Raw genomic sequence first — 57,671 nt, forward strand, 5'->3', positions numbered from 1 at the left:
GGCGATGATGATAAAAAACGAACGCACGGCAAAGCCGAGGTCTTGTACCGAATTGCGCAACCATGCACCGATCGCCGCCAGGAAACGCGCGATCATCGGCCGCCCCCCGTCTGCAGACCCAGGTCGTCGGCCAGCGACTTGCCCGGATAATGGAACGGCACGGGGCCATCGGCCTCGGCATTGACGAACTGCTTGACGTACGGATGCGTCGACACGGCCATCTCGGCCGGCGTGCCGTGCGCCACGATCTTGCCCGATGACAGAAAATAGACATAATCAGCGATGGCGAAACACTCCTTCACATCGTGCGATACCAGGATAGACGTGGAGCCCAGCGCATCGTTCAGATTGCGGATCAAATTCGCCGTCACGCCCATGGAAATCGGGTCCAGGCCGGCGAACGGCTCGTCATACATGATCAGTTCGGGGTCGAGCGCGATGGCGCGCGCCAGCGCGACGCGGCGGCCCATGCCGCCCGAGATCTCGGCCGGCTTCAATTGCGCCGCATTGCGCAGTCCCACGGCGTGCAGCTTCATCAGCACCAGGGTGCGGATCAGCTCTTCATTCAAGTCCGTATGTTCGCGCAGGGGAAACGCCACGTTCTCGAACGCCGTCAAGTCCGTAAACAGGGCGCCGTGCTGGAACAGCATGCCCATCTTGCGGCGCAGCTGGTATAACTCGTCGGTCCCCAGCGTATGCACGATCTGCCCGTCGACATTCACGGAACCGGAACTGGGGCGTAGCTGCCCGCCGATTAGGCGCAATACGGTCGTCTTGCCACTGCCGGAGCCACCCATGACGGCCACAACTTTTCCACGTGGGAAATCCATTTGAAGGCCCGATAAAATCGAACGTTCTCCATAGGCAAAGTGTAAATCACGGATCTCAACAAGATTTGGCACGACGAAGCTCACTATTTTAATGGCGTATTGTAGTGCAGAAACGCCAACCTCTGCTGAGACACCCCTTGGGACAGCCCCGTAAAGGGGAAGAATACAACACTAATGAATCGAAAGTCAGATATTGTAGTGGAAATTCGGCCGCCACATCGCGTCCCTGCCCGATGGCATGCATGGCTGTTGACTTGACAAGTAAAAAGAACAAAGGCCACGTCGCGATCCGCGCCGTGGCCTTGGCAAAAAAACGAACAATTGCTCGTTTTTTAGCGCGGCAGCAGGGATGCGCCCATCAGGAACTCATCGACGGCGCGCGCGCACTGGCGCCCTTCGCGGATGGCCCAGACCACCAGCGACTGGCCACGGCGCATGTCGCCTGCCGCAAACACCTTGGCCACCGACGTCTGGTAGCAGCCGGCGCCATCCGTTGTCGCCTTGACATTGCCGCGCGCATCCGTATCGACGCCGAACGCTTCCAGCACTTGTTGCACGGGGGAAACAAATCCCATGGCCAGGAAGACCAGATCCGCCTTCATCTCGAATTCCGAGTTCGGCACTTCGCTCATCTTGCCGTCCTTCCACTCGACGCGGCAGGCGATCAGCTTTTCCACCTTGCCGCCCTTGCCTTCGAAACGCTTGGTGGCCACGGCCCAGTCGCGCTCGCAGCCTTCCTCGTGCGAGGACGAGGTGCGCAGCTTGGTCGGCCAGTAAGGCCAGACCAGCGGCTTGTTTTCCTGTTCCGGCGGCTGCGGCATCAGTTCGAACTGGGCCACCGAGGCGGCGCCATGGCGGTTCGAGGTGCCGACGCAGTCGGAACCCGTGTCGCCGCCGCCGATCACCACCACGTGCTTGCCCGTCGCCTTGATCTGGTCCTTGAGCTTGTCGCCCGCGTTGACCTTGTTTTGCAGCGGCAGGAAATCCATGGCGAAATGCACGCCTTTCAGCTCGCGGCCCGGCACGGGCAAGTCGCGCGGCTGCTCGGCGCCGCCGGCCATGATGACGGCGTCGAATTCTTTTTCCAGGTCTTCCGGGAAAATGGTTTCCTTGGCCCAGTTGTTGACGTGGGCAGGGAAATCCTTGCCGACCAGCACGCTGGTGCGGAAGACCACGCCTTCGGCTTCCATCTGTTTCACGCGCAGGTCGATGTGCGATTTTTCCATCTTGAAGTCAGGGATGCCGTAACGCAGCAAGCCACCGACCCGGTCGCTCTTTTCAAAAACGGTGACGGCATGGCCGGCGCGCGCCAGCTGCTGCGCCGCCGCCAGGCCCGCAGGGCCGGAACCGACGATGGCCACTTTCTTGCCGGTGCTGAATCCCGCCGGCTGCGGCGTGACCCAGCCGTGTTCCCAGCCCATGTCGATGATTTTATGTTCGATCGACTTGATGCCGACCGGATCTTCGTGGATGCCCAGGGTGCACGCCGATTCGCACGGCGCCGGGCAGATGCGGCCCGTAAATTCCGGGAAGTTATTCGTCGAATGCAAGATGTCCAGCGCTTCGCGGTAGGCGCCGCGGTACACCAGGTCATTCCAATCGGGAATGATGTTATTCACGGGGCAACCCGTAGTACAGAAGGGAATGCCGCAATCCATGCAGCGCGCGCCTTGCACGGTCGCTTGCGCGTCCGACAGGTGCAGCACGAATTCCTTGTAGTTCTTCAGACGCGCGGCAGGCTCCAGATAGTGTTCGTCCTGGCGCTTGAATTCCATGAAGCCGGTAATTTTACCCACGATGTTTCCTTTGTATTTGCTGGCTGGGAGCGGCTTGGCCGCTCCCTGTCATTGCTCTATGCGATTGATCTTGGCTGGCTCAGGCGGCGACGGCTTGGACTTCCATGGCGGCATCGGCAGCCATTTCAATCAGCGCGCGCTTGTATTCGTTCGGGAAGACTTTCACGAACTTGCCGCGCGCCGCGGCCCAGTCGTCCAGCAGGACACGGGCGCGGGTGCTGCCCGTGTGCTTGAAGTGACGCTCGATCAGGCGCTTGAGGATGACCTCGTCGGCTTCCGGCACGCCGTCGCGGTGCTGCGTATGCCAGGCATCGCGGTCGAGATGCTGTTCCGCTGCGGACACGACCTTGTCCAGGCTGACCATGGCCGTGTTGCACTTGCTGGCAAAGTCGCCGGCCGGGTCATACACATAGGCGATGCCGCCCGACATGCCGGCCGCGAAGTTGCGTCCCGTGTTGCCCAGGACCACCACCGTGCCGCCCGTCATATATTCGCAGCCATGGTCGCCCAGGCCCTCGACCACCGTGGTGGCGCCCGAGTTGCGCACGGCAAAGCGTTCGCCGGCCACGCCATTGAAAAAGGCTTCGCCGGCGATGGCGCCGTACAGCACCGTATTGCCGATGATGATGTTATCCACGGCCCAGCCACGGAATTCCGTATTCGGCCGCACGATGATGCGCCCGCCCGACAGGCCCTTGCCCACGTAATCGTTGCCCTCGCCCACCAGGTCGATCGTGATGCCGTGCGCCAGGAAGGCGCAGGCCGACTGGCCCGCCGTGCCTTGCAGCTGGATGTGGATGGTGTCGTCCGGCAAGCCGGCATGGCCGTATTTCTTCGCCACTTCACCGGACAGCATGGTACCCACCGTGCGGTTCAGGTTGCGCACGGGCGAGATGAAGGAGACGCGCTCGCCCTTCTCCAGCGCCGCGCGCGCTTGCGCGATCAGCTTGTGGTCGAGCGCTTTTTCCAGCGCATGGTCCTGGAATTCCACGTGGCGACAGGCTTGGCCATCCGGCGTTTCCGGTTTGTGGAAGATGGCCGAGAAGTCCAGGCCCTGCGCCTTCCAGTGCGAAATCGCCTTCGACTTGTCCAGCAAGTCCACGCGGCCGATCAGTTCGTCATATGTGCGGATGCCCAGCTGCGCCATCAATTGACGGGCTTCTTCGGCAACGAAGAAGAAGTAATTGACGACATACTCGGGTTTGCCCGAGAACTTGGCGCGCAGCACAGGATCTTGCGTGGCAACGCCTACCGGGCAGGTATTCAAGTGGCATTTGCGCATCATGATGCAGCCCTCGACCACCAGCGGCGCCGTGGCGAAGCCGATCTCGTCGGCGCCCAGCAGGGCGGCGATGACCACGTCGCGGCCCGTCTTCATCTGGCCGTCGGCCTGCACGCGGATGCGGCTGCGCAAGCCGTTCAGTACCAGCGTTTGTTGCGTTTCTGCCAGACCCAGCTCCCACGGCGTGCCCGCATGTTTCACGGACGACAATGGCGAAGCGCCCGTGCCGCCGTCATGGCCGGCGACGACCACGTGGTCGGCTTTCGCCTTGGTGACGCCGGCAGCCACCGTGCCGATGCCCACTTCCGACACCAGCTTCACGGAGATCGAAGCGCGCGGATTGGCATTCTTCAAGTCATGGATCAGCTGCGCCAGATCTTCAATCGAATAGATGTCGTGGTGCGGCGGCGGCGAAATCAAGCCCACGCCCGGCACGGAAAAGCGCAGGCTGGCGATGTATTCCGACACTTTATGGCCCGGCAACTGGCCGCCTTCGCCCGGCTTGGCGCCCTGCGCCATCTTGATCTGGATCTGGTCGGCCGAATTCAGGTAGGCGGCCGTGACGCCGAAACGTCCCGACGCCACCTGCTTGATGCGCGAACGCATGGAATCGCCTTCCTGCAGCGGAATGTCGACGACGATCTGCTCGGCGCCCACGACGGAAGCCATGGTGTCGCCCTGGCGGATCGGGATACCCTTCAATTCCTGCGTGTAGCGGTTCGGATCTTCGCCGCCCTCGCCCGTGTTCGACTTGCCGCCGATGCGGTTCATGGCCACGGCCAGCGTGGCGTGCGCTTCCGTGCTGATCGAGCCGAGCGACATCGCGCCCGTGGCAAAGCGCTTGACGATTTCCTTGGCCGGTTCCACTTCATCGAGCGGGATGGCCTTGGTCGGGTCGAGCTTGAACTCGAACAGGCCGCGCAGGGTCAGGTGGCGACGGCTCTGGTCGTTGATGATTTGCGCATACTCTTTATAGCTGGAGAAATTGTTGCTGCGCGTGGAATGCTGCAGCTTGGCAATCGCGTCCGGCGTCCACATGTGGTCTTCGCCGCGCACGCGGAATGCATACTCGCCACCCGCGTCGAGCTTGTCGGCCAGCACGGGATCGTTGCCGAAGGCCAGCGCGTGCAGGCGCAGCGCTTCTTCCGCCACTTCAAACACGCCGATGCCTTCCACGTTCGAGGCCGTGCCCTTGAAGTATTTGTCGACCAGCGATTTATTCAAGCCGATGGCTTCGAAGATTTGCGCGCCGCAGTACGACATGTACGTCGAAATGCCCATCTTCGACATGACCTTCATCAAGCCTTTGCCCACCGCCTTGGTGTAGTTGTAGATGGCTTTGTCGCCCGACAAGTCGCCTGGCAAGCCGTGCGCCATCTCGACCAGGGTTTCCATGGCCAGATATGGGTGGACGGCTTCCGCGCCGTAGCCGGCCAGCAAGGCGAAGTGGTGCGTTTCGCGGGCCGAGCCCGTTTCCACGACGAGGCCGGTGGAGGCGCGCAAGCCCTTGCTCACCAGGTGCTGATGCACGGTGGAGGTGGCCAGCAGCGCGGGGATCGCCACCTGGTCGGCGCAAATGGCGCGGTCCGAGACGATCAAAATATTGTGGCCCGACTTGACGGCGTCGACGGCTTCCGCGCACAGCGAGGCCAGGCACGCTTCCACGCCTTCCTTGCCCCAGGCCAGCGGGTAGCAGATGTCCAGTTCGTACGACTTGAACTTGCCGCCCGTGTGGGCGCTGATGTTGCGCAAGCGGGCCATGTCGTCAAAGCCCAGCACGGGCTGCGCCACTTCCAGGCGCATCGGCGGGTTGACGTTATTCGTATCGAGCAAGTTCGGTTTCGGGCCGATGAAGGACACGAGCGACATCACCATCGCTTCGCGGATCGGGTCGATCGGCGGATTCGTCACTTGCGCGAACAGTTGCTTGAAGTAGTTATACAGCGGTTTGAGCTTGTTCGACATGACGGCCAGCGGCGAGTCATTGCCCATCGAGCCCGTCGCCTCTTCGCCGGCCACGGCCATGGGCGCCATGAGGAATTTCAAGTCTTCCTGCGTATAGCCGAACGCCTGCTGGCGGTCGAGCAACGATGGCTGCTCTTTTTCGCCTTGCGCGCGGTCCAGCTTGGCTTGTCCTTCGGCCAGCTTGATCTCGTCGAGCTTGATGCGCACCGAGTTGATCCACGCTTTATATGGCTTGGCGTTGGCGTAGGTGTTTTTCAGTTCCTGGTCGTCGATGATGCGGCCCGCTTCCAAGTCGATCAGGAACATCTTGCCAGGCTGCAAGCGCCATTTCTGGATGATCTTCGACTCGGGAATCGGCAGCACGCCCGATTCCGACGCCATCACCACCAGGTCGTCGTCCGTGACGATGTAGCGCGCGGGACGCAAGCCGTTGCGGTCCAGGGTACCGCCGATGTGGCGGCCGTCCGTGAACGCCATGGCGGCGGGGCCGTCCCACGGTTCCATCATGGCCGCGTGGTATTCATAGAAGGCGCGGCGGTTGTCGTCCATCGTCGTGTGGTTTTCCCACGCTTCCGGAATCATCATCATCATCGCCTGGGCGATCGGGTAGCCGGCCATCAACAGCAGTTCCAGCGCATTATCGAAGCACGCCGTGTCGGACTGGCCTTCATAGATCAGGGGGAACAATTTTTGCAGGTCGTCGCCCAGCACGGCCGACTTCATCACGCCTTCGCGCGCGCGCATCCAGTTGAAGTTGCCCTTGACGGTGTTGATCTCGCCGTTATGCGCGATCAGACGGTACGGGTGGGCCAGCGGCCATTCCGGGAAAGTATTCGTCGAGAAACGCTGGTGCACGAGGGCCAGGGCCGAGATGCAGCGCGCATCCTGCAAGTCCTTGTAATACACGCCCACCTGGTCGGCCAGCAGCAAGCCCTTATAGACAATGGTGCGCGCCGACATCGACGGCACGAAGAATTCCTTGCCGTGCAACAGTTTCAAGGCCTGGATGGCGTGGCCCGACGATTTGCGGATCACATACAGTTTGCGCTCGAGCGCGTCGGTGACCATGATGTCCGGGCCGCGGCCGATGAAAATCTGGCGGATGACCGGTTCCTTGGCGCGCACGGTGGGCGACATCGGCATGTCCGTATCGATGGGCACGTTGCGCCAGCCCAGCACGACTTGTCCCTCGATGCGCACGGCGCGTTCGATTTCCTGTTCGCACGCGATGCGCGACGCATGTTCCTTCGGCAAGAAGACCATGCCCACACCGTATTCGCCAGGCGGCGGCAATTCCACGCCCTGCTTGGCCATTTCTTCGCGGTAGTACTGGTCGGGAATCTGGATCAGGATGCCGGCACCATCGCCCATCAGCGCATCGGCGCCCACGGCGCCCCGGTGATCGAGGTTTTTCAGAATCAGCAAACCCTGTTCGACGATCGAATGGGTCTTGTTGCCCTTGATATGGGCGACGAAACCGACGCCGCAGGCATCGTGTTCATTGGCTGGGTCGTACAGGCCTTGCGCTTTCATGGGCTTCTCCGCTGCATATGACTATCGAAAAACTAGAGTAGTGCAACGCAACAAAAAACTCAACCAGAAAAATTAGGGTCGGAGTCGAATTAAATTCGATTCCGTCGCTCTAAAAATTTAATAGGGACATAGTCAAAGCAATTTCAATAAAACGTGAGAAAGAAACCATTTTTTGTTTTAAATGCGAATGCTTTTCAATTGGCGTCCGCGTCGGCCACGATTTTGCGGGGACGGCCCCGCTTGGCCGGCAGCACTTGCCGCTGCATTTTGTGCTCCAGCGCCTGCTTGAAAGCGTCGGAACCCAGCGGCCAGCCCTTCAATACAGCCTCTTCCACCACCTTGACCTGGCTGCGGCCCAGGCCTTGCTCGAACAGGCGCAGATAGGCCGCTTCGCGGTCGAACGGCGTATTGCCGAGCGCCCAGTACAGCGCATGGTCGGTGATGACGGGATCGGGACGCACGCCCGCATGGTGGGCATAGCTGGACCAGCTATAGTCCAGCGTCTGGCCCGCCAAACCCGTTTGCACGGGTACGCATTCCAGGTAGCGGCAGCAAGTGAGGAAGAAATTGTCGGGATCGATGACGGAAGTTTTGTAGCGTCCCTGCCACAGTGCCCCCTCGCGGCCGTATTTCTGGTTGAAATACGGCACGTAATAGCGTCCCAGCCACTGCATCAGCTGCCCCAGACCCGTCGCATCGCTGGGCGTGGCCAGCAAATGTAGCTGATCAGGCAATAAAACGTAGGCATGGATGGCCACCTTGAACATTTTTGCCCCGGTTTTCAGCCAGGAAAGGAATTGCGCGTAGTCGGCCGCATCCTGGAACACGCTCTGGCGGTTGCTGCCGCGCTGGATCACATAATGGGGTAGTGCTGGAATAATGAGGCGGGGTAAACGGGCCATGGCGGAATCGGTAAAAAGAAGGCTAAGACCTTGATTTTACACACTTGTGCGCGCAAGGCGCGACTCTGACCCTGTTTTATTTGAGATGCAGAAAAAAGCGGTTGACTCCGTCCCTTAATTTCAGAGCAGAATACTCATGCGCCGTCGCAAACGGCAAGTGAATAGTTCCAGCGGCCACCATTGTCGAGACAGCTGTCGATTTTCCATTCCTGACGCAGCAACAGGACCGCACAGGACAAGCCAACGATCAGCAATAGCCCAAGCAGAACACGCCATTTCATCCCGACCGCCTCTGCTGGTCAGGACAAATTGAAACTGGCCGACAAACTGTAGCCTTCGCCATACGCGCTGCGCAGCGGCAAGTCCTGGCCCAGGCCCGTCTTGGCTTTCTTGCGCAGGCGATACACGAGCATGTCGACCCGGCGGCCCGCATCGGGATCTTCGCCGCCCATGCCGGCCACGATGACGTCGCGCGGCACCGGGCGGGTATTGATGGTGAGCAAGTGCAGGAAGTTGAATTCTTTTTCCGTCAGGGCGATGACTGAACCCATCAGCTCAAGTTGGCGCGCGCTGACCTTCAAGGTCCACTTGCCCGGCTCGGGCACGGGATCTTGCGGGCCGACGCGGCGGTCGAGCGCTTCGATGTGGGCGGCCAATTCGGGGAATTTGATCGGCTTGGTCAGATAGTGGTCGGCACCCAGGCGCAAGCCCAGGATGCGGCTGTCGAAAGCGACACGCCCCGTCAGCACCAGCACGCCAATTTGCGGATACAGCTGGCGCATGCGGGGAATGACGTTGAAGCCATCCTCATCGGGCAAGCCCAGGTCCAGTACCACCACGCCAACATTACCATGGCTCAACGCCGTCCACATCCCGCCAGCGGAGCTGGTGATATGAACTTCGTGTTCGAGCTCAACGAGAAACTCCGCCATGTCTTCGGCGTAGTCCAGATTGTCTTCGACGATCAGTATTTTCGTCATTGCAACGCCATTCTTCCGTTAGTGAGCTACCGTGGGCAAACCATGCCATTCACTTCTACACCATGATGGACGGCACAATAGGTTTACGTCAAGGAATTATCACGGTTGCCTTCAGCGGAAGCAAGGCTTTTCCTTGTCTAGACAGGAAGCGGCAGCCAAATGCGGAAAAGTGCCCCGCCTTCGGGCAGATTATGCCCCTGCAAACTCCCGCCATGCACGTCCACCACGGCGCGCGCCATGTACAGGCCCAGTCCCGCGCCCGGATGCGTGGCATAGGTTCCACGGCTTCCTTTTTCGAACAACTGCGCCAGTTCGTCTTCCCGCAAGCCAGGCCCCGCATCGCGCACGCACAGGGCCACGCCGCCCTCGGGCACCAGCTTGGCCGACACGGTGATGGCACTGCCAGGCGGGCTGAACTTGACGGCGTTGTCGAGCAGGATTTTCAGGCACAGCGCCATGCCGGGCACGTCGCAGCGCAACCTGGCCGGCAAGTCCTCGTCCAGTTCCAGCTGCACGCGGTGGCTGGCCGGCACGGTGGCGGCCGCCTGTTGCAGCAGGGCCAGCGGCGCGATGCCGTCGGCGGCCCGCTCGCGGCCGATGGCCGCCATGCGTTCGGGTGACAAATAATCGTCAATCATGGACAACAAACGGTCGACGGCCGTCTGGATTTTCACGTAGCGCTTGCGCGTGGCCTCGTCCGCCTCGGTGGACGTCGAGACGAGGCGCTGGATGGCGCCATCAATCGTGGCCAGCGGCGTGCGGAATTCGTGCGACAGCATCGAGGCAAAGCGCTTCTGCTCCTTTTCCCGCTCGGCTTCCTGCGCCTGGACGGCGCTGACGTCGCGCACCGTGCCCGCCAAGGTCAAGCCCCGCCCTGCCGCCGCAGGCACGATGGTGGAGTGGATTTCCAGGGCCAGCTGGTGGCCGTCGGCGTGCGGCAATTCCACTTCGCGCAACAGGGTCAAACGGCTGGCGTCGCCATCGCGCCAGCGCTGCAGCCGGGCCGGCACGTCCGCCGCCAGCTGCGCCGCGTGCGCGCGCAAGGCAGGCAAGTCGTGGCCCGTCAGGCGCTGCGCGGCGGGGCTGATGTAGAGCAATTCCAGGGTCGTGGCGTCGAGCAGGAAGGCCGCGTCGCGCCCGTGCTCGGCCAGCAGGCGGAACTGCGTTTCGCCCGCCCGCGCGCGCAGCAGGGCGCGACGCAACTGGACGAAGCGCAGCGCCATGAGGATGGCGCCGGCAAGCAGCAGAAGGAGAAAGGGCAGCATGCGTTATACCTGGCAAGAAAGAATCGCCAAGTATAAGCGTGCGGCAGCGTTAATCTTCCAGCGGGGCAAAAATCTGCTGCAAGTCTTCCTGCGTGAGGGCCATCTTCTGCGATTCGCCTTCGGCCAGGATCGATTGCGCCAGCTCCGATTTCTTTTGCTGCAGCAGCTGGATTTTTTCTTCCAGCGTGCCCTTCGCGATCAGCTTGTAGACGAACACTGGCTTGTCCTGGCCGATGCGCCAGGCGCGGTCCGTGGCCTGGTTTTCCGCCGCCGGATTCCACCACGGATCGTAGTGGATGACCGTGTCGGCGGCCGTCAGGTTCAAGCCGACGCCGCCCGCTTTCAGGCTGATCAGGAAGATCGGCACGGCGCCCTGCTGGAAAGCCGCCACTTGCGCGCCCCGGTCTTTCGTTTCGCCTGTCAGCAAGGCGTAGGGAATGTCGCGCGATTCCAGTTCTTCCTCGATCAATTCCAGCATGCTGGTAAATTGCGAGAACACGAGGATCTTGCGCCCTTCGTCGAGCAAGTCTTCCACCATCTGCATCAGGTCGAGCAGCTTGGCCGAGCCGGCCGACTGCTTCTTCGCCGGCAAGGATTTCACCAGGCGCGGATCGCAGCACACTTGCCGCAGTTTCAGCAGCGCTTCGAGGATGACGATCTGGCTGCGCGCCACGCCCTTCTTGTCGATTTCTTCGCGCACCTTTTGATCCATCGCCAGACGCACGGTTTCATACAGGTCGCGTTGCGGCCCCGTCAATTCCACCTTGCGCACCATTTCCGTTTTCGGCGGGAGCTCTTTGGCCACATTGTCCTTCGTGCGGCGCAGCAGGAAAGGCTTGATGCGGCGGTTCAGGAGCATGCGGCGCAGCGGGTCGTCCTGGCGCTCGATCGGATGGCGGAATTGCGTATTGAAGGTCTTCTCGTCGCCCAGCAAGCCCGGCAGCAGGAAGTGGAATTGCGACCACAGCTCGCCCAGGTGATTTTCCAGCGGCGTGCCGGACAGGCACAGGCGGTGGCGCGCGCGCAACAGGCCCGCGCTTTGCGCCGCCTTGCTGCGCGTATTCTTGATGTAGTGTGATTCGTCGAGGATGACCAGGTGGAAATCGTGCTCGCGCAGGGTTTCCTCGTCGCGCGGCAACAGGGCGTAGGTGGTCAGCACCAGGTCGCATTGGTCGATCTGGTCGAATTGCTGGGCGCGGTCCTTGCCTTGCAACAGCAGCACTTTCAGGCTGGGCGCAAATTTTGCCGCTTCGTCCTGCCAGTTGCCCATCAAACTCGTCGGTGCAATCACCAGGGCCGGATGCGTCAAACGGCCCGCTTCCTTTTCCACCAGGATATGCGCCAGGGTCTGCACGGTCTTGCCGAGTCCCATGTCATCGGCCAGAATCCCCGCCAGGTCATGGTCGCGCAGGAATTGCATCCACGCCAGGCCATCGGCCTGGTAGTCGCGCAGGGTCGCCTGCAAGCCGGCTGGGGCCGCCACTTTTTGCACGGAACCGAACTGGCTCAGCTTGCGGCCCATGGCGCGCAGCTGTTCGCCGCCCGTCCATTCCATGTCCAGGCCGCGCGCCAGCTCTTCCAGGCGCGCCGCATCCAGGGTCGACATGCGCACGGCATGCTTGATCTTGTCGCTGAAATACAGTTCGCCCAGCGTGTTCAGGATGGGGCGCACTCTGCCCCACGGCAGGGCCACGCGCGTGCCGTCCTGCAAGGTCGCCAGCATCTGGTCATCGTCCGCATGCGCTTCGATGACTTTCGGGTTGAAATCGTTGGGCGCGTTGCGGATCAGCTGCACCAGCACGGGCAGCAGCGGCACGCGCTCGTGGTTGACGACGATGCCCAGTTCCAGCTCGAACCAGGCGTTGCCGCTGTCCGGATCCTGGTCGTCGATCTCCGCATACCATTCGCCCACGTCGCTCACGTCATAGCGGTACTTGGCCGTCTTTTCCACGATCCAGCCCTGTTTGCGCAAGGCGTCGATGCCGGACTCGGCAAAACGCAGCCATTCCGCCTGGGAAGGCAGTTGCAAGGCACCCTTCAAGCCGCTCAAGGGGGCGGAACCCGGCTTCTTGAATTGCAGCTCGGCCAGCGTCGCCAGCGCGCGCGCTTCATCGACCGTATTTCTCTGGATAATTTCCGTCACGTCGCCCACTTGGCGCACCACGCGCTGCGACGGGTCGAACGCGACGCGCTCGCCATCGTAGTCGTAGGACAGCACGGCGAAGTCGCTCCAGCGCTGCGCGCTGCCATCGGCCAGCATGGCGCTGTCGAGCAGCAAGACCGGCTGCGCCGGCACATCCTTGCGCAAGCGCTGCGGCAACGGCTGCGGCAGCGGCATCAAATGCTGCAAGCCCTGCGCCAGCAGCAATTGCGACACGCGCACCTTGTCGTTCGCGTTCAACGGCGGCGCCTGCGCCACCAGCGCCTGCAAGTCGGCCAGGGAAATGTCGGAGCCGCCCTGGTTCAATTCCAGCACGCCGCACGACAGGTTGTCGATGTACCACGGCGGATCGGTGGGCAACATGTAGTCGATCTGGTCGGCGCCATGGTGCTTCGCGCCTTCCGGCGGGTCCACTTGCCAGCCCAGGCGCATGGTCTTGCCTTCGTCGCGCCAGAACAGGCGCGCGGGACGCACGGGACCTTCCTTCAGCGGATACACAAGGCCATTGCCCACGTCGGCCCAGGAATTGGCCCACAACAATTTATCCTGCTCGGCCAGCATTTTCAGCAGGGCCGCGCCCACCTTGCCCTTCGGCTCCGTGGCGCTGCCCGTCTGCGAATTCTGCCCGCTGCGCATGGCCACGAAGAAACGCACGAGGTCTTCGTCGGCTGGCGTCAGGAACGTGGGCGGCGCCGACAGCAGGGAAAAGATTTCGCTGATGGGAGAAGCCGCCGCCACGTCGCCATTCGGCCGCAGCCGCGCCTTGTACAGGCACAGGGCCACGTGGCGGCCACCGCTGGTGGGCGCCAGCACGTAGATCAGCCGGTGCTGGTTGAGTTTGGGATCAGGCTCGGCAATGGTCAGCACGGCCTTCGGATGGGCGGCAGCCTCCACCCGCTGCAGCCAGGTGGCGACGGCATACGGCAAAGGCGCTCCCGGCGCACTGGCCGGGGCAACTGGGGTTTCACTGGTTTCGTCGCGGGTAAAATCCATGGGGCGCATTTTTGTGTAAAGGTCGTATCCAAATCGGCAACAGGCAATATTATCCGCCATACAGCCGTTGCTGGCTTGATTCACACACGCTCTTTGAGCAGTTTTAATGCGCGATGCCTAAAAAATAAGTATTTAATACGACACTTGGGACCCGCCGGCAGCAAAAAAGGCCCGTCACGGGCCTTTTTTGCTGCCTTTGGCCCGCTTATCAGGCTGGCACAGTTTCTTCTTCTGCCACGTTGACGGCTTCGACGAGCGGTGCGGTGCTCGTATCGGCCGGCGTAAAGTTGCGCAAAAACAAGAAGAACTGGCCCATCATCTGCGTCCACAGTTGCAGATTGATATTCAGGTACTCGCGGCTGACGCCGCCGGCGACCAGCACATCCATTTCCAGCACGACGAAATCGCCATGCTGGGCCACGCGGGCAAAACGCTTGCTGCGGTGCCATTCGGCCAGCAAGCCGGCCGGCAAGTCGCCGCCCTGCACGCGCAGCGGGCAGCTCAGGGTCAGGTCCGCGTACTGACCAGGCGATGCTTCATTGCCCCACAGCACCTGAAAGCCGATGCCATGGCTGGCGCTGTGCAGGCGCACGACACCGTCGTGTTCGATGCTGGTCACGGCGCAGCCGGCCGCCTTGATGGCCTCGGCCGTTTGTTCCGCATTCAGGGTGGTCAGCAAGCTATTCGTGTTTTCCATCGTCATTCCATTCATTTCAAAAAGTAAAATTACTGGGGAGCCGGCGCGGGCGCGGCCGGCGTTGCTGCCGCTTCGGTTTGACGCGCATCAAAGCGGCCCTGGTATAGCTGGTCGCCGTACTGCTGCGCGATTTGCTCGAGTTTCACCCTGCTTTGCGCGGCGAACGGCTGGCGCGCCTTCATGACGTCCAGCACATTGAGACCCTCATACGCTTGCAGGATTTCCTGTCCGGCCGCATACAGCTGGGCATTCTTGCTTTCGCAGCGTGCCAGCGCGCCCCGCTGGGCCGTCACTTCGCCGTCGAGGCGCGCACGCTCCGCTTCGATCTGCTTGCCCGTGGCGGCCAGCTGTTCGCTGGCCTGGCGGTACTGCGCCAGGCTGGCGCTTGCCTCTTGCGCGGCGGCGGCGCTGCGCTGTTGCTGCTCGCCCAGTTTTTCCCGCTGCGCACGCTCCTGCGCCAGTTGCGACTGGCTGCGCGCCAGCTCCTTTTTCAAGCCATCGCTGGCGGGCGCGGCGGCAGCCGGCGCCGCCTTGGCGGCAGGCACGCCCTTAGCCTTGAGCAATTCCAGCTCGCCGCGCGTCTGATGCAATTGCGCCGTGACATTGCGCAACTCGGCCCGCAAGCGCTCTTCCATGCTCTGCCCTTTCTGCGCCTGGGCCGTGCTGGCGGCCAGCAAACTCAGCAGCAGTAAAGGCAGGCGCATTTTGTTGGATATCAACATCATGGCTCCTTAAAAACGCGCGTTCAATTCGATTTGCAGGGTGTCGATCGACAGTGCCGAACCGAACACTTCGCGGCTCGACGTCCAGCGGCCGTTCAGCCAGGTATTCTTGTCGAGCGCATACGCGCCGCCCAGGTAGTAGCCGCGCGCATTCGTGCCGCCCAGGTGGAAGGTGGAATCGTTGTAGGCGTCAGGCAAGGCATCCGGTTCGATGCGCTTGTAGCCGAGCAACACGTTCCAGTCGCCGCGCGCCGCCGGGCTGGCCTTGCCCAGCGTCGCCTGCAGCATGTAGGCATTGCCGCCGCTCCTGAAATCGGCTTGCGACACACCGCCCGTGCCGCCGAAGTTGTTCATGATGCCGCCCTTGGCGCGCGCCCACATGGCGTTCTTGTCGTAAGCCATGTTGCGCACATAATCGCCTTCGATGCGCAAGTCCGTGCCGCCGGCAACCTTGCTATCCCAGCGCGCATTCAGGTTGGCCAGGCGGAATTTCGAGGCCAGGCCCACGAATTGCGGCTGCGGCGTATTCGCCGGGTCCAGCGGGTTCAGGGCGATATTGCGCAGCAGCATCAAGCTATTGCCCTTTTGCATGCTCGACGGACGCGACCAGTCCGTGCTGCAGCCATCGGCGCCCGCGTACAGCGCGCACGGCTGCGAATACTCGCCGCTGATATTGCGGAAGTTGTAGTAAGCCAGTGCGCCGCGCAACTGATGGTCGCTATTGATCTTCCACGACGCGCCCACTTGCGCGCCCAGCAGCCACTTGTTCTCGCTGGACATTTTTGCCTGGCTGCGGCTCGGCGCATTGTCGGACGAATACTCGAGCGGAATCAGGCCCAGGGTACCGAAGACGGTGACGTCCTTGCTGTCGCCGAGGGGTTGCTGCACCTTGGCGGCGATGCCGTCGAAATTGAGTTCGCTGGAAAACAGTTCATCGCCGGAGACGAACGGATTGTCGAAACGGCCCGCCGTCAGTTTCAGCCAGGAAGCGGGCTGGTACGACAGCCAGGCCTGGTCCAGCCAGATGTTTTTCTTGCCCAGGCCGCCGCCCAGGGTTTGCGTGGTGGACACGGGGCTGTCGTCATTGCCGCTGGCCAGGCGGATGCCCGCTTGCGTGCTGTCGGAAATGTCGGCCAGGATGCCCAGGCGGGCGCGGGCGCGCAGCAAGTGCTTGCGGTCTTCGCGCGTGTTCAGCAGCGCTGGCAGGGCCAGGTTAGTATTCGAATTGACGTCGTAACCGCTGCCGCTGTTGAGCGAGCGCCAGTCGATCTCGATATTGCTGTTGGCCATGTCGTAATAGCGCGATTCGTAGCGCGCGCGCACATCGCCTTCCAGGCGGATGCGCTTGGTCCAGGCCGGCGTTTCATTCGGCGCCGCCCAGCCGCCCGCCTTCGCTTCGGCCAGCACTTGCCCCTTGATCTCGTCGCGGATCTGCTCGCGCACAGTTTGCGAAATATACGGCACGCGCACGTCGCCCGGCTGTACCTGCGCCAGGGCCGCCGGTGCGGCGGCAGGGCGGGCTTGCGCCGCGGCCAGCGCTTCGCTCTGCGCCTGCGCCAGCAGCGCTTCGCCGGCATCCTTGTTCAGGGCGCCGCTCTGGATCAGGCCGCGGATCAGTTTGACCATGGTACTGTCGGCCGGTGCCGCGGACTGGGCTTGTACTGCGCCTGCCGCCATGCTCAGGGCCAGGGCAGCCAGCGCCAGCGGAAGGCGGCGCATGCGCTGTGAGGGAGAAAATAAGGAATTCATCGCTTCTTTCGGTAAATGAGGAATTAGTTCATGCGCTTACGGGCGCCGACCTTTAATGGATACGCGGGCCGGGAAACGCAGGGATGCCGGTGGCCGCTCATCGGCGCGGAAGTCGCGCACCATGGCCAGCACTTGCTCATCCGTCTGCGCATTGCCCGTGCCTTGCACCAGCTGCACCTTTGTCGTCTTGCCTTCCGTATCGAGCCACAGGTCGACGCGGATGTCGCTAAACGCCAGCTGGCGCGTGCGCGGGTCGCGGGCAAAGGCCAGCTGCAGCGCGTTGGCCACATAGCGGCCATACGATCCCGCGCCGAGGCCGCCGCCACTGCCGCCGCCCGTCATGCCGCCGCCGCGCCCGGCCTGGATGCCGAAGGCATCGCTGCCGGCCTGCGCCGCGCCGTCGATGGTGACAGGGTCGCCCTTGTCCGGCGACGGGCTTTCCGGCGCGTCATCCATGGGCTTGTCGGCCGGCGTCGGTTCCGGCTCCGACACTTCCGGCACCACCTTGTCCGGCGTCGGTTCCGGCAGTTTTTCCGGTTCCGGCGGCGGTGGCGGAGGAGGAGGCAGCATCAGCATCGGCGGCGCCGCCACTTCGCGCTTGGTGGCCGCCGTGTCCGACAGCAAGTACCAGACCAGCGCGGCCAGCGCGCCAGCCAGCAGCACGCCGCCGGTCACGCCGCCCCAGCGGCGCCACCACTGCGCCGCGCCCGACGATTCCGAGGCGGCCATCTTCATCATGTCGTCACGCTTCACCTTGCGCTCCTCATGCCGGCTTGCCGGTCACCAGGCCCACCTGGTTCAGGTCGATGCGGCGCAACAAGTCCAGCACTTCGACCACTTTCGCGTATTGCACGGCGGCATCGCCGCGCACGATCACGGGGAAGTCGGGCGTCAGGGCCTTTTCCGTGCGCAGGCGCTCTTCCAGCTCGGGCAAGGTGACGGGATAGGCGTCGAGGAAGACCTGGCCCGCGTTGTCGATGGTGATGGCCTTGGTCTTCGGTTTTTCCAGCGCCATGGCCGAACTGGCCTTGGGCAGGTCGACCTTGATGCCGGGAATGCTGGCGTTGCTGGTCAAGATGAAGATCACCAGCACCACCAGCAGCACGTCGACGAAGGGCGTGATGTTGATGCCGCCGCTACGCTTGCGGGGGGTAAACTTGGCGGAGGTGGCCATGGTTATGCGCCCCTCACGCCTGTTGCAGCACGGGACGCATCTGGCGTCCGTCGCCCTGCTCTTCAGCCAGGCGCGTGGCGAATTCATCGACGAAGACAGCCATATCGGCGACGATGGCGTCCGAACGCGAGGACAGCCAGTTATAGCCGAACAGGGCGGGAATCGCCACACCCAGGCCGGCCGCCGTACACAGCAGCGCTGCCGCCATGCCCGGCGCCACCGAGTTGATGTCCACGGCGCCGGCCATGGCCGCCACGACGAACACCAGCATGATGCCGATCACGGTGCCGAACAGGCCGACATATGGCGCGCCTTCGATGGTGGTCGAGAGCCAGATCATGCGTTTCGACATGCGTTCGCTTTCGCGCACCATCACGCCATCCATGGCGGCGCGGATGGCGCCGATGGTCGCGTTCGAGACGGCGTTCAAGTCGTAGCCGCGGTCGTGGCGGCGGCGCATTTCGTCGATGGCCACGTCATACAGGCGCCACAGCGAGGAATCCGTCTTCACGGAAGCGCTCAGCTTGCCGTTGCGCGCCAGGTGGTCGAGCGGCGCGCCGGCCGCTTCGTGGAACGACTGCATGAATTGCGCATTGGCGCGCGAGATGGCGCCATAGCTGCGGCCCTTGCCGATCATGATGATCCACGACAAGACCATCATCAGGCCCAGCACGCCGACGACGATCCACGCGTCGAGCGGCATGGCGGCGATGATGAAGCCGAAATGGCTTTTGCCCGCCTGCTGTTCATCGGCGCCAAACACGGCCAGGCGCGATTCGGAACCTTGCGAGACGGCGTCGGCCAGCAGCAGGGCATCGGGACGGGCCGTGCGCGACAGGCGCAGCTCGTCGATGGCGCCCGTGAAGTTGTTCAGGGTGGAGGTACCGGAGGCGACCGGCGGCGCATCGGCGCCCACCGAGGCGGCCGTCGTGAAGGCTGGCAGCGCGGTGGCCAGCGACACGGCCGGACGGCCGCCCACGTACAGGGCCACGTTGGTTTTATCGGCTTTCACGGCCAGGTGCGACCATTGCGCGGCCTGGATCGGTTGGCCGGGCTTGCTGCGCTGGCCATTCACCTGCACGAAAGGCACGCCCTGGTCGACGCCGATCAGCAATTCATTGGCGCCATCGCGGCGCGCATACAGCACTTGCTGCGGGCCCAGGTTGTCGGGACGCACCCAGGCGGAAAAGGTGAATGGCGCGCCGGCGGCCAGCGCCAGCGAAGGCGAGGCAGGCAGCATCAGCGGTGCCGTGCCCAGGCGGGCGCCGGCGCCGATGACGGAACCGTCCAGCGCCGGCACTGCCGTCTGGGCATGGTTGCCGTAGGCGGTGCTGTCGCGCGAAGGCACGCCAGGCTCCGTGAAGTGGTATACCAGGCTGTAGTCGGGGTCGAAAGTACGCTGGCCATTGCCGGAAGCGGGCGCCTTCGGATTGCCGTAGTACATCCACAGCTGCTGCGGCGTGCCCGCCGTCAGGGCCGGCACGTCGACCCAGATCAGGGCGATGCCCAGCAGCGGGTTGAACTGTTCGATCTGGTGGTTCAGCACCGTCTTGTCGTCGCCCGCCACGAAGCGCAGGTCGGCGCCGTTGTCGCTGACGCCTTCGAAGTTGAAGTTACCGGAATGCAAGCGCAGCAGCACGGGAATGCGGCCGGGATCGCCGCCCACGGCGCCCGCCTTCGGGCCGGCGTCGACGGTGACGGGTTTGCGGTAAGCCCAGTCGGGCTGCCACCAGGCATGCGCCAGGCCGGGAACGAGCGTGCCCAGGATCGTGAGCAGAAAAAGAAAACGTTGCATGACAGTGATTCTCCGAAGAAAAGTCTAAAAAAGTGCAGTGCTGGTGAGCTGGCCCGTCAGTAGCTGGCCGACAGGTTGAAATTGATGCGGCGCACGTGTTTGTGCGTGCGCGGGCCATCGCGCAGCGGGTAAGCGAAATCGATGCGGCCATTCAGGTAGCGCAGGAACTGGAAGCTGCTGCCCACGCCCACGGAGGCCAGGCCGAACAGGTCTTTCTGCTCGATCATCGGATCGCGCAGGCGCAAGCGCGCGCCATCGGCAAAGGCAAACAGGCGCCAGTTTTCCAGGCGGCTGAAATACGTCAGCTGGGGCGTGCGCCATTCGACGGTGCCGGAAATGCCGTAGTCGCCCGTCGCTTCGGCCGACAGGTAGCCGCGCACGGAATTGGCGCCGCCGGCGGCCATCTGCTCGCCCGACACGAGCGCCGCGTCAGCCAGCTGGCCCGACATGCGCCCGTGCAGCTGCGCGCCGCTGCCCAGGGTGTAGGTGGCGTTGGCGTCGCCCTTCAGCACGAGGAAGCTGGGCGACGCCTTGTAGCGCTTGTTGTCGTAGGCGGCGCTGTTGCTGCCATAGCCGAACGCGGCGCGCGTGCCGGCCACCAGCGACAGGCCCAGGCCGTACGTCGCCGCATCCGTCTGCGCAAAGCCGTTGTAGGCCACGCTGAGCGGCACGTATTTCAGCGGAATATTGCTGCCCGTGCCATTGAGTTTCAAGGCTTCCTGGTTATCCTTGAAATCGATGCCGGCAGAAAAGCTGTGCCACCAGATGCCGCTGTTGGGCACCGTGTAGTTGACTTTCATGCCCAGCGCGTGGCCCTTGCCCAGCACGCTGGTGCCGCCCGTGCTGGCCACATTGCTGTTCGACTGGTAGCCGGTCGCTTCCACGCTCCAGCCCTGCGTGCCGATCGGCGCCACGTACGAGGCGGACCACACCTTGGTCTGGTTCAGGTCGCCCGGCGTACCGAAAAAGCTGATGGTCGCGCTATGCCCCATCTGCCACAGGTTGTCGTGGCCGACCGACATGCTGCTGCGCAGCTTCTTGGTATCGGCGCTGTAGTCGTTGTTCAAGCCGATGCTGGCGCGCCACGGGCTGCTGTCGTCCACTTTCAAGTCCACGTCCATGGTGCCGGGCAGGCTGCCCTGCTTGACCAGCGGCATCACCTGGCGCTTGGGACCGCGGTTCAGGGCCGTCAGTTCCACTTGCGCCTGCGTAAAGTCCGGCACCTTGCCTTCCGTCAAGGCCGGCACTTGCTGGCGCACGTCGAGCGGCGAGTTGTATTGCGCACCGACCACGCGCAAGCGCCCTACCTTCGTTTCGCTCACCTGCAGCACCACCACGCCCTGCTCCACCTGCTGCTCCGGCAAGTCCACGTAGACGGACTGGTAGCCGCGCGCTTGATAGGCAGCAACGAGGGCGTCGCGCGCCCCTTCCACGTCCTTCAGGGTGCGGCCCGGCCCCAGGAAGGGCGTGACCGCCTCTTCGATGGCACGCGCATCGAGCACGGTATTGCCGCGCACCAAATATTCCTCGATCGTCACCTGCCGTTCCGGTGAGGCCACAGGAGCGGCCGCCGGGACCGCGTCCTGCGCGCGCGCCATGCCGGGCAGCGCCAGCATGGCCAGGCACAGCATCGTCAAGGCGGTCGCAGGCGCCGCTGGCGGCACGTCCCTGCCCTTGGTTGTCATTTCACGCATCTTCCATTCACCTTAAAATCAAACGGTTGCCCTGTGTTGCGGCGCTGGGCCGGCGTATTTTTTTCTGCTAATGCTGATCTACTGATGCCTAGACAGTCGCCGCGCGCGGCGACTGTCGAATGTCATCAAATGTTCATAAAACTCCGCTCAAGGCTGCAAACCGCGCCGCTCGCTCGGCGTGAGCGCCTGCAGCTGCGGTGCCGTCAACGGCCCCGCTCCCAGCACCTGCACCACGCCGGCCGGCTGGTAGGTGGATGCCTGCGGCTCTCCCCCCTTGAGCTTGCCAACGCCGGCTTCATCCGCCTGTTCATTGCCAAAGCCCAGCACCTTCACCGTGAACAGCGATGGCTGCGCCTGGCGCGTGGCGGCCCGTTCGCGCTGCAACACCTCCTGCGCCGCCGTCACGGCTTGCGAGGCGGCCGCGCTGGCATTGCTGAGCGCGCCCACGTTCACGGCGGCGATGGCCGGTATGCCCGTCGACTTGCCCTGCACCTGGATGTTTTCCGCATTCACCACCTGCAAGGCCGCCAGGTTGACGTTGCCCGAGACGCGGATACCCGCCTCGCCCGCGTCGATGCTGCCCAGCGGGGCGATCAGGTCGATGTCGCCAGGCGGCACCTCCGGGATCGGGTTCAGGGTGGCGATGCCGGCGCCCGTGTTCGGCGTGGTCGGTGACAGGCTCACCATGCCGATGTCGTCGTAGACCCGGCGCTGCGGCGTGAACACCACGGTGGACTTGGAGCCGCGGCCGGCATTGATGTCGCCCTGCGCCGACCAGGCCAGGATATTGCCGCCGAAGGTGGTGAAGATGCGGCTCTGGCCCAGCAGGATGCTGTCCCGGGCATAGATCTGGATTTCACCGGCGCCCTGCGTCAGCACGCCCGAGCCTTCGCCCGGCACGAAGCCGCCATCGACGCCCACCAGGGTGCGCCCGCCCGGCGTCAGGATGTCAATATTGCCGCCAAAGTCAGTGTGAATGCCGGCATCGACCAGGTCAAACACCGGGGCGTGGTTGTCGCCCGACAGTGCATATTGCTGGCGGGTCAGGTAGTTGACACCCTTGCGCGGCCGCCTGGTGCTGCCGCCTGAGGCGCCGTCCAGATAGTAGGTGGCGCCACTGAACATGGTCAGGTCGCCCGCATAGGTCACGGGCTTGCCCTGCGCATCCTTGGTCGGGAACAGCGTGGCGATGGCTTCGCGGCCGCGCAGGTAGCTGCCTTCGCGCACGCCGCCGGCAGCCGTGTACTCGCGCCCGCCTGCCTTGAGTTCGGCGAAATACACGTTGCGCAGGAAGACACGCTGCTGCTCGGCCGGCAAGGCCGCGAAAAACTTGCGCGCGTCCATGCTGCCGGCATCGAAGGTCAGCCCGGCGCCATTGCGCTGTCCGGCGCCGTAGCGGGTTTCCAGCCAGTTGACCAGGTGCAGTTGGCTCGACAGGCCATATTCGCGCTGCAGGTCGCGCCTGCTGCCGCCGGTGCTGGCCTGGAGAGTCTTGTCGAGCTCGCTTTGGCGCGCTGCCAGGAAGGCGGGCGCGCCCGCCGCGTCGCCGCTGTAGCCGAATTCCGCGCGCAACCAGTCTGCCAGGCCCAGGCGGCCGCCATACACGGCCACCGCCTTGCCCGGCTGGTCGGCCAGCGACTTGCCTGGGTCGATCAGGTTGGCAGCGTCGAGATAGCGCGCGGCAAAGGCGTCATAGTTGGGGCCATGCGCCCCGACCCCGGCCGCCACCGCGATGCCGGCGCCGCTGCTGCGGTCGCCGGATGTGCGATTCGCCACCGTGCCGATACTCTTCAGCTCGGCCTTGTCGGCCATGTCGATATCGCGCCCGGCCGTCACTTCCAGCGTGCCCGGACCGCCCACGTAGAACGTGCCGTAGCGAATGTCGCGGCCGGCACGCACGACCGACACCTCGTCTGGATTGTTGTGCAGTATCAGATTGCCGCGCGCCGAACCAACAAAGTTTTCCGTCGGCCGCAGCGGCAGCGACGGGTTGGCGTACGCTATCTCCGAAGTCCAGCCCAGCAGTCCCTGGGGCGTCGCTTCGACCAGCCCCAGCGCCGTGCCGGAGTTGACGATATCGCGTCCGGCCCGGATATCGACCGGACCGGCGCCCTCGTACCAGGTGCTGTGGCTGGCTGCATTGCCGCCGCCGCGCGTGATGATGGAACCGGTGCGCAGGCCGATGATGTCGCCCGCCAGCGCGTAATAGCGCGCCGGCAACTGATCCTGCACCGCATAGCCCGAGGCGGTGGGCGGCGTCAGCGTGAACAGCGGATAACGCTGCGGTGAAGCGCCCGCTTCGCGCGACGCGAACAGCACGCTGGGCGCCTGTGCCTCCTGGTTGACGTTATGCGTGTACGTGTCGCCATACGCGGTCAGGCCGCTCACTCCCGCGAAACCGGGATTGAACGGGCTCGGCAGCGCAGTCGGATCGGCGCCCGACGCCGTCACCGAATAGGCACCCGCGTAGATCGAATCGGCGGCCAGCAATTCCAGCTGCCCCGGCGTGCGGCGGGTGAAATGCGCATCGACCGGCGATGGTGCCAGCAGCAGGCCGGTGGCCGGCCGCGCCGGCGCATTGGTGCTGGTATCCATATCCCTCGCCCCTTGGGCGGAGTTGCCGACATACAGGCTGCCGCTGGCGGCCACGGCGCGCAATTGCGACGGCATCACGAAACGCCCGCCGCTGGAAGCCTGGTTGCCGCTGGCGCGGTCGTCGCTCCAGGCCGTGGACGGCGTCAGGTTGCCGCCCGCGCTGAACAGGTCGATAGCGGTCGACGGCGTCCACAGCGAGAACCAGCTGTAGCCCTCGCCGTCTTGCGCCACGCCCTTCGCGGTGAACGGCGTGCCGTTGTTGAGCTGGGTGACGCGGCCGGCGTCGCCCACGCCGCCCAGCACCAGGTCGCCGCGCGCATCGATGCGCACGCCGGAGTCGCCCGGCACCACCACCGGCCCGCCGCCCGCGATGGACGAGGTGGCGGTGTAGACCTGATAGGCGCGCGACTCCTGACTGTCGCCCATGTCGAAGCGCAGCTCGATGCCGCCCACCGATCCCGCCTCCATGCGCAAGGCGCCGCGCAGGTTGACGAAGGTGCTATTGAGGTCGCCACGCGTGCCGGAAAAACGGGTATCCGGCGTGATCTCGCCTATCGTGTCGGCAAACGAGCGCACTTCGGCCACCGGATTGAGGCCGCCGCCAATGCGCACGTCGAGATCGCCACCGCCGGTCAGCGTGAGCGCGGAACCGTCGGCCGATACCCGGCCGGTGCTGGCCACCGCCAGGTTCAAGCCCTGGCTGCGCATGACGAATTTGCCGCCTTGGTCGGTACGCGGCGACAGCATGCCGGCGGCCTTGCCCGCCTCGAATACGAGGTTGCCGCCGCCCAGGGTGCCGATGCCGGTAAAGCCGGTCATCACGGGCTGGGTCTCGTACAGGTAGTTCGTGCCGAGACCGCCGGCCACATAACTGCCAAAGTTGATCCACCAGGCGGTGGGCACGCCCTCGCCCTGGGCAACCGCGCTGCCGGTGCCCTGGCGCCACAGCCAAGTGCCGACGGCGCTGCTGTCCTGCTGCGGACGCAAATAGCCCACGTCGTCGGGGCGACGCTCCGTGCTGTAGCCGCCACCCACCAGGTCGCCGGTGACGTCGCCCTGGGCGCGCACCAGCACGTTGCCGCCATGCTCGGGATACCAGGCCTGGTACAGGCTTTGCGCGCCACCGTCCACATAAGGCTTGAAGGCGTCGCCATCGGCGCCGAGAATGGAACCCTTGCGATCCGCCGCGCGCGGCAGCCGGTAAGCCGCCGCCACGTTGGCCGCCTGGGTACCGGCCGTATACACGCCATACGGCGAACTCTGGTTGAAGTTGCCGCCGGCCAGGAGATCGAGGTCGCCCGTGCCGGTACGCAGCACGCTGAACAACTGTTGCCGCGCAGGCTTGGGCACCATCGGGAAGCTGGCACCTTCGGGCAGCCACGTCACCAGGTCGCCCACGCCCCACTGGTTGTACGCCAGCAGCTCCTCCACGCTGGAAAAGTCGGCGAGATTGATCAGCGTGCCGGCGGGATTGCCAACATACAGTTCCGAGTCGCCCATCCAGTAGAAATTGCCCGCCACGCCCTCGATCGGCGGCGCCGCCACGCTCGGCAGGCTGAGCCCCAGGACCGCGCCGTAGTGGTGGTCGGTCAGCAGCAGACTGCGATTTTCACCCATGGAGCGCAGCGCGCGGCTATCGGCCGCCTGCATGTCGGCACCGGCCACCAGGCGCATCGACCACGACTGCGAACCGCTGGCCAGCATCGGCGCCAGCGCCCAGTTGCGGCCCTGGTTGCCGTCGGCATCGCCCGGACGCAGGGCCACCGAGTCGGCGCCGCCAGGCAGCCGCACCCAGGTTTCGCTCGGCACCAGCGCGCCCTTGCGCAGCTGCAGTTCGCCGGCCAGCACCACGCCATTGGCGGGCGTATCGGGGAAGCCGTCGCCATCGTAGTCGGGGCTCGGCGTATCCCTGACGGCGCCCACCGGGAACGGCAGCGGCACGCCGCCGGGCCAGGTCATGGCCGCCACGGACATCCCCACGGGCAGGCGGGTGCCGGCATCGAGCCGCGTGCCGCTGCCCAGCGTGACGGCCTTCGCCAGCACGGTGCCGGCCGCATACACGATATCGCCGGCGGCATTGCGCACGGCGCCGCCCAGCACCGTACCGGCTGGCAATTCCACCTCGGCCGTCAGGGTGGCTTGCGACGGCAGCGCCGTGCCGGCCCGCAAGCTCATGGCTTTCATCGGCAGGTCGTAGTTCAAGGTGCGGCCGGGCTGGAAGAAGGTATCGTCGGCCAGCGTGACCAGCTGGCCATGCGGCACGATGACGTCGGCGCCGAACGGCACCCGGCCCTTGGCCAGCATCCAGCCCTTGTCGTCCGGCGTGACCGGCAAGGCCTTGCCATCGAAGCCGTCATTGATGCTGCCGAAGACGTTCAGGTTGCCGCCGGCGCGCAGCACCAGCGCACCCGCTTCGCCGGAGCCGGCCACGCCGGTCTTCTGCGTGTGCGGATTGACGCTGGCGTAGCGGTGGCCCGACAGGTCGATGTCGCCATCGACGTGCAGGTCGCCGTCCGGCGTGGCGCTGAGGATGGCCACGCCCGGACGCAGGTGGAAGGCATCCTTGTAGTTGCGCAAGCCGGACAGGCGGCCATTCATCAGCCCGTCGTTGGCCAGGGCGCCCGTCATGAAAGCCACGCTATCGTCGTGCTTGCGGTCCAGGTAGGCCTGGTCGATGACCTGGTAAGGACGGCCGTCGGCCGTCGTTTCCGTGCCCGGACGGGCATCCGTATACGACCAGAAACCGTTGACCGTGATGGCGCGGGCGCCGTCGATGGCCAGCGGACCGGCCGCATCGATGGCGACGTCGTTGCCGGTGGCGCCACCGAGGCGCCGGGCGCTCAGCTCCAGCGTGCCCAGCGAAGCGATGCGGTCGGCCTTGCCGGCAGTGCCGGCGCGCAAGTCCATGCGCGCGCCCGTATCGAGCACCAGCCGGCCGCTGCCGGCATCGATGTCGATCACGGCGCGGTTGGGCGCCTCGATCACCTGGCCGTAGCTGTCGACCCGCAGCACGCTGCCATGGGCGTCGAGCAGCGCGCCGCCGGCCACGCTGACGCCGTCGCGCGCTGCCAGGCGGATGCTGCCCACCTGCTCGCCGCTGGCGTCGACTGTGCCGTTGACGGCCAGACGGCCGCCATCCACCGATACCGTGATTTCACGCGCCTTCAATTCATTCTCCAGCACCAGGTCGCCCTGCTTGAGCTGGAAGCTGCGGCTGCCGAACACGCCGCCCTTGGTCAGGCGCTGGTTCAGTCCCTTGAAATCCTCGATATGCTGGCCGCGCACGTCGAGGCCACCCGCCGCGAACGGCACATCGGTGCCGCCCGCGTCGTAATGGCCGCTGCTGCCGCCGGTGATGCTGCCCAGCAGCGCCACGCTGCCCGCCTGCGCATCGAGCGCGCTGGCGGTGAGCTTGCCGGCGCGGTTGGAAACGGCCGAGAAATCGATGCTGGAAGCGGCCGCCTGGCGCACGTCGCCGTGGCGGCTGTCGAGCACCACGTCACCACCCCAGCTGTACTTGGACACGCCGTTGAAATCGATCTTGCGGCCCGCCAGGTCCAGCCGGGCACCGTCGCCCAGCGCGACGTCTTGCTCAGCGGACACGCTGAGCTTGCCGCTTGGCAGCAGCACGGCCGTGTCGAGCGTCACGCTGCGCCCGTCCAGCGCCACTTCGGCGCCCAGTGCGCCGGCCAGGGCGGCCGCGCCCGGGGCCGTTGCGGCCGCTCCGGATGGCTTGGCGACATGGATGTCGCCGCCCGCCTTGATCTTGTTGACGGAGCCGGCGGCGCCGGTGAGCAGCGCCGTGTTCAGCGCCAGGTTGCCTCCGCTGCGCAGATAGCCCTTGCTGGCCGTATCCCAGCCGCTTTGCGACTGGTACACCGACAACGATCCCGTATGATTGGCGGTGATGCGCTCGCTGGCGTTGATGGCCACATCGGCAAAGCCGAGGATCAGGCGGTCCATGCTGTGGATGGTGTCGGGCCGGCTGTTCGGGCCATAGCCGAACTCGACCTGGCGGGCGTCGACCTGCAAGCGCCCGCTGCCGCCGCCGGCGCCGCCGGCGGCGACCAGGCCCGGCGCGGTCGTGGCGCCGTTCCACACCAGCACATCGGTCTTGATGCGCGCCACGGCGTCGCTGCCGCCCGCGCCGTAGATCGCCGGGGTGCTGATCACCAGCCGCTCCAGCGACGATTTTCCCGTGCTCGCGTTGATGGTCGACAATTCGACGTTGTCGTAGAAATTGATGGCGTCGCGCGCCGTCAGCGCCAGGCTTTCCAGCGCCGGCGCACCCACGCCGGCGTCGCCGCGCAGCAGGCGGTCGAGGATGCCCTGGTTCAGGGTCAGTCCGGCCGGCAATGCGTCGCGCGCGGCCATGGCGTCCAGCGACGCTGCGCTGCCCACATTGATGCCGCCCACGGCCAGCACCAGGTTGCGGGTGCCATAGGTGGTGGCGTCGCGCAGGTTGAAGCTCTGGTCGGTGGCGGCGACAATGCTGCCTTCCGAATACAGCGGCGTGCTGCCGCTGCACACGGCGCCCGCCGCGCAGGCGCCGATGTCGATGCGGCCCGGTCCGGATCGCGGATCGGTACTCACGCCGGGCGCCAGCATGTCCAGCCGGCCATTCGACACGGCCAGCACGCTGGACTTGCCCGGCGCATACACGTAGCCGTTGCCCGAATCCCAGGCGGCGGCGCCACGGCCCAGGGTATTGATGCCGCCACCCTGCTCGATGACGATGCCGCCTGCCTTGCTATTGGTCACCAGGAACACTTCGCCAGCCTTGAGCACGGCGCCGTCGCGCACCACGATGTTATCGACGCCGCCCTGGAACTGGGCGATATTGGCTTGCTGGTTGCCGTTGCTGCTGCTGTAGTTGACGGTAGGCAAACCGCCGATGCCCAGGCGCGGGGCGCCGATGGCGTTCAGGGCGTCGACCCGCACCGCCATGCCCTTGAAGTCGACGGTGGGCGCACCGGCGCCGCCGATGATTTCGTAGTTCTTGCCAGCACCGCCCAGCAGCAGCGCGCTGCCGCCGAAACCGTCCTTGCCTGGCGTGTAGTTGGTCGTGCCGACAAAACGCAGCGCATCGTCGGTGCTGGCCTTGGACTGCACCAGTTCGATGTGCAGCGCCTTGGCGTCGCGTTCGAGCAGCGGCCGCGGCACGCCGTCGCGCACCGCCTGCGCCAGCGCGAATGCGCCGTAGCTCGTTTCATTGTATTGCGAATAGCTGCGCAGCACGTCGGCCGGCGTCAGCACCGCCTGCGATGGCAGCACCGTGCGCCGGTCGGTATTGCTGGTGCCCAGCTGCACGGCGGTAGCAAACGAGCCGTTGCGCATGGCCGTGGCCGACCCGACAGGCAAGCCGCCGGCGGCCAGGCCGTTCAGCTCCACCCGGAACGCGCCGGGCAGCAGCGCAAAGCTCGACGGCAGCAAGGTATAGGTGCCGGCGGCCAGGCCGGGCACGCCGGCGCCGATGGTGATCTGGCGTCCCAGCGCCGGATCGCCGGCGCCATTCTCGGCCACGATGGGCGCATAGCCCGCCTGTGCGCCCGGAACGATGGCGTAGACAGGATTGGTGGCCAGGCCCGGCAGCACGAAGCCGCCTTTGCCGGACGTCTGCACCAGCGGGTTGAGGCGGGCGTCGGTCGAGCCGCCGCGTCCGGCAAGGAAGGCCGCGCCGGTCAGGGTGCCGCCGCCTGACAGGTCGAGCACGGCGCCAGCGCGCACATCGACGTGCTCGCCGGTGAGCACGACGGCCGGGTCATTGCCCACGCCCTTGTATGCGACGTCGACGCCGTCCATCATATAGCTCAGGCCATCGAGCGAGCCGCCGTACGGCATCACCAGGCCGCTGGCGCTGACCGACGTCACGCTGCCAGGCAGCAGATTGGTGTGGCCCGTCACTGCGCCATTCGTATTCTGGCCCAGCGTGATTTTGCCCAGCGGCGCGCGCACCACGCCCCCCTGGTTCACCGTGCCGGCACTCAGCTCCAGCGAGCCGAACACCGAGTAGGGCAGGGCCGGCAACGGCGCGCCAGGGTCGCCGCTGCGCTCGATGGTCAGCTTGCGCGCCGGATCGAACTCGGTCGCCAATTGCCCGAACTCGTTGATCACGTTGCGTTTGCCCACCTCCACCTTGCCGGTGGCGCCGCTCACCGGATAGATTTGCGCGCCCGCCAGGGTCAGATTGCCGGGCGTGTACAGCGCGGCCGCCGTGCGCATGCGGATATCGCCGCTTGAGCGCAGCGCCAGCTCGCCGAAGGCATCGCGCTTGACTTCCAGGTCGGCGGCGGCGTTTTGCACGATCACGCCGTTGCTGCCGACATTGACGGTATTGGCGAGGTCGATCAGCGCGGCATGCAGCGTCAGGCTGGCGTGATCGTCCACGTTGGGCACGCCCAGTTTGCCGCTGCCGATGCCGCCGTTGCCGGAGCCGCGCACCGGGTTCGGCATCAGGTGGTCGTCGCTCTGGCTGCGGCTGGTGCCGGCCAGACGGATGTAGGGCGCCGCCAGCTTGACTTGCGCGGTGGTGGCGGCGTCGGCATGCTCGGCCAGGGCCAATGCGCTGGCGGTCAGGCGCAGGCTTTGGCCCAGCGACAGGTCGAGGTTGCCGTCAAAACTGATCAAGCCATTCGACAGCAGGGCCAGATGGTCGAAGCCGCCGGCGGCCACGCGGTCCGCACCCAGCCGGGCCACGCCGTAGCGCAGCGCCGGATCGCTGTCGCCCACCTGCAAGTCGGCGGCCAGGCCACTGTCGCCCTGCAGGCGCGACAGCACCAGCTCGCGCGGCACGCGCACCGCGTCTTCCACGCCCAGGCCCTTCAAGTCGAGCTTGCCGACGATGCCGTAGTTCGGGGCTTCCAGGTTGAGCGCCAGCGTGCCGCCGGCCGCGCCGGCGCCACCGGCTGCCGCATGCAGGCTGCCGTCGAGCAACAAGCCGCGGTAGGAACTGAGCGCGATGCTGCCGCCGTCACCGGCCACCTGCACGCTGCCCTGGCCAGGCAGGTCGAGCTGTGCGGCAGCGCCGGACGCTTCCAGGCGCGCGCCGGGGCGCACGATGACAAAGGCGTCGGCCGCCTCGACCTGGGTGGCGTCGAGATTGTGCTTTGCACCGATCTCGATGGTGCCGCCGGCGCCCACATGGCCATACACGCCGCCCTGGGCGTCGGTGGCGGTGGCCGCGCGTCCGGCCACGTCGAGTACCGCGCGCTCGCCGATCCAGATCGACTGGGCATTGGCGCTGCCGTCTGGACGGTTGATCTCGCTACCGGTGACTAGCGTGCCCGGCAACACGGAAATACGGCCGCCTGCCGCGCTCAGCGTGCCTTCCACGGTGATCTGGCCGTTGCCGGTCAGGCTGATGCTCTTGCCGTCATCCACGCGCAGCGTGGCGCCCTGGTCCACCACCAGCGGCGCCTTGGCGTTGCGGGTGCCGGCCGACAGCGCGATATCGGCGCCGGCCCGTTGCTTGAGTACGCCTTTCACGGCATTTTCCTGCCACAGCGGCGCCAGCCACGGTTGCAGGACGGCGGCTGGATCGACGCCGGTAGGCAATTGGCCCGCCAGCGCCAAATCGGCCCGCAGCAAGGGCATGCTGACGTCGATCGTGGCGTCCTGCGCCACTTGCACGCCCTGCTGGCCATTGATGTTGTAGTGCGCAAAGCCGCGCTGGAACAGGTCATTGTCCAGCACCAGCAGCGGCTTGACCGCCAGGTCCGTCGGCGCACGGTTGCCGGCCAGCAAGCGATCGCCCGCCTGCAAGGTCACATCAAACGTGAACGCCGTACCGGCGGCCACCCTGGCGTTGAAAGCGGGCACCGGCATGCCGTTCGGGAAGGCGTCGGCCGGCACCAGGTAGCCGGAACCGAGCTTGCCGCGCACGCCCGTGAGCGTGACGCCGGCCGGCACGGTCATGCCGCTGGTGTAGACGATGCCATTGCTGCCGGTAATGAAGATGAATTCATAGCTGATCGAGGCGGGCGGCACGACCCAGGCGGCCGGCAGGGTGTAGGGGCGCGCCGCGCTAAAGTCCGGCAAGTCCAGCAGCGGCTGGCCGGGATGGACCTTCGTGCTGATATAACTGAAGTCGGTATCGAGCACGGTGCCGGCCTTGATGGTGAAGGCTGCTGCCAAGGTCAGGTGCACGGGGACGGACTGGCCTGCAGGCAACACACCATTGCCGGCCAGCGCGCCGCCGCCCAGCACCACGCCGGTACCGCTGTCGATGGTCAGCGTGCCGCCGCCGTTGACGCCGTAGCCGCGCAGTTCGCCATCGAGCACCAGCGCCTCCGACTTGACGCCGTTGAGATCATTCTGATTCGCGCGCAAGCTGATGTCGCCGCCGCGCCCGCCCTTCAGCTTGCCGTCGGCCAGCACGGCCGCGCCCGAGGACGTGTCGATCGCGCTGCCGGCCGCCAGGTTGACGGTACCGCTGCTGACCATCGCCACCGCGCCGCCGTTGACATACGGCAGGCCGGACGTGTTGCCCGGATCCAGCTTGAGCTGGCTCCACAGGCCGCGCGTGTCGAGCGTCACGCCGGCCGTCACATCGATGCCCACCTTTGCTCCGGCTGCTGGCGTGGCGACCGTTGTATCGACCCAGTTGCTGGTGCCATTGGACAGCTTGCTGACGATGTCGCCCAGCGCAATGCTGCCGCCGCGCGCCGTCAGGCCGGCATTGACCTTGACCTGGGGCGCATGCAGCGCGATTTCGCCGCCAGGCGTGACTTGCACCGCGGCGTCGACCTCGATGGCGCTGCCGGCGTAGGCCTTGATGCTGCCCAGGTGTTGCGCGTTGAGCCAGCCGGCGTCCAGGTAGGTCTTGCCGACCAGGTTTTCGGGCAGCGCGTCTTCGCGCAGGAGATTGCCGGCGCTGGCGCCGCCGGTGCCGATATGGATGGCCTGCAGCAGCGCCGCGGGATTATCGCGCAGCTGCGCGCTGGCGGCGTCGTACACGGGCGCCAGCTGGCCCAGCACCAGCTGGCCGTTGCGGGCAGCGGCCAGTTGCGACTGACGATAACTGTCGAGGCTGGCATCGCGCGCGTCCTGCTGGCGCTCGCCCTGGAATACGCCCGATTCGATCGCGCCTTCCAGCACGGCCGATGTGGTTCCCACCACCACGCGGCCCGCATCACGGCCCACGGTATAGCCGTTCTCCAGCCGTTGCTGGGCGCCGATCAGGGGATTGGCGAAATTTTCCGTCGTTTCCGCGCCCCAGCGCTGGTGGTGCGCGGCGTAGCCTTGGTACACGCCCGTATATAGCACGTCGCCGGGCGCGGTCGACAGCCTGTACAGCTGGCCATCCTTGCCGCTGAGCCAGCTCTGGCGAATCATGCCCGTCTGGACCTCAAAAGTGCCGCCTGACACGTTGAGCAGAGAGCCGGCCTGGGTCACCAGTTCACCGCCCTGGAAAGCCACCGTGCCGCCCTGCGCCGCCCATTCGCCGATGCCGTGGCCGCTGGTGTTCAGATAACCGCTCACTTCGAGCAAGCCGCCGCCCGTGTACCAGCGGTCGGTCGGATAGCCATTCGTGCCTGCCGCCACCCGCACCAGGTCGCGCCGGTCGACCCACAGGTCGGTGCTGTTGAGGGCCTTGCTGTCGCGGTTGCCGGGCGCGTCGCGCTGCTCGTTGCCCTGTGCATTGATCAGCACGTTGTTCGAAGCCATCGCCACGTTGACGCCCACGGCGCCGGAGACGTCGATGCTGGCGCCGCGCGCCACTTGCGTGCGGCGCGTGGCCAGCGCATTGACCTGGCCGCCGGTGGCCAGCGTCAGCGAACCGGTATCGAAGGCGATATCACCGCCGGAGGCAATCTGGATCAGCGACAGGTCGCGGCGGTTGTAGGCGCCGTCGCTGGGCAGCGCCGAATCCTTGATGAGCGCGTCGCGCTGCACGTCCAGCGCGGTGGCGCCGCTGTCGTCGAGCAGCACCGTGGTGAGGCTGTCCGGCGCCAGGGTGACGAGGCCCTCGCTGCCGTCGGCCTTCAGGTGCACGGTGCCGCGTGTCGTCACGCTGGTGCTGCTGAGCAGCACGCCGGCCTGCTTCACGTCGCGGCCCGTCAGGGTGACGTCGCCGGTAAGCGCCTGCACCAGGCTGCTATTCGTCACCTTGCCGGCGCCGCTTTGCGCATTGAACTTGACGTCGACCTCGTTGCCACGCGTGCTCGAAGTCTGGTTGGCATCCGTCCCCAGCCCCTTGCGGATGACGAAGCTGTCGCCGGCGGCCAGCGTCACCTGACCGTTCGGCGCGGACAGGCTGCCGCCGTTATGCACTTCGCGCCCGGCCAGCAGCACATAGCCGCCGCCTTCCGTCACCGTCTGCGGCTTGCGCGTGCTGATCTGCGCTCCGGCCTGCACCACCACGTCGGCCGTGGCGTTGGCGTGCGTGGCCACGCTGCCGTTGAGCACCAGGTCGTTGGCCAGCGTGGGCTTGAAGCCCGAGCCCAGCGTTTCGCTGTAGATGCCCTTGCGGAATTGGCTGTCGCTCATGCCCACGGCGGCGGCCACCAGGCTGCGCGTGTCGACCTGGCTGCTGCCCGTAAACACGATGCCATTGCGGTTGACCAGCATTACCGTGCCGTCAGCCTTGATCTGGCCGCGGATCTGGCTGGGACGGGCCAGCGGATCGTTGACGCGGTTGAGTACGGACCAGTTCGCCAACTGGTCAAATTGCAGGGTGGTATTCTGGCCGATATTGAACGTTTCCCAGTTCAGGATCGCCTTGTCGGCCGTCTGCTTGACGGTCACCACGGTCTTGCCGTCGGCCTGCGCCTGCACGGGGCCATTCGCGTTGAACCAGCCCGCCGTCAGGCTGTTGCTGTCGACCTTCAAGCCGCCTTCGGCCAAGCCTTCCGGCACCTTCGAGCCGGCGGCAATGGCCGCCTGGCGCGCCGCCTGCTGGGCCGCCTGCTGCACGGCGATGGCGCGTGCGGCCAGTTGCAGATTGTTCAGCGAACTTTGCAGCTGGGCATTGGCTTTTTGCTGCTGCGCCTGCTTATTGTCCGTCCCGATGATGGCCTGGCCATTCGGCAAGCGTCCCGTGGCGGCGGCCGTGCCCTGTTGCGCGCCCTTGCCGGCAAACCAGGCACCGCTGAATGGCTGCTGCGCCTGCGCGCCGCCCGCCTGCAGCAGCACGGCGATGGCCAGCGCCAGCGGTTTCAATCGCACCGGGCGACCGGTCCGGTTGCCCGCCATGGCGGAGGAGGATGCGTGTTTCGTGACCGACTTGCTTCGCTGCATGGCGACATTCCCTTTTCATGTTCCGTTGCTGACCGATATCGCGAGGCGGCGCGCGGCACGCACGGGGCGGGCGGCAGGCACTGATTCGCGGCTTCCAGCAGCATTGACAGGGAACAAGGTCCGGGACTGCAAAAGGTCATGAAAATGTCATAATTGGCGAGATGCCATCGGCGTGCATCGCTAGCCAAACAGCACGATGCCTCCCGGCAGCCGCGTCACGCGCGCGCCATACGCATCCTGGATCAGGGCGATCACATCGTCGAGGCGGTCGAGCGAAAAACTCGCTTGCACGCGCGTGTGTTTCAAGGCCTCGCCATTGAGGATCAGCTTGCCGGGACGGTAGCGGTTCACCTCGTCCACCACCTCGGCCAGGGTGCTTTGCTTGAAGACCAGCAGGCGCTGGCGCCACGCGCTGACATCGCTCTTCGCCACCGCGCGCGCGATGCCGAAATGCTCGGGCCGGTAGCGCAGCTGCTGCCCGGCCGCCAGCTCCGCATCGTTGCCGGCCTGCGCCACGCGCAGGCGGCCCGCCAGGCAGGTCACGCACACTTCCTGGCCGAACAAGCGGATATTGAAGCGTGCGCTGCCGGCCGACACCGTGCCGTCGCCCGCCTGCACGCGCACCCTCGCCGCGCCGCGCAAGCCGGCCTGGAATTCCGCCTCGCCCGCCAGCAGCACCAGCGACGCGGCGCCATCCTGCAGCGGCGCCGCATCGAGGCGCGTCTGCGTATTCATCTGCACCAGCACACCGCCATCGAGCGCCACTTCGCGCTGCTCGCCCGTGCCGGTGGCGTAGTCGGCAGCGAGGCCCGCCACGGCCGGCCACAGGTCCGTGGGCGGGCGCAGCACCAGCAAGCCCAGCGAGGCAGCGACGGCGCCACCGAGCCAGGCGCGCCGCGCCACGTTCACGGGCGCCTGCGCCCGCTTGACGGCGCGCGCGGCCGGCGCCATGGCGCCCCACACGGCGCGCGCCTCGGCAAACGCGTTGGCATGCTTGCGGCTACGCGCGCACCAGTGGCGAAACACTTGCGCGTCGCGCTCGCTGACCTGGCCCGAGGCCAGGCGCACCACCCACGCCTGCGCTTCCTGTTCGATGACACCCATGTCGTCTTCCGCTTGTTCAGTCATGATGTTTAGACGTTTTTCCCGCCCCGGGACCGAAGCGCTGGATGAAATCGCGTCCCATGCGTTCGCAGCAATGTTCGAGTCCGGCGCGCAATTCCTTCTCCACCGTGCGGGCGGAAATGCCGAAGCGCTCGGCAATGTCACGGTGCGGCAACTGGTCGACGCGGGCGGCGATGACGATGGCGCGCCGGCGTTTCGGCAGCTCCTGCAAGGCCCGTTCCAGTTCCTCGAGCTCGGCGCGCGCGCTGAAGGTGCGGGCCGGGTCGGCCAATTCATCGGCCATCTCGTACAGATCGTCGATATCCGGCAAGCTGAGCAGGCGCGCATTGTCGCGGCGTTGATCTTCCGCAATGTTGATGGCGATGCGCATCAGGTAGGCGGATGGATAGCTGATCGCCTCGGGCGCGTTCATCCGCTCGACCCGCAAATACGTTTCATGCAGCGCGTCATTGGCCAGGTCTTCCGAGCCCAGGCGGCGTTGCAAATGGCGGCGAAACTGTCCATAGCGTTCCAGGAACAGCTTGCGCAAGGTGGCTTTCAGCAAGTCCGGCATGGTCAGGACACCCCGGACAGGAGGTAGGGCGCGCAATCGGCCCCTGGGTCGGGCCGCGGCGTCAGTAAAATCGTCAGCGGCTGCGGCAAGCCCGCCGGTGGCGCGCCATCGATCAGCAGGCTGCGCAGGCGCTGCAGCACGGCGCGGTCGCGCTGATCCACGCCGCTCGGTTCCAGCACATGCACGGCGCGCACCTTGCCCCGCTCGTCGAGCCACAGCTGGAACGCCAGGCGGTAGCGGCCAAACGCGTCCGGATGCAAACGGCACAGGGCGCGCGTGAGCGAGCGCTGCAGAACGGCCGCATAGCCTTGCAACGGCGGCGCGGCGGGAACGGCCTCGGCCGACACGGGCGCCGGCGCCACGGGGGCGTCCGCCAGCGCCAGCAAGGTAAACGCATTGCTGCCGCTGAAGCGCGCGCCCAGCTGCGTGCCGGCCAGCAGGCGCTGCAGCGCTTCTGCCGGCGTGTAGTCGCCGCGCACGGCCGCGGCCACGCGACCGGCCGCCAGCTGGCTGCTGACGAGCACGGAATACCCGGTCACTTCGCCAAACGCCACCAGCGCCGCATCGAGCGGCTGGGCGGGCAAGTCGAAGTGCAGGGTAGCGTGCGCGGCGGCATCAGCACCGTCCGCACCCGCAGCCGGTCGCACGAATGTCATGAATGTCATCAATGTCATCAGCAAGCAGGCGGACAGGGCATTGCCCTTTGCGGCGCGGCGGTGGGTTTGTGTCATTTTCCAGGGAAATCAACGAGAAAGCCTGCTCATGAAGTGTCTTGACTGCAATGTTGTCTGCAGAATGGCAAGATGGTAGCTTCATAAAATGACAACTGCATGACATGGCGCCAGCCCGCATCCTGGCCTGTGTCATCGCCGCGACATATGACCTTGCTATGCTGGGCGCTTCACCACCGCTCCGGGAGCCGCCATGGCACGCCTGTTCTTGCTGTTACTGCTGACCTGCGCCACCCTGTCCGCACAGGCGGACGAACACACCGTCGTCGTCAAGGCCGCCGCGCCGCAGAAGGGCTGCGTGGAAGTGGAAGCCAATGGCCAGCGCGCGCAATCGATGTCATGCTTGAATGAAAAATTATTGCCCAATAGCAACACACTGAACCGGCAGCCGCCCGCCCTGTCCGGCGCGGAAGCGATCGTGCAGCGCCCGTCGAACCAGCTGGGCCTGTACAACCGCGCCGCCCTCGAACACCGCATGGGCAATGCCTTTGGCAAGTCCGTCACGCCGCAGCGCCCAAGTCCCCCACCGCCCGCCAGCCCGCTGCTGCCGCCACGTTGACGCCGTTGTCAACGCACAGTCCATTTGCGCTGTCAAGATTGCGCAATCGCGCCGATTGCGTATCATTCCAGGCTTGATCGCTCTGGAAACAACCATGCTGCCCACTATCGAACAACGTCTTGCCCTTGAACTTGCCGCCAAACCGGTGCAGGTTGCCGCCGCCATCGAACTGCTCGACGAAGGCGCCACCGTGCCCTTCATCGCCCGTTACCGCAAGGAAGCGACCGGCGGCCTCGACGATATCCAGCTGCGCCTGCTCGAAGAGCGCTTGCGCTACCTGCGCGAGCTGGAAGAGCGGCGCGCCGCCATCGTGGCCTCGATCACGGAACAGAACAAGATGACGCCCGAATTGCTCGACGCCGTCATGCACGCGGAAGACAAGACGCGCCTGGAAGATTTGTATCTGCCCTACAAGCAAAAGCGCCGCACGAAGGCGCAGATCGCCATCGAAGCGGGCCTGATGCCGCTGGCCGACGGCTTGCTGGACAATCCCGAACTGACGCCGGAAATGGAAGCGGGCAAGTTCCTGCGCGACGCGTTTACGAGTGCCGACGGCAACAACCCGGGCGTGGCGGATACCAAGGCGGCCCTCGACGGCGCGCGCCAGATTTTGATGGAGCGTTTCGCCGAAGACGCAACGTTGCTGCAAACCTTGCGCGAATACGTGCAGGAACACGGCATCGTCGAATCGAAAGTGGTGGAAGGCAAGCAGGACGAAGGCGAAAAATTCGCCGATTATTTCGATTACTCGGAAACCATTTCCACGGTCCCCTCGCACCGCGCCCTGGCCCTGCTGCGCGGCCGCCGCGAAGGCATCCTCGACGTCACCCTGCGCCTGGATACGGAAGCGGAAAAACCGAAATGGGATGCGCCGCACAATCCGTGCGAAGGCCGCATCGCCGCCCGCTTCGGCATCAAGCAACAAGGCCGTCCGGCCGACAAATGGCTGGCCGACACGGCGCGCTGGACCTGGCGCGTGAAAAGCTTCATGCACCTGGAAACGGAACTGATGGGCGCCCTGCGCGAGCGCTCGGAACTCGACGCCATCAATGTCTTCGCCACCAATCTGAAAGCGCTGCTGCTGGCCGCGCCGGCCGGTCAGCGCGCCACCATGGGCCTCGATCCTGGCTTGCGCACGGGCGTCAAGGTCGCCGTCGTCGATGCCACCGGTAAAGTGGTCGACACGGCCGTGATCTATCCGCACCAGCCGAAGAACGACTGGGATGGCTCGCTGCATACGCTGGGCCGCCTGGCCGCCAAGCACAATGTGTCGCTGATTTCCATCGGCAACGGCACGGCCTCGCGCGAAACGGACAAGCTGGCGCAGGATTTGATCAAGCAGCATCCGGAAGCGAAGATGACGAAGATCGTCGTCTCGGAAGCGGGCGCTTCGGTGTATTCGGCGTCCGAATTCGCCTCGAAAGAGTTGCCGGACATGGATGTGTCCCTGCGCGGCGCCGTGTCGATTGCGCGCCGCCTGCAAGACCCGCTGGCCGAACTGGTCAAGATCGACCCGAAATCGATCGGCGTGGGCCAGTACCAGCATGACGTGAGTCAAAGCCAGCTGGCGCGTTCACTCGATGCCGTGGTGGAAGATTGCGTGAATGCCGTGGGCGTGGACGTGAACACGGCGTCGGCGCCGCTGCTGGCGCGCGTCTCCGGCCTGTCGGCCAGCGTGGCGCAAAGCATCGTCACCTACCGCGACATGAAGGGCGCGTTCACCTCGCGCGCAGCCTTGAAAGCCGTGCCGCGCCTGGGCGATAAAACGTTCGAGCAGGCCGCCGGCTTCTTGCGCGTGATGGGCGGCGACAATCCGCTGGACGCCTCGGCCGTCCACCCGGAATCGTACCCGCTGGTGGAAAAGATCCTGGCCGATATCAAGAAGGATATCAAGGCTGTCATCGGCGAAACGGCGCTGCTGAAAACCTTGAGCCCGGCAAAGTACGCGGATGAAACCTTCGGCGTGCCGACCATTTCCGACATCCTGAAGGAACTGGAAAAGCCGGGCCGCGACCCGCGTCCGGAGTTCACCACCGCCACCTTCAAGGAAGGCGTGGAAGAAATCCGCGACTTGCGCCCGGACATGATCCTCGAGGGCGTAGTCACCAACGTGGCCGCCTTTGGCGCCTTTGTCGATATCGGCGTGCACCAGGATGGCCTGGTGCACATCTCGGCCCTGTCGAACACCTTCGTCAAGGACCCGCACACGGTGGTCAAGGCTGGACAAGTCGTCCGCGTCAAGGTGCTGGAAGTCGATGAAAAGCGCAAGCGCATCGCGCTGACCATGCGCCTGACGGATAGCGCGCCGCAAGCGGGCAGCAAGCCCGAGCAAAAGGGCGACCGCAACGACCGCCGCAGCATGGCGCAGCATCAGTCGCAATCGCGCAACGCGCCCGAGCCGGCCGGCAGCATGGCCGCCGCGTTCGCCAAGCTGCGCGGTTAAGTCCATGGCCGCCGGGCATGACCTCGTCATCCTGGTGGTGGACGCCGCCAGCATGGAGGCGCAGCTGCTGCTCGATGAATTGTCGGATACGCTGCTGCGCATCAATGGCGACAGCGGCCGCTCTTCCTTCGATGCCGAAGCGGCAACCTTGCGCGGCGGCTTTTACCTGGCGCGCGATGGCGCTGGAGAACTGCTGGGCTGTGCCGCCCTGCGGCCGCTGGGCGAAGCGGACAGCACCATAGGCGAGCTCAAGCGTATGTATGCACGCCCTGGCGCCGCCGGCGTGGGCGCGGCCCTGCTGGCCCATGTAGAGGCGCAGGCGCGCCAGCATCACTACCATGCCCTGCACCTGTCCACCCGCGTGGCAAATGGCCGCGCCGTGGCGTTTTATGCCAAACACGGCTATGCACCCGTCATTGCCTGGGGCAAATACGTGGGCGCTGCACAATCGGTGTGCCTGGGCAAGACCTTATAAGCCTCAACGTGGCTGACTTGCCCGATTTATGACTTGAGCGCATACCCGTGCCGGCGTTTTCTTATAAAATGACGGCATCTATTTATTTACCCATCAGAGGCAGCTATGAGCGACGTACAAACCTGGATCAAAGAAACCGTGACGAGCACGCCAGTCGTGCTGTTCATGAAGGGCACGGCCCAGTTCCCGCAGTGCGGCTTTTCCGGCCGCGCCATCCAGATCCTGAAAGCATGCGGCGTGGAAAACATCGCCACCGTCAACGTGCTGGATGACCCGGAAGTACGCCAAGGCATCAAGGATTACTCGAACTGGCCTACCATTCCGCAGCTGTATGTCAAAGGCGAGTTCATCGGTGGTTCCGATATCATGAATGAAATGTTTGAATCGGGCGAACTGAAGTCCCTGCTGGATGCCTGATAGCCAGCTTGCGCGGCCGCGCCGTATCGTCGTGGCCATCACGGGCGCCACGGGCGCCGTGTATGGCTTGCGGCTGCTGCAATTGCTCGGCGCCATCCCCGGCGTCGAGACGCATCTGGTCTTGTCCGATGCAGCCGTACTAACCTTGCACCAGGAAACAGGCGTGGGGCGCAAGGAAATCGAAGCGCAAGCGCACGTGGTGCACAAACTGCGCGACATCGGCGCAAGCATCGCCAGCGGCTCGTTTCAATCGGATGGCATGGTCATCGCACCGTGCTCGATGAAGACCCTGGCGGCCGTGGCCCATGGCTTGTCGGATAATTTGATCACGCGGGCAGCCGATGTGGTGCTCAAGGAGCGCCGCCGCCTGATCCTGATGGTGCGCGAAACGCCGTTCAACCTGGCGCACCTGCGCAATATGACAGCCGTGACCGAAATGGGCGGCATCATCTTCCCGCCCTTACCGAGCTTTTATCACCACCCGCAGAGCATTGCGGAAATGGTCGACCATACGGTGGCGCGCGTCATCGACTTGCTCGGCATCGAGCACAGCCTGGCACCGCGGTGGAATGGTCTTAAAGCGTCAGAAACCTGACATCACCAACGCAATCAACTTATAAGCGGGGAAACCCCTACCAAGTCACGATGCCTGACAAAAGCGTAGCGAGCGGAAGGAAGAGCTAGTCGAGAAGCGCAACCGTACTCTAGTACGGTGAGCATCGCAGGCTAGCTATGCCGACGCGCAGTAGCTTTGGTCAAGCATCCACCACTAGCGTTTTTCGAATTGCGTGGCACTTGCCTGCTTCAAATCCCTGGCTTCTTCAACCATCCTGCGGTGGGCGATCCGTTTGCGCATCACTTCCGCATGTTGCGCGGCAGTCATGGGGGGCACGGTCATCAAGTCCTTCAGCTGCGCGGTATTGCTGTAGTTACTTTTCATAAGACGGCTCAAATGCTCGGCTCCGTAGTGGATGAACTGGCTGCTTCTGATGTGATTATGCGCTGGTATTGGCCGCTGCGCCGCCGCGAGCGGGATTATTGTTAAATAATTCCGCTGCAGCGCAACATGCGAGGTCTTATTGTGCGGCAAAATCATGTCTCCAGTATGACGTTGCGCAAATAAAAGGACAGGGAGAGCACCGTCAGCGAAAGGCGGACGGCGCCGGCCGGGGGTGGCCTGAATGCTTACTTTTGGTAGTTGACTCTGACCAGCATGCGAATAAATTCTCGCGCGATTTGACGATGATGTTCATCTAATCTTTGCAAATCGGCAATTAATTTCACATCGGCGGACTCAAAACGCGACAAAGCGCTGCCCGCTTCGCCATTCGGCGTGGCGCTTTCCGGACCACCAAAACGCAACCATTCCGCTGGAACGCCCAACCATTGGGCAATCATGCGCAATTTCTCTTGCGTCGGAATTGCTTCACCTACTAACCATTTCCTAGCTGCATGCACGGTAATCGGGCGCCCGTCGAAACGGATATTGAATTCCCGGGCCAGTCTGGTCGGGCTGTCTGGAGAATAATGGGCGTTTTTGAGAGCCAACTGAAGTCGCTGGCTGAAGCTTTCGCGTTCGTTAGAAGAATTCATAGGTGTACTATTTCATGTTGTAACATGAAAGTCAGTTTCTTGAATGACCATACAGATTGTTACATTTGAAAAGAGTATAAATTAACAATTAACACTCCAGCCGGGCTTTTCAGGTGAAAAAGTGGGCCAAATTTTCTCTTGCGATTCTGCGTGGCTTCGGGTCAAATTCGCGGCTAGCCTTGATTTTCGCACTGCAGCACGATTCAAAGCCTCGGTTTGGCATTACAACGTACGGTATCGGATAATGCCCTTCTCTACCGATACACGCAATGCCCATGTCATACAATTTCTTGTAGACAAAGTTTTCAGAAGGGCCATTTTGTTTCCAACATGGAAACGATATGAACGACGTACTCATAGTGAAACGTTGTTTTTTGATCGTGCCGGCTGGAAAGAATCTGTGCCTGAAAATTTTACTGCCATCGCAGCGAAAAGAATGTCGCTGTTATGCCAGGAAAGCTCTTTTTGGTGTCATCTTGGCCACCAACTCTCGATCTTAAGCGCGTTTGCGCAAGAAGAATCAATTTATTTTCAGTAATTGTTGCCTTATTCGCCAAATCCCCCCAATCACGCCTTTCTTTGTTGCAGCACGGGCAGGGCACGCTACAATAGTATTGACGTTGACGTAAACGGCACTTTGCCACCCATTACCCTGCAGCACCCATCCAGCGACCGACCACCCATGCAACCGACACCGCCCGCAGCAATGACGACCTATACCATTACCGAACTGGCGCGGGAATTCGACATCACGGCGCGCGCCATCCGTTTCTATGAAGACCAGGGCTTGCTCAGCCCGAAACGCGAAGGCGCCGGCGGCCGCAGCCGCGTCTATACGCCGCGCGACCGCACCCGCTTGAAACTGACCCTGCGCGGCAAGCGCCTGGGCCTGGCGTTGTCGGAAATCAAGAGCCTGGTCGACATGTACGAGTCGCCGAAGGACACGCGCGCGCAGATGGACCGCTTCCTGGGCGTGCTGGCGCAGCACCGGCAGACGCTGGAGCAGCAGCGCATCGATATCGAAATGGCGCTGGCGGAAATCAGCGCGCATGAAGACGCTTGCGCGCGCATGCTGGCGGACTTGAGCCTTGATAAGGCGCAAACAAACTAGGTATCCATGCGGCGGCGCTTGCCGCGCAGCGCTTTACGCGTATCGCTTTACGTTTACGTAAACGTCACAACTGAGTATCATAGCTTCACTGACCCGGCATCCATGACCGCCACACTTATAACGACGACGAGGACGACATGCTCCATCTCCCAGGCTTGACCTTTGACCACGGCGACGACATCGCCTCCCTGCGCGAAGCGATCCAACAATTTGCCGCCGCCGAAATCGCGCCGCGCGCGGCCGAAATCGACCGCACGGACCAGTTCCCCATGGACCTGTGGCGCAAGATGGGCGACATGGGCTTGCTCGGCATCACCGTCAGCGAAGAATACGGCGGCGCCGGCATGGGCTACCTGGCGCACATCATCGCCATGGAAGAGATCTCGCGCGCCTCGGCCTCCGTCGGCCTGTCCTACGGCGCCCACTCGAACCTGTGCGTCAACCAGATCAAGCGCAACGGCACGGCCGAGCAAAAAGCCAAATACCTGCCGAAACTGATCACGGGCGAGCACATCGGCGCCCTGGCCATGTCGGAGCCGAATGCGGGCTCGGACGTCGTCAGCATGAAGCTGCGCGCCGACTTCAAAGGCGACCGCTGGGTCTTGAACGGCACCAAGATGTGGATCACCAACGGCCCCGACGCGGACGTGCTGGTGGTGTACGCGAAAAACGACCTGGAAGCGGGTCCGCGCGGCATGACGGCGTTCCTGATCGAAAAGAATTTCAAGGGCTTTTCCATCGCGCAAAAACTCGACAAGCTGGGCATGCGCGGCTCGCACACGGGCGAACTGGTATTCCAGGATTGCGAAGTACCGGCCGAAAACGTGCTGGGCGGCCTGGGCAAGGGCGTCAACGTGCTGATGTCGGGCCTCGACTTCGAGCGCACCGTGCTGTCCGGCGGTCCGCTGGGCATCATGCAGGCTTGCATGGACTTGGTCGTGCCTTACGTGCATGATCGCAAGCAATTCGGCCAGCCCATCGGCGAATTCCAATTGATGCAGGGCAAACTGGCCGATATGTATTCGACCATGATGGCGTGCAAGGCCTATGTGTATGCAGTGGGCCAGGCTTGCGACCGCGCCACCACGCCGGAAGCCGTGCGCCAGCTGCGCAAGGATGCGGCCGGCGCCATTCTGTATAGTGCGGAGAAGGCAACCTGGATGGCAGGCGAAGCGATCCAGGCCCTGGGCGGCAACGGCTACATCAATGAGTATCCGGCCGGCCGCCTGTGGCGCGATGCCAAGCTGTATGAAATCGGCGCCGGGACCAGCGAAATCCGCCGCATGCTGATAGGCCGCGAACTGTTTGCGGAAACCAAGTAAGTACGGGCGCGCGATTATCGACTGGGTGATGAGCTATTCATGCGAGCACAGATATGACGCACATTGCCTTCCCCAAATTGCTCTCTTCCCAGATTGCATTCGATATCGCGCGCACCATCCGCGACGGCTTCGACAAGCATTACCGTTTGTTCCGCGAAACCAGCCAGCACGCCAAGCAGTATTTCGAGCAGGGCGCCTGGGCCGCGGCGCAGACGGCGGCCCGCGAACGTATCGACTTTTATGACAAGCGCGTGCAGGAATGCGTGCAGATGCTCGAAGACGAGTACGAAGAGTCGGAGTTGAGCGATGAAGTGTGGCGCGAACTCAAGCTGCACTACATCGGCATGCTGACGGAACACAAGCAGCCGGAACTGGCGGAAACCTTCTTCAATTCCGTCTGCTGCAACATCCTGCACCGCACGTATTTCAATAACGACTATATTTTCGTGCGCCCCGTCGTGTCCACGGAATACATCGAAACGCAAGACCCGGCCCCCACCTACCGCGTGTATTACCCCGGCCAGGATGGCTTGCGCCACACCCTGACGCGCATGGTGACGGACTTCCAGTTGGGCTGCGCATTTGCCAACCTGGAGCGTGATGTGGCCCAGGTGGAAGCGCGGTTGCAGCAATTGTTTGGCGGCGACCGGCTGGAGCCGAACCACCAGATCCAAGTCTTGACCAGTTTGTTCTACCGCAACAAGGGCGCCTACCTGGTCGGCAAGGGCATCAACGGCAACCGCGAATACCCATTTGTCGTGCCGATCCTGCACAACCGTCACGGCAAGCTGGTGCTCGATACGGTGTTGTTCGAGCACCAGCAGATCGCCGTGCTGTTTTCGTTTACGCGTGCCTATTTCCTGGTCGATATGGAAGTGCCATCGGCCTATGTGCAATTCCTGCGCAGCTTGCTCCCGCGCAAGCCGCGCAGCGAAATTTATACGATACTGGGCCTGCAAAAACAGGGCAAGACGCTGTTTTACCGCGACTACCTGCAGCATTTGAAACACTCGTCGGACCACTTTGAAAGCGCGCCCGGCATCCGCGGCCTGGTGATGCTGGTGTTTGCCCTGCCGTCGTTTCCGTATGTCTTCAAGGTCATCAAGGATTTCTTCCCGCCGCCCAAGGAAACCACGCGCGCGCAAGTCCAGCAAAAGTATTTGCTGGTGAAACACCACGACAGGGTGGGCCGCATGGCCGACACGCTCGAGTATTCCAACGTAGCCTTTCCCCGCGCCCGTTTTGCCGAGGAATTGCTGGCCGAGCTGAAACAGTTCGCCCCCTCGCTGATCGAAGAAGACCAGGAGCAGATCATCATCCGCCACCTGTACATCGAGCGGCGCATGGTGCCGCTGAACATGTGGCTGAGCAATGCCGAGAAGGAAGGCCGCGATGATTTGGTCGAACACGCCATCGTCGAGTACGGCAACGCCATCAAGGAATTGGTAGCGGCAAATATTTTCCCGGGCGACATGCTGTATAAAAACTTTGGCGTGACCCGTCATCAGCGTGTCGTTTTTTACGATTACGATGAAATCGAGTACATCACCGATTGCCAGTTCCGCGTCATCCCAGAAGCGCGCACGGAGGAGGAAGAAATGTCGGCCGAACCGTGGTATCCCATCGGCAAGAACGATGTGTTTCCCGAACAATTCGGCACCTTCCTGCTGGGCAATCCCCGCATCCGCACCTATTTCATGCAGCACCATGCCGACCTGCTGACGGCGCAATATTGGCAGGCGCGCAAGCAGCGCATCGAAGACGGCCATATCGAGGACGTCTTCCCTTATCCGCAGCACCTGCGTTTTTGTATGCAGTCACCATCCCCACCCTTAACCGGAGATCCAACATGAATGATCCAGTCGTAATCGTCGGTGCCGCGCGCACCCCCATGGGCGCCTTCCAGGGCGACTTTGCCAACGTCACCGCCAGCGACCTGGGCGCCGTGGCCATCCGCGCCGCCGTCGAACGGGCCGGCGTGGCGCCGGATGCCGTTGAACACGTGTATTTCGGCAATTGCCTGATGGCTGGCCAGGGCCAGGCGCCCGCGCGCCAAGCCTTGCGCAAGGCCGGCTTGCCCGATTCCACGGGCGCCGTGACCCTGTCGAAAATGTGCGGCTCGGCCATGCAGACGACCATGTTCGCGCATGACACCTTGCTCGCCGGCAGCGCCGACGTGGTGGTGGCGGGCGGCATGGAATCGATGACCAACGCCCCCTACCTGGTGCCAAAGGCGCGCGGCGGCTACCGCATCGGCCACGGCATGATCTATGACCACATGATGATGGATGGCCTGGAAGACGCCTACAGCCGCGATGAAAAGGGCAATGCGCGCTCGATGGGCACGTTTGCAGAAGAGTGCGCCAGCCAGTACCAGTTCACGCGCGAAGCGCAGGATGCGTTTGCCATCGAATCCGTCAAACGCGCGCAAGCGGCCACCAAGGATGGCAGTTTCGAATGGGAAATCGCGCCCGTGACCGTGTCCGGCCGTGGCGGCGACACCGTCGTCAGCATCGATGAAGGCCCGCAAAAAGCCCGTCTGGAAAAAATCCCGACCTTGAAAGCGGCGTTCAAGAAAGACGGCACCATCACGGCCGCCTCATCTTCGTCGATCAACGATGGCGCGGCAGCCCTGGTGCTGATGCGCGAATCGACGGCGAAAAAACTCGGCTGCACCGTCATCGCGAAAATCCACGGCCACGCCACGCATGCGCAGGCGCCGAACGAATTCACCACGGCCCCCATCGGCGCGGTGAAAAAGCTGTACGCCAAAACGGGCTGGAGCAGCAGCAATGTCGACTTGTTCGAGATCAATGAAGCGTTCGCGGCCGTACCGATGGCCGCCATGCACGACCTCGACATTCCGCACAGCAAGATCAACATCCACGGCGGCGCGTGCGCGCTGGGCCACCCAATCGGCGCCTCGGGCGCACGCATCATCGTCACCCTGCTGGGCGCCTTGAAAAAAACCGGCGGCAAACGCGGCGTGGCAGCCCTGTGCATCGGCGGCGGCGAAGCGACGGCGATGGCGATCGAACTGGTATAAGCTCTTCCTGAGCACGGGCGCGCACCGCAGTTCACGGTGCGCGCCCTTTCATTTTATTTTCAGGGAGAAAACATATGCCTACCGCATTGATCATCGGCGCCTCGCGCGGCATCGGCCACGAGCTCGTCCGTCAATACCGCCACGATGGCTGGCGTGTCATCGCCACGGCCCGCACACCGGACGCCTGCGACGCCCTCGCGCAACTGGGCGCGGAAGCGCACCAGCTGGACGTGACGGACGTGGAAGGCTGTGCCGGCCTGGGCTGGAAGCTCGACGATGAAAAGCTCGACGTGGCCATCCTCAACGCGGGCGTGTACGGCCCCCGCCACGACGGTTTCCCCGCGCAAGCCGATTTCGACCTCGTCATGCACACGAACGTGCTGGCGGCCATGCGGCTGCTGCCGATCCTGGCGCCGCTGGTGGCCAACGCGAAAGGCAAGCTGGCCGTGCTGTCCTCGCACATGGGCTCCCTGAGCGAGCGGGGCAATCCCAGCGGTTCGCTGTACCGCGCCAGCAAGGCGGCCCTGAATTCCGTGCTGATCGACACTGCCCTCGTGCATGGCCCGCAAGGCGTCAGCTGCGTGGCTTTCCACCCGGGCTGGGTACGTACGGACATGGGCGGCGCCGGCGCCGATATTTCACCCGAACAAAGCGCTGCCGGCATCCGCGCCACCCTGGCCAGCCTGCCAGCCACGGACAAGGCCGTATTCCGCAACTACGATGGCAAGCCCATCGGCTGGTAATTCCCGCATCCACTATAAAAAATACGAGACGACGTCCCATGATACTCAATGAAGAACAGACCATGATCCAGGAAGCGCTACGCAGTTTTTCGCGCGAGCGCTTGGTGCCCAACGCGGCCCGCTGGGACAAGGAACATCATTTCCCGAAAGAAGAATTGCAGGAACTGGCCGCGCTGGGCGCCTTTGGCGTGGCCGTGCCGGAAGCGCTCGGTGGCGCCGGCCTCGACTACGTGTCGCTGGCCCTGGTGCTGGAAGAAATCGCCGCCGGCGATGGCGGCACGTCGACCATCATTTCAGTGAATAATTGTCCCGTGTGCAGCATCGCCATGATGTACGCCAACGATGCGCAAAAGGAACAATGGCTGCGTCCACTGGCGCAAGGCGCCATGCTGGGGGCATTTTGCCTGACGGAACCGCACACCGGCAGCGACGCCTCGGCCCTGCGCACGACGGCCACGCTTGACGGCAATGAATACGTGATCAACGGCACCAAGCAATTCATTACCAGCGGAAAATATGCGGACGTGGCCATCGTCATGGCCGTCACCGACAAGGCTGCCGGCAAGCGCGGCATCAGCGCCTTCTGGGTGCCGACGAACACGCCCGGCTACATCGTGGCGGGACTGGAACAGAAGATGGGCCAGCATTCGTCGGACACGGCGCAGATCCTGTTCGACAACTGCCGCATCCCGGCGGAAAATCTGATCGGCGAAGAGGGACAAGGCTACAAGATCGCCCTGTCCGGCCTGGAAGGCGGACGCATCGGCATCGCTTCGCAAGCCGTGGGCATGGCGCGCGCCGCCTATGAAGCGGCCCTGAGCTATGCGCGCGAGCGCGAGAGTTTCGGCAAGCCCATCTATGAGCACCAGGCCGTGCAATTCCGTCTGGCCGACATGGCCACGCAAATTGAAGCGGCGCGCCAGCTGATCCGCCACGCGGCGGCCATGAAGGATGCGGGCTTGCCGTGTTTAAAAGAAGCGGCCATGGCCAAGCTGTTTGCGTCGGAAATGGCGGAAAAAGTGTGCTCGGACGCCATCCAGGTGCACGGCGGCTACGGCTATGTGTCCGACTTCCCCGTCGAGCGCATCTACCGCGACGTGCGCGTGTGCCAGATTTATGAGGGGACCAGCGATATTCAGAAGATTTTGATTGCGCGAGCTTTGTAAAGCTGAGGACGATTAACCCCAGGCAAAGGCTGGGGTCAGACCCCCACATGCGTTGGCGCGGAGCTTTACGTTAGCGGTGTCGAGGGTCTGACCCCATACGCCAACGATGGACGAAAAAAAGCCCGCTAAAACGCGGGCTTGTTCCAATGTATTACCAATGCTTTAATCGTGTCATGGACGCCAGTGCTATCTGCAAAGTGCCTCCTGATTTTCGGACTCCCATGCTATCTGCATGGTGACTCCAAGTGTAAAATCGACCATCGTATCCGGAATTACAAAATCCATTTCTTCGCACTGTCACGCCATCGACATTACACCTGTCGGTCGCCGCGCTGAAACTGGATGGTGAGATGATTTGCTGCCAAATCTCAATCACTGAACGGAGTATAACACAGCTTTTTGTGCAGTGCAATAATGAATTGAAGCCATACCTTAAATCAGGTCCTTAGCGCCAACGGTTTGTCCTCTTGCCCGCCGCGGGCCACTCTTTCGTATTCGGAAATCACTTGCGCGCCCAGCAGCAACAGGGTGGCGCCGATTTCCAGGCTGAACATGACGACGATGGCCGTCGTCATCGAGCCATACACGATGTTGACCTGCGACAAGGTGGAAAAATACCAGACCAGCACGTGGCGCGCGATTTCCCACAAGAGGGCCGCCGTCACGCCGCCGATCAGCGCATGCGTGATCGACAGGCGCCCCACCGGCATGACCAGGTAAATCGAGCTGAGCACCAGGATTTCACCCGCCAGCCCCAGCAGATACAGCAGCACGCCGGACACCCCTTCCAGGCCCCAGTCATGGCGCAGGAAGCGCACGCTTTCCTCGCCCATCACCTGCAAGCCGCCCGCCACCAGGGTGATCAGCAAGATGCCGACGCCCAGACACAGGATGTAGCAGTACGGCAGCACGGCGGAAATGAGGAAATGGCGGCGGCGGATGGCCACGCGGTGAATGAAAATCACGCTCATGGCGTTTTCCAGCACGGTAAACGCCAGCGAGCTGAAGAACAGCATGGTCAGCAGCAAGAGCCAGCCGATCACGCCCCGGTTGTCGAGAAAATGCGCAATCTCGCCCACGATGGCTTTCGATTGCCCCGGCACCAGCCATTCCAGGTAATGGCCTATGGTTTGCAGCAATTCGTCCTGCGCGATCACGTGCGACAGGGCCACCACCACCAGCATCAGCAGGGGCACGATGGAGAGCAGCGAGTAATACGCGACGGCGCCCGCCAGCAGCAGGCCCTGGTTGGCGCGGAAACCCTTCAGCACCTGCAGCGTGAAGGCCAGCGGGTGGCTGAGGATGTAGGTACTGGCGTGGCGGTTGATCATGTCGGGTGCGGTGAAGAAGGCGGCGCGGCCTCGTGCCGCGCCTGCAATCACACTAGCATACTGACAATCGCCCCGCTGCACCGTACGCTAGCAGACGGCCGGCTCCAACAAGGTCAGGGTTTGCCGGTCCGCATCCAGGGTCGCCAATATGCCCATCGGTATCGTGAACTGGTGGCGGATGTGGCCAAACGAATAGCCGCTGACAGCCGGCACGCGTAAAGGCTGCAAATGCTGGTCCAGGGTGGCATCGAGGGTCAGCGCGGTGTCGCCCTCGGCCGCCTCGCAATGCTCGAAAATACCCAGCATCAAGGCCGCAGCCTTGTTGAAGCCCACGGACAGGTCGAGCTGGCACAGCATCCTGTCGATGCGGTAGGGCACTTCGTTGATTTCTTCGAGGAACAAAATATGCTTGCGGAAATCGGCCGCATACGGCGTGCCCGCCAGCGCGCTGACCATGCACAGGTTGCCCCCCGTCAAGCGCCCCGTCGCCTGGCCGCCGTGCACGGTGCGGATGGCGAAGTTGGCGTGCGTCTGCGCGCGGCGGTGATTGTCCAGCGCCATCGGGATCGTATAGCTGTCTTGCGGCGTCATCAGCACGTTTTGCAGCTGCGTCACCGTGTAATCGGAAAATGTGGACGAGGCCACGGGGCCGTGGAACGTCACCAGGCCCGTCTGGCGGCCGATGGCCAGGTGCAGGGCCGTGATGTCGGAATAGCCGATCAGCACTTTCGGATTCGCGCGGATCAAGGCATAGTCGAGCAGCGCCAGCAGCGAAATGCAGCCGGAGCCGCCGCGGATGGCCCACACGGCCTTGACTTCCGGATCGCGAAACGCCGCGTGCAGGTCGTCCAGGCGCTGCTGCACCGTGCCCGCATAGTTGCCGTGCACGGCGCGAATATTCGCGCCCAGGCTGGCGCGCAGCCCCAGCGATTCGATATTGCGTACGGCCTTGGCGATGGCGTCCTCATCCGTAAAACCGCCCGGTGCGATGATGGCGACCAGGTCGCCGTCGCGCAGGCGCGCCGGCTTGATCAATGCGTGTTGCTGTTGCATGCGTTTGCCCTTCCCTTGCGCGGCCGCCGCCCACGCCGGTGTGCCTGCCGCCCCCAGGGTGGCGGCCAGCAAGCCGCCGAAGCGGCGCCGGCTGAGATTGGTCTGACTGGACATGCGGCCCTTTCCTGGAATAAAAAACGGCGACGCCAGGCGCCGCCGCACGAGATTAGCATGCCGGCAGGATCACCGCCGGCATGGCCGCCTTACATGAACTTGTATTTCAGCTGGAACGACAGCGAACGGCCACGCGGGTCGGCTACGCGCGGGTCCCAGCCGGCGCCCACCACTTCATCCACGTTGTGCGCGGTGAACGGCGGATCGCGGTCGAACAGGTTCTGGATACCCACGGTAATCGTCGTATTTTTGAAGCCCGTGTACGTGCCCGACAAGTTATACGTGGTGTAGCTGGACACATCCGGCTTGAAGCCTGGCGGCGGCGTACCCTTGCCGCCATTCGGCACCTGATCCTTGTAGCCCGACGAAAAACTCTGGATCAGCAAGCCGCTCCAGTCGCCGCGCGACACGCCGAAGCTGGCGTTGTGTTTCCAGCGCAGGTACAGGTCGCGCGTATAAAACTTGCCGACCAGCTCCTGGTATTCCTGGCCTTGATATTCCGCGAACTTGAAGCTGTCCATATACGTGCCGTCCAGGGTCGCCGTCCATTTCGCGTCCTGGATCTTGCCCTCGCCGCGCAAGCCCACGTCGAGGCCGCGCACGCGGCTGCCTGCCGCATTGATCCAGCCCGCCTGCACATACTCGATGGTGCCGTCCGGATTGCGGTGGATGTACTGGTTCAGTGCCTGGTAGTTGGTCAGCACGATTTGCGGCGTGCGGTTCAGGATGCGATCCTTGGTATTGATGGCCCAGTAGTCGAACGAGGCCGAATATCCCTTGAATGGCTCGATGACAAAACCGACGCTGCCCTGCTTCGACGTTTCCGGCTTCAGGTTCGTGTTGCCACCCGTCTTGTAGTCGAGGCGGTCGATGGCGCAGTACTCGGGCACGCCCGGATGCTTGGCGCAGCCTTCCTGGTCGATCACGCCGTTCGGCAATTCCTGGCTCAGCGAACCGGAGTACAGCTGCTGGAAGCTTGGCGCGAGGAAACCCTTGCTGGCCGAACCACGGAACAGCAGGAAATCCGTTGGCTGGTAACGGAAAGCCACTTTCGGATTTGTCGTCGCGCCCACCAGGCTGTAATCATCGCGGCGGATGGCCAGCTGCATTTCCAGGTCCTTCGTGACCGGCACCAGCAATTCGGCATACACGGCCTTGACGGTACGGCTGGCATCTTTTAATGCGGCATTGCCTGGCGCCAGCAGGATCTGGATGGCGTCGACATCTTGCCCGAAGCTGTAACCTTCGCGGCGCAAGTCAAAACCGGCTGCCATGGCCAGCGCACCGGCCGGCAGCTGGAACAGCTCGCCCGAAACGGAACCGTCGATCTGCGTCAGGGTTGTCTTGCCATGTTGGAAGTCGCCACGGAACTTGGTCGATTCGATCAATTGCTTGGCCGCTTCCGTCTGGCTCTGACCGGCGCCCACCCACGGATTGATGATGCCCGTCGCCAATGCCGCGTACAGCTTGTCCGTATAGGAATAGCCATCCGTCAGCTTGGTCTTGGTACTGCTTTCAGCGCGCGAAATGCCAGCCTTGTAATCCCACTTGCCGAAGTTCCCCTCGAAGCCCACCAGCACGCGGGCATTGTCGGTGGTGTTTTCCTGCGTGCGGTTGCCCACGTCATTGGCGCGCCATTTGTAGGAAATCGGCTTGGTCTTGTCGAACGAGGGGATGTAGGCCGACAGGTCCTGGTAGTACGCGCCACCGACCGGATACAGATTCTTGTTGGCGACAGTCGCCTGCACCTGCATCGGCGTCAAGATGGCCGTGGCCTTGGTGCGCGAACCGAGCACCTCAACGAACATGCGGTGGTCGGGCGCCAGCTGGAACGTACCGCGCGACAACAGATTGGCCCGTTCGACGGGGAATTGCAGCACATAGTCGGCGCCATAGTCGTAGGCGCAGGAATATTTGGTGCGCAGCGGCGAGGTCACGTCTTTCCACAGCTCCGTCTGGTACTGCGACATGCCGGCGATGCTGTCGCACTTGCCCTGGAAGCTCAGGGGATTGGCTTGCAGGTATTTATTCGCATCGCCAGGCAGCTGGAAAGAGGCGCCCAGCGCCGTGCCGGCACCCGCCATCTGGTTGGCGAACGGCGTGCCCGTGGTGTCGGGCGACAGGCCGCGGCCCGGCTGGAAGCCGTTGACGAAGGAGCGGTCGCTGCCGTTCAGGCGCTGCGCCTTGTCGACGGTCAGGCTGGCCATGATGTTGTAGCCGTCGCTTTCCAGCGAGCCCGTGCCGGCCAGCAGCGAGGCGCGGCGCGTGGCGCCGCCGCCTGCCTGCGTGTCGTTGGTGGAGACGGACGCTTCCACGCCACTGTAATTGGTTTTCAGAATGAAGTTGATCACGCCGCCGATGGCGTCCGTGCCGTAGATGGCTGAGGCGCCATCCTTGAGAATTTCCACGCGCGAGATCGCGCCCAGCGGTATCGAGTTCAGGTCGACCGACTTGCCGCTGGCGCCATGCGTGGCGATGCGGCGGCCGTTCAACAGCACCAGGGTGCTCGATGGTCCCAGGCCGCGCAGCGAGGCGAACGAGGCGCCGCCGCTGACCCTGTCGGCATCCGCGCCAAACACGTTATTGCCCGAAGTCATGTTATCGGCGCCCGTGCCATTCGCCGACAGGGTACGCACCAGTTGCTCGGTCGTCGTGATGCCCTGCTTTTCGATCTGTTCAAACGAAATGACTTGCACAGGCAGCGCGCCTTCCTTGGCGACGCGTTTGATGCTGCTGCCCGTGACTTCGACCCGTTGCATTGCTGGTGCCCCCGCTTCCTGTGCCATCACCGGCCCCACCACCCCCATCAATGCCACCAATTGCGCTAGCTTCTTCAATTTCACGGGTCTCTCCTTTATTTGGGCAATCGAAACTTGAGTTCTCAAGTCAGGCTGTTTTTTTCACGTCGCAACTGTCTGTCTCGCAGTACATTTTTTTATGACATTTGCGCATGACTTTATTTGTTTTCATTTTCAGAGTAGCGCGATGCATCCGGGCCCAGCCAATGAAAAATGCTTTCCTAACCATAACTTTTTGGAATGAATGCCCTTTTCAGTGACATGGTCACTTGCCTGCGGGGCTAGCCCTGCTTTTATCCACGTCCAGATAGCGCCAGGACGTGAATTCCACAGGGTGGCGCCTGTAGTTTTTTAGCCACGGTTGTTGCAGGTCGGCAGAAATGGGATGCGTCAGCAACACCCACGGCGTGTAGGCGTGGATCAGCTGAAACAGGTCGAAGTACAGACTGCGTCGGCGCGGCGTATCGGATAGCAGGCGCGCCTCCTCATAGCGTTTATTGTAATCGGGCAAATTGAAGCGGGCATAGTTGGCGCGGCCAACGTTGCCACCATACAACAATTGCATAAAGTTATCGCCATCGGGGAAGTCGGCGATCCAGTTGGTTTCGAACATCTGCACCTTGCCAAGGCGCGACGCCTTGATGATTTCCGTCTTCTTGTCGCTTTTAAATTCCACGCGCAGGCCGATGGCGTTCAGGTTGCGGCGCCACAATTCGTCGCGCAAGCGTCCCACCGTGCTCGGTTCCGTGTGCATGGTGAGCAGCAAGGGTGTGCCGTCCGGCTGGGTGCGGAAACCATCGGGACCCGCCTTGTAGCCGAAGCGGTCCAGCAGGGCGCGCGCCAGCACGGGATCGTAGGCGACGGGGCTGCGGTATTGCTTGTCGTAACCGAGCACATTCGGCGGCAACGGCGACTGGGCCGGCAAGGCCAGGCCTTTTTTGAGCAAGGCGATGTCTTCGCGGCTGTTATAGCTGAGGGCGATGGCGCGCCGCAGGGCCAGCTTGTCCTTGCTCGTGCCGCCCAGCACGGGATCGTCCATATTCATCCACATGTAATACGTCTGCAGCACGGGAAAGCGCGTCAGCTGCAGACCCTTGGCAAGCAATGCCGGTTTCAGCGCGCCATTTTCCAGCACCATGTCCGTCATCGATTCCGGTACTTGTTCCAGGTAATCGAATTCGCCTTTCAGGAAACCCAGCATGCGCGATTGATATTCCTCGACGATGCGCACCTCGATGCGCTCGACCAGCGGTAATTGCTTGCCTTCCAGCGCGGTGGCGATGGCACGCGCCTCCAGCGGCAAGGCGGCCAGCGCCTTGGCCTGCGTATGGAACACGGTGGCACGGAAAGTCGGGTTGGCTTGCAGCACAATCTTGTCGCTGCGTTTCCATTCCTTCACCAGGAACGGCCCCGTGCCGACGGGGTGATTACCGATCTGCCCTGCCGCCGGGTACGCTTCAGCCACTTCGCGCGCCACCACCGCTGTCGCCGGCATCGCCAGGTAAAACAGGAAGTTCGGATCGACGCCGTTCAGGCGGATGCGCAGGGTGTATTTGTCCAGCGCCTGCAAGCCGGCGATCGGCGTGTCATAGCTGAATTTTGTTTTCAGGGCCGCATCGCCCACCAGCTTGTCTTCCAGCAAGAACAACCACGGCGACTTCAGGCTGGGGTCATACAGCCGCGTCAGGCTGTACACATAATCCTGCGCCGTCACTTCGCG

36 protein-coding genes (2 of these 36 only partly in view) are annotated in these 57,671 nt (G+C 63.7%); 11 read left to right on the forward strand and 25 right to left on the reverse strand.

What is annotated here, in order from left to right:
• From mlaE to CSQ92_RS26215, 19 genes are all read right to left on the reverse strand, one after another.
• A protein-coding gene (mlaE, locus tag CSQ92_RS26125) for a lipid asymmetry maintenance ABC transporter permease subunit MlaE (RefSeq protein ID WP_034780952.1) crosses the window boundary here: on the reverse strand, positions 1-96 show its beginning. 687 nt of this gene lie to the left of the window's left edge; 96 of the gene's 783 nt are visible here — the first part of the coding sequence; it begins with the start codon at positions 94-96; its stop codon lies off the left edge, out of view.
• Positions 93-902 carry an ABC transporter ATP-binding protein gene (locus tag CSQ92_RS26130; protein ID WP_034781028.1) on the reverse strand — a complete coding sequence of 270 codons (810 nt, stop codon included), beginning with the start codon at positions 900-902 and terminating at the stop codon, positions 93-95. The genes mlaE and CSQ92_RS26130 overlap by 4 nt, the downstream gene beginning before the upstream one ends.
• Positions 903-1,162: 260 nt before the next feature.
• Positions 1,163-2,626 carry a glutamate synthase subunit beta gene (locus CSQ92_RS26135; protein WP_070257787.1) on the reverse strand — a complete coding sequence of 488 codons (1,464 nt, stop codon included), beginning with the start codon at positions 2,624-2,626 and terminating at the stop codon, positions 1,163-1,165.
• Between the two features lie 79 nt (positions 2,627-2,705).
• On the reverse strand, positions 2,706-7,406 hold the full coding sequence (locus CSQ92_RS26140; protein WP_034780954.1) for a glutamate synthase-related protein: 4,701 nt from the start codon (positions 7,404-7,406) through the stop codon (positions 2,706-2,708).
• Positions 7,407-7,600: 194 nt separating this feature from the next.
• Entirely contained in the window at positions 7,601-8,308 is a 708-nt protein-coding gene (locus tag CSQ92_RS26145) for a transposase (protein ID WP_099395787.1), read from the reverse strand.
• 299 nt (positions 8,309-8,607) lie between these two features.
• Positions 8,608-9,288 carry a response regulator transcription factor gene (locus tag CSQ92_RS26150; RefSeq protein ID WP_034780956.1) on the reverse strand — a complete coding sequence of 227 codons (681 nt, stop codon included), beginning with the start codon at positions 9,286-9,288 and terminating at the stop codon, positions 8,608-8,610.
• 137 nt (positions 9,289-9,425) lie between these two features.
• Positions 9,426-10,553, reverse strand: coding sequence for a PAS domain-containing sensor histidine kinase (locus tag CSQ92_RS26155; protein WP_099395788.1), 1,128 nt, complete (start codon positions 10,551-10,553; stop codon positions 9,426-9,428).
• Between the two features lie 49 nt (positions 10,554-10,602).
• Positions 10,603-13,707 (reverse strand): DEAD/DEAH box helicase, encoded by a 3,105-nt coding sequence (locus CSQ92_RS26160; RefSeq protein WP_099395789.1) that lies wholly within the window; start codon positions 13,705-13,707, stop codon positions 10,603-10,605.
• 208 nt (positions 13,708-13,915) lie between these two features.
• A complete protein-coding gene (locus tag CSQ92_RS26165) occupies positions 13,916-14,404 on the reverse strand; it encodes a YbjN domain-containing protein (protein WP_070280193.1) in 489 nt (162 codons plus the stop codon).
• 29 nt (positions 14,405-14,433) lie between these two features.
• Positions 14,434-15,126 carry a hypothetical protein gene (locus CSQ92_RS26170; RefSeq protein ID WP_257219357.1) on the reverse strand — a complete coding sequence of 231 codons (693 nt, stop codon included), beginning with the start codon at positions 15,124-15,126 and terminating at the stop codon, positions 14,434-14,436.
• Positions 15,127-15,135: 9 nt separating this feature from the next.
• On the reverse strand, positions 15,136-16,845 hold the full coding sequence (locus CSQ92_RS26175; protein ID WP_257219358.1) for a putative porin: 1,710 nt from the start codon (positions 16,843-16,845) through the stop codon (positions 15,136-15,138).
• Between the two features lie 66 nt (positions 16,846-16,911).
• Complete coding sequence (locus CSQ92_RS26180; RefSeq protein ID WP_257219359.1) at positions 16,912-17,628, reverse strand: energy transducer TonB family protein; 717 nt, start codon at positions 17,626-17,628, stop codon at positions 16,912-16,914.
• Positions 17,629-17,638: 10 nt separating this feature from the next.
• Positions 17,639-18,049, reverse strand: coding sequence for an ExbD/TolR family protein (locus CSQ92_RS26185; RefSeq protein WP_034753784.1), 411 nt, complete (start codon positions 18,047-18,049; stop codon positions 17,639-17,641).
• Positions 18,050-18,062: 13 nt separating this feature from the next.
• Positions 18,063-19,844: a DUF2341 domain-containing protein gene (locus CSQ92_RS26190; protein WP_099395792.1), complete on the reverse strand. Its 1,782-nt coding sequence runs from the start codon at positions 19,842-19,844 to the stop codon at positions 18,063-18,065.
• Positions 19,845-19,900: 56 nt separating this feature from the next.
• Positions 19,901-21,538 (reverse strand): ShlB/FhaC/HecB family hemolysin secretion/activation protein, encoded by a 1,638-nt coding sequence (locus tag CSQ92_RS26195; protein WP_099395793.1) that lies wholly within the window; start codon positions 21,536-21,538, stop codon positions 19,901-19,903.
• Between the two features lie 147 nt (positions 21,539-21,685).
• Positions 21,686-35,371: a filamentous haemagglutinin family protein gene (locus CSQ92_RS26200; RefSeq protein ID WP_099395794.1), complete on the reverse strand. Its 13,686-nt coding sequence runs from the start codon at positions 35,369-35,371 to the stop codon at positions 21,686-21,688.
• Positions 35,372-35,551: 180 nt separating this feature from the next.
• On the reverse strand, positions 35,552-36,499 hold the full coding sequence (locus tag CSQ92_RS26205) for a FecR family protein (protein ID WP_099390106.1): 948 nt from the start codon (positions 36,497-36,499) through the stop codon (positions 35,552-35,554).
• Positions 36,492-37,049 (reverse strand): RNA polymerase sigma factor, encoded by a 558-nt coding sequence (locus tag CSQ92_RS26210; protein ID WP_070260704.1) that lies wholly within the window; start codon positions 37,047-37,049, stop codon positions 36,492-36,494. Before CSQ92_RS26210 ends, CSQ92_RS26205 begins: the two co-directional genes overlap by 8 nt.
• Positions 37,050-37,051: 2 nt before the next feature.
• Positions 37,052-37,705: a secretin and TonB N-terminal domain-containing protein gene (locus tag CSQ92_RS26215; protein ID WP_180277114.1), complete on the reverse strand. Its 654-nt coding sequence runs from the start codon at positions 37,703-37,705 to the stop codon at positions 37,052-37,054.
• Positions 37,706-37,973: 268 nt separating this feature from the next.
• Here CSQ92_RS26215 and CSQ92_RS26220 point away from each other — a divergent pair, with 268 nt between their 5' ends.
• From CSQ92_RS26220 to CSQ92_RS26240, 5 genes are all read left to right on the forward strand, one after another.
• The gene (locus CSQ92_RS26220) at positions 37,974-38,339 is read left to right on the forward strand and encodes a hypothetical protein (protein ID WP_099395796.1); all 366 of its coding nucleotides are present in this window, start codon (positions 37,974-37,976) and stop codon (positions 38,337-38,339) included.
• A 94-nt stretch (positions 38,340-38,433) separates the two neighbouring features.
• Positions 38,434-40,782, forward strand: coding sequence for a Tex family protein (locus CSQ92_RS26225; protein ID WP_034780972.1), 2,349 nt, complete (start codon positions 38,434-38,436; stop codon positions 40,780-40,782).
• A gap of 4 nt (positions 40,783-40,786) precedes the next feature.
• The gene (locus tag CSQ92_RS26230) at positions 40,787-41,257 is read left to right on the forward strand and encodes a GNAT family N-acetyltransferase (RefSeq protein WP_099395797.1); all 471 of its coding nucleotides are present in this window, start codon (positions 40,787-40,789) and stop codon (positions 41,255-41,257) included.
• Between the two features lie 105 nt (positions 41,258-41,362).
• A complete protein-coding gene (grxD, locus tag CSQ92_RS26235) occupies positions 41,363-41,674 on the forward strand; it encodes a Grx4 family monothiol glutaredoxin (RefSeq protein ID WP_010402157.1) in 312 nt (103 codons plus the stop codon).
• Positions 41,667-42,269 carry a UbiX family flavin prenyltransferase gene (locus CSQ92_RS26240; protein ID WP_034780976.1) on the forward strand — a complete coding sequence of 201 codons (603 nt, stop codon included), beginning with the start codon at positions 41,667-41,669 and terminating at the stop codon, positions 42,267-42,269. Before grxD ends, CSQ92_RS26240 begins: the two co-directional genes overlap by 8 nt.
• Positions 42,270-42,443: 174 nt before the next feature.
• Here the strand turns inward: CSQ92_RS26240 and CSQ92_RS28910 are convergent, their stop codons facing one another.
• Both CSQ92_RS28910 and CSQ92_RS26245 read right to left on the reverse strand, forming a co-directional pair.
• Positions 42,444-42,770, reverse strand: coding sequence for a hypothetical protein (locus CSQ92_RS28910; protein ID WP_034780978.1), 327 nt, complete (start codon positions 42,768-42,770; stop codon positions 42,444-42,446).
• Positions 42,771-42,859: 89 nt separating this feature from the next.
• A complete protein-coding gene (locus CSQ92_RS26245; protein WP_034753756.1) occupies positions 42,860-43,267 on the reverse strand; it encodes a hypothetical protein in 408 nt (135 codons plus the stop codon).
• A 706-nt stretch (positions 43,268-43,973) separates the two neighbouring features.
• Here CSQ92_RS26245 and CSQ92_RS26250 point away from each other — a divergent pair.
• The 6 genes from CSQ92_RS26250 to CSQ92_RS26275 all read left to right on the forward strand — a co-directional run bounded on the left by CSQ92_RS26250 (position 43,974) and on the right by CSQ92_RS26275 (position 50,655).
• Positions 43,974-44,378 (forward strand): MerR family transcriptional regulator, encoded by a 405-nt coding sequence (locus tag CSQ92_RS26250; protein ID WP_034780980.1) that lies wholly within the window; start codon positions 43,974-43,976, stop codon positions 44,376-44,378.
• A 137-nt stretch (positions 44,379-44,515) separates the two neighbouring features.
• Positions 44,516-45,700, forward strand: a complete 1,185-nt coding sequence (locus CSQ92_RS26255) for an isovaleryl-CoA dehydrogenase (protein WP_070260712.1) — start codon at positions 44,516-44,518, stop codon at positions 45,698-45,700.
• A 53-nt stretch (positions 45,701-45,753) separates the two neighbouring features.
• Positions 45,754-47,553 carry a bifunctional isocitrate dehydrogenase kinase/phosphatase gene (gene aceK / locus CSQ92_RS26260; RefSeq protein WP_099395798.1) on the forward strand — a complete coding sequence of 600 codons (1,800 nt, stop codon included), beginning with the start codon at positions 45,754-45,756 and terminating at the stop codon, positions 47,551-47,553.
• On the forward strand, positions 47,550-48,746 hold the full coding sequence (locus CSQ92_RS26265; protein WP_099395799.1) for an acetyl-CoA C-acyltransferase: 1,197 nt from the start codon (positions 47,550-47,552) through the stop codon (positions 48,744-48,746). The genes aceK and CSQ92_RS26265 overlap by 4 nt, the downstream gene beginning before the upstream one ends.
• A gap of 74 nt (positions 48,747-48,820) precedes the next feature.
• The gene (locus tag CSQ92_RS26270) at positions 48,821-49,489 is read left to right on the forward strand and encodes an SDR family oxidoreductase (protein ID WP_070260718.1); all 669 of its coding nucleotides are present in this window, start codon (positions 48,821-48,823) and stop codon (positions 49,487-49,489) included.
• A 38-nt stretch (positions 49,490-49,527) separates the two neighbouring features.
• Complete coding sequence (locus CSQ92_RS26275) at positions 49,528-50,655, forward strand: acyl-CoA dehydrogenase family protein (RefSeq protein WP_099395800.1); 1,128 nt, start codon at positions 49,528-49,530, stop codon at positions 50,653-50,655.
• 437 nt (positions 50,656-51,092) lie between these two features.
• Here the strand turns inward: CSQ92_RS26275 and CSQ92_RS26280 are convergent, their stop codons facing one another.
• The 4 genes from CSQ92_RS26280 to CSQ92_RS26295 all read right to left on the reverse strand — a co-directional run.
• Positions 51,093-51,986 (reverse strand): YihY/virulence factor BrkB family protein, encoded by an 894-nt coding sequence (locus CSQ92_RS26280; protein WP_099395801.1) that lies wholly within the window; start codon positions 51,984-51,986, stop codon positions 51,093-51,095.
• An 87-nt stretch (positions 51,987-52,073) separates the two neighbouring features.
• A complete protein-coding gene (locus CSQ92_RS26285) occupies positions 52,074-53,153 on the reverse strand; it encodes a S66 peptidase family protein (RefSeq protein WP_099395802.1) in 1,080 nt (359 codons plus the stop codon).
• Between the two features lie 89 nt (positions 53,154-53,242).
• Positions 53,243-55,996 (reverse strand): TonB-dependent receptor, encoded by a 2,754-nt coding sequence (locus CSQ92_RS26290; RefSeq protein ID WP_257219361.1) that lies wholly within the window; start codon positions 55,994-55,996, stop codon positions 53,243-53,245.
• 220 nt (positions 55,997-56,216) lie between these two features.
• Positions 56,217-57,671, reverse strand: the 3' portion of a protein-coding gene (locus tag CSQ92_RS26295) for an ABC transporter substrate-binding protein (protein WP_099395816.1). 351 nt of this gene lie beyond the right edge of the window; only the last 1,455 of its 1,806 coding nucleotides appear in the window; the start codon falls outside the window, past its right edge; it ends in the stop codon at positions 56,217-56,219.

Origin of the sequence: Janthinobacterium sp. BJB446, from assembly GCF_002735655.1 — a bacterium.
GTDB lineage: Bacteria > Pseudomonadota > Gammaproteobacteria > Burkholderiales > Burkholderiaceae_D > Janthinobacterium > Janthinobacterium lividum.

Bases quoted from the DNA above. Each gene is read 5' to 3' on its own strand.
- CSQ92_RS26140 (WP_034780954.1), bottom strand. From the start codon at position 7,406: ATGAAAGCGCAAGGCCTGTACGACCCAGCCAATGAACACGATGCCTGC.
- CSQ92_RS26145 (WP_099395787.1), bottom strand. From the start codon at position 8,308: ATGGCCCGTTTACCCCGCCTCATTATTCCAGCACTACCCCATTATGTG.
- CSQ92_RS26150 (WP_034780956.1), bottom strand. From the start codon at position 9,288: ATGACGAAAATACTGATCGTCGAAGACAATCTGGACTACGCCGAAGAC.
- CSQ92_RS26155 (WP_099395788.1), bottom strand. From the start codon at position 10,553: ATGCTGCCCTTTCTCCTTCTGCTGCTTGCCGGCGCCATCCTCATGGCG.
- CSQ92_RS26160 (WP_099395789.1), bottom strand. From the start codon at position 13,707: ATGGATTTTACCCGCGACGAAACCAGTGAAACCCCAGTTGCCCCGGCC.
- CSQ92_RS26165 (WP_070280193.1), bottom strand. From the start codon at position 14,404: ATGGAAAACACGAATAGCTTGCTGACCACCCTGAATGCGGAACAAACG.
- CSQ92_RS26170 (WP_257219357.1), bottom strand. From the start codon at position 15,126: ATGTTGATATCCAACAAAATGCGCCTGCCTTTACTGCTGCTGAGTTTG.
- CSQ92_RS26175 (WP_257219358.1), bottom strand. From the start codon at position 16,845: ATGCGCCGCCTTCCGCTGGCGCTGGCTGCCCTGGCCCTGAGCATGGCG.
- CSQ92_RS26185 (WP_034753784.1), bottom strand. From the start codon at position 18,049: ATGGCCACCTCCGCCAAGTTTACCCCCCGCAAGCGTAGCGGCGGCATC.
- CSQ92_RS26190 (WP_099395792.1), bottom strand. From the start codon at position 19,844: ATGCAACGTTTTCTTTTTCTGCTCACGATCCTGGGCACGCTCGTTCCC.
- CSQ92_RS26195 (WP_099395793.1), bottom strand. From the start codon at position 21,538: ATGCGTGAAATGACAACCAAGGGCAGGGACGTGCCGCCAGCGGCGCCT.
- CSQ92_RS26200 (WP_099395794.1), bottom strand. From the start codon at position 35,371: ATGCAGCGAAGCAAGTCGGTCACGAAACACGCATCCTCCTCCGCCATG.
- CSQ92_RS26205 (WP_099390106.1), bottom strand. From the start codon at position 36,499: ATGACTGAACAAGCGGAAGACGACATGGGTGTCATCGAACAGGAAGCG.
- CSQ92_RS26210 (WP_070260704.1), bottom strand. From the start codon at position 37,049: ATGCCGGACTTGCTGAAAGCCACCTTGCGCAAGCTGTTCCTGGAACGC.
- CSQ92_RS26215 (WP_180277114.1), bottom strand. From the start codon at position 37,705: ATGACATTCGTGCGACCGGCTGCGGGTGCGGACGGTGCTGATGCCGCC.
- CSQ92_RS26220 (WP_099395796.1), top strand. From the start codon at position 37,974: ATGGCACGCCTGTTCTTGCTGTTACTGCTGACCTGCGCCACCCTGTCC.
- CSQ92_RS26225 (WP_034780972.1), top strand. From the start codon at position 38,434: ATGCTGCCCACTATCGAACAACGTCTTGCCCTTGAACTTGCCGCCAAA.
- CSQ92_RS26230 (WP_099395797.1), top strand. From the start codon at position 40,787: ATGGCCGCCGGGCATGACCTCGTCATCCTGGTGGTGGACGCCGCCAGC.
- grxD (WP_010402157.1), top strand. From the start codon at position 41,363: ATGAGCGACGTACAAACCTGGATCAAAGAAACCGTGACGAGCACGCCA.
- CSQ92_RS26240 (WP_034780976.1), top strand. From the start codon at position 41,667: ATGCCTGATAGCCAGCTTGCGCGGCCGCGCCGTATCGTCGTGGCCATC.
- CSQ92_RS28910 (WP_034780978.1), bottom strand. From the start codon at position 42,770: ATGATTTTGCCGCACAATAAGACCTCGCATGTTGCGCTGCAGCGGAAT.
- CSQ92_RS26245 (WP_034753756.1), bottom strand. From the start codon at position 43,267: ATGAATTCTTCTAACGAACGCGAAAGCTTCAGCCAGCGACTTCAGTTG.
- CSQ92_RS26250 (WP_034780980.1), top strand. From the start codon at position 43,974: ATGACGACCTATACCATTACCGAACTGGCGCGGGAATTCGACATCACG.
- CSQ92_RS26255 (WP_070260712.1), top strand. From the start codon at position 44,516: ATGCTCCATCTCCCAGGCTTGACCTTTGACCACGGCGACGACATCGCC.
- aceK (WP_099395798.1), top strand. From the start codon at position 45,754: ATGACGCACATTGCCTTCCCCAAATTGCTCTCTTCCCAGATTGCATTC.
- CSQ92_RS26265 (WP_099395799.1), top strand. From the start codon at position 47,550: ATGAATGATCCAGTCGTAATCGTCGGTGCCGCGCGCACCCCCATGGGC.
- CSQ92_RS26270 (WP_070260718.1), top strand. From the start codon at position 48,821: ATGCCTACCGCATTGATCATCGGCGCCTCGCGCGGCATCGGCCACGAG.
- CSQ92_RS26275 (WP_099395800.1), top strand. From the start codon at position 49,528: ATGATACTCAATGAAGAACAGACCATGATCCAGGAAGCGCTACGCAGT.
- CSQ92_RS26280 (WP_099395801.1), bottom strand. From the start codon at position 51,986: ATGATCAACCGCCACGCCAGTACCTACATCCTCAGCCACCCGCTGGCC.
- CSQ92_RS26285 (WP_099395802.1), bottom strand. From the start codon at position 53,153: ATGTCCAGTCAGACCAATCTCAGCCGGCGCCGCTTCGGCGGCTTGCTG.